Source organism: Nocardia sp. NPDC057227, from assembly GCF_042669725.1.
Lineage (GTDB): Bacteria > Actinomycetota > Actinomycetes > Mycobacteriales > Mycobacteriaceae > Nocardia > Nocardia asteroides_A.
This window is the reverse complement of the sequence record NZ_JBHUXA010000034.1, coordinates 1-54,455: the sequence shown is the minus strand read 5'-3', so window position 1 is coordinate 54,455 and position 54,455 is coordinate 1. Positions and strand designations below refer to the sequence as shown.

The 54,455-nt window shown below is 68.0% G+C and carries 59 protein-coding genes, 1 tRNA gene, 1 other RNA gene and 2 pseudogenes (1 of these 63 running past the window's edge); 37 read left to right on the top strand and 26 right to left on the bottom strand.

Features of this window, described 5'->3' with window-relative positions; genetic code table 11:
- The 7 genes from recQ to ACFUJ1_RS31395 all read left to right on the top strand — a co-directional run.
- Positions 1-1,181: the 3' portion of a DNA helicase RecQ gene (gene recQ / locus ACFUJ1_RS31425; RefSeq protein WP_378650941.1), read on the top strand. 676 nt of this gene lie to the left of the window's left edge; 1,181 of the gene's 1,857 nt are visible here — the last part of the coding sequence; its start codon lies beyond the left edge, outside the window; its stop codon occupies positions 1,179-1,181.
- The gene (locus ACFUJ1_RS31420; RefSeq protein WP_378650940.1) at positions 1,181-2,236 is read left to right on the top strand and encodes a metallophosphoesterase; all 1,056 of its coding nucleotides are present in this window, start codon (positions 1,181-1,183) and stop codon (positions 2,234-2,236) included. The genes recQ and ACFUJ1_RS31420 overlap by 1 nt, the downstream gene beginning before the upstream one ends.
- A 50-nt stretch (positions 2,237-2,286) precedes the next feature.
- The gene (locus ACFUJ1_RS31415; RefSeq protein ID WP_378650939.1) at positions 2,287-2,502 is read left to right on the top strand and encodes a hypothetical protein; all 216 of its coding nucleotides are present in this window, start codon (positions 2,287-2,289) and stop codon (positions 2,500-2,502) included.
- Positions 2,503-2,550: 48 nt separating this feature from the next.
- On the top strand, positions 2,551-3,024 hold the full coding sequence (smpB, locus tag ACFUJ1_RS31410) for an SsrA-binding protein SmpB (RefSeq protein ID WP_378650938.1): 474 nt from the start codon (positions 2,551-2,553) through the stop codon (positions 3,022-3,024).
- 47 nt (positions 3,025-3,071) lie between these two features.
- Positions 3,072-3,440, top strand: a transfer-messenger RNA (tmRNA) gene (ssrA, locus tag ACFUJ1_RS31405).
- A gap of 130 nt (positions 3,441-3,570) precedes the next feature.
- Positions 3,571-3,900, top strand: coding sequence for a hypothetical protein (locus ACFUJ1_RS31400; protein ID WP_378650937.1), 330 nt, complete (start codon positions 3,571-3,573; stop codon positions 3,898-3,900).
- 36 nt (positions 3,901-3,936) lie between these two features.
- On the top strand, positions 3,937-4,155 hold the full coding sequence (locus ACFUJ1_RS31395) for a hypothetical protein (RefSeq protein ID WP_378650936.1): 219 nt from the start codon (positions 3,937-3,939) through the stop codon (positions 4,153-4,155).
- A 156-nt stretch (positions 4,156-4,311) separates the two neighbouring features.
- On the opposite strand, the pseudogene ACFUJ1_RS31390 reads toward ACFUJ1_RS31395, so the two are convergent.
- From ACFUJ1_RS31390 to ACFUJ1_RS31380, 3 genes and pseudogenes are all read right to left on the bottom strand, one after another.
- Positions 4,312-4,626: pseudogene (locus ACFUJ1_RS31390) on the bottom strand (recombinase family protein); the annotation flags it as partial.
- Between the two features lie 47 nt (positions 4,627-4,673).
- Complete coding sequence (locus tag ACFUJ1_RS31385) at positions 4,674-5,111, bottom strand: recombinase family protein (protein WP_378650935.1); 438 nt, start codon at positions 5,109-5,111, stop codon at positions 4,674-4,676.
- Between the two features lie 438 nt (positions 5,112-5,549).
- A pseudogene (locus ACFUJ1_RS31380) lies at positions 5,550-6,727 on the bottom strand (IS3 family transposase).
- Positions 6,728-7,630: 903 nt separating this feature from the next.
- Here ACFUJ1_RS31380 and ACFUJ1_RS31375 point away from each other — a divergent pair.
- Positions 7,631-9,235: an SUMF1/EgtB/PvdO family nonheme iron enzyme gene (locus ACFUJ1_RS31375; protein ID WP_378650934.1), complete on the top strand. Its 1,605-nt coding sequence runs from the start codon at positions 7,631-7,633 to the stop codon at positions 9,233-9,235.
- A 138-nt stretch (positions 9,236-9,373) separates the two neighbouring features.
- Here ACFUJ1_RS31375 and ACFUJ1_RS31370 read toward each other — a convergent pair whose 3' ends face one another.
- From ACFUJ1_RS31370 to ACFUJ1_RS31355, 4 genes are all read right to left on the bottom strand, one after another.
- Positions 9,374-10,165 carry a Scr1 family TA system antitoxin-like transcriptional regulator gene (locus tag ACFUJ1_RS31370; RefSeq protein ID WP_378650933.1) on the bottom strand — a complete coding sequence of 264 codons (792 nt, stop codon included), beginning with the start codon at positions 10,163-10,165 and terminating at the stop codon, positions 9,374-9,376.
- A complete protein-coding gene (locus ACFUJ1_RS31365) occupies positions 10,162-10,689 on the bottom strand; it encodes a DUF6879 family protein (protein WP_378650932.1) in 528 nt (175 codons plus the stop codon). Before ACFUJ1_RS31365 ends, ACFUJ1_RS31370 begins: the two co-directional genes overlap by 4 nt.
- Positions 10,670-10,993 carry a hypothetical protein gene (locus ACFUJ1_RS31360; protein WP_378650931.1) on the bottom strand — a complete coding sequence of 108 codons (324 nt, stop codon included), beginning with the start codon at positions 10,991-10,993 and terminating at the stop codon, positions 10,670-10,672. The genes ACFUJ1_RS31365 and ACFUJ1_RS31360 overlap by 20 nt, the downstream gene beginning before the upstream one ends.
- Before the next feature lie 1,334 nt (positions 10,994-12,327).
- Positions 12,328-13,086 carry a hypothetical protein gene (locus tag ACFUJ1_RS31355; protein WP_378650930.1) on the bottom strand — a complete coding sequence of 253 codons (759 nt, stop codon included), beginning with the start codon at positions 13,084-13,086 and terminating at the stop codon, positions 12,328-12,330.
- Between the two features lie 853 nt (positions 13,087-13,939).
- Between ACFUJ1_RS31355 and ACFUJ1_RS31350 the strand changes: the two genes are divergently transcribed.
- Positions 13,940-16,927, top strand: coding sequence for an NACHT and WD repeat domain-containing protein (locus ACFUJ1_RS31350; protein ID WP_378650929.1), 2,988 nt, complete (start codon positions 13,940-13,942; stop codon positions 16,925-16,927).
- 402 nt (positions 16,928-17,329) lie between these two features.
- Positions 17,330-18,409: a hypothetical protein gene (locus tag ACFUJ1_RS31345; RefSeq protein ID WP_378650928.1), complete on the top strand. Its 1,080-nt coding sequence runs from the start codon at positions 17,330-17,332 to the stop codon at positions 18,407-18,409.
- On the opposite strand, the gene ACFUJ1_RS31340 is transcribed toward ACFUJ1_RS31345, so the two are convergent.
- The gene (locus ACFUJ1_RS31340) at positions 18,410-19,090 is read right to left on the bottom strand and encodes a DUF899 domain-containing protein (protein WP_378650927.1); all 681 of its coding nucleotides are present in this window, start codon (positions 19,088-19,090) and stop codon (positions 18,410-18,412) included. It abuts the gene before it with no gap.
- 204 nt (positions 19,091-19,294) lie between these two features.
- Here ACFUJ1_RS31340 and ACFUJ1_RS31335 point away from each other — a divergent pair, with 204 nt between their 5' ends.
- Positions 19,295-20,086: an SAM-dependent methyltransferase gene (locus ACFUJ1_RS31335; RefSeq protein WP_378650926.1), complete on the top strand. Its 792-nt coding sequence runs from the start codon at positions 19,295-19,297 to the stop codon at positions 20,084-20,086.
- Here the strand turns inward: ACFUJ1_RS31335 and ACFUJ1_RS31330 are convergent.
- Positions 20,083-21,111 carry a hypothetical protein gene (locus ACFUJ1_RS31330; protein WP_378650925.1) on the bottom strand — a complete coding sequence of 343 codons (1,029 nt, stop codon included), beginning with the start codon at positions 21,109-21,111 and terminating at the stop codon, positions 20,083-20,085. The genes ACFUJ1_RS31335 and ACFUJ1_RS31330 overlap by 4 nt on opposite strands.
- 115 nt (positions 21,112-21,226) lie before the next feature.
- Here ACFUJ1_RS31330 and ACFUJ1_RS31325 point away from each other — a divergent pair, with 115 nt between their 5' ends.
- On the top strand, positions 21,227-22,276 hold the full coding sequence (locus ACFUJ1_RS31325; RefSeq protein WP_378650924.1) for an alpha/beta hydrolase: 1,050 nt from the start codon (positions 21,227-21,229) through the stop codon (positions 22,274-22,276).
- 4 nt (positions 22,277-22,280) lie between these two features.
- Here the strand turns inward: ACFUJ1_RS31325 and ACFUJ1_RS31320 are convergent, their stop codons facing one another.
- Positions 22,281-23,939, bottom strand: a complete 1,659-nt coding sequence (locus ACFUJ1_RS31320; RefSeq protein ID WP_378650923.1) for a TerD family protein — start codon at positions 23,937-23,939, stop codon at positions 22,281-22,283.
- Between the two features lie 143 nt (positions 23,940-24,082).
- Between ACFUJ1_RS31320 and ACFUJ1_RS31315 the strand changes: the two genes are divergently transcribed.
- A complete protein-coding gene (locus tag ACFUJ1_RS31315; protein WP_378650922.1) occupies positions 24,083-24,358 on the top strand; it encodes a hypothetical protein in 276 nt (91 codons plus the stop codon).
- 3 nt (positions 24,359-24,361) lie between these two features.
- Here the strand turns inward: ACFUJ1_RS31315 and ACFUJ1_RS31310 are convergent, their stop codons facing one another.
- Complete coding sequence (locus ACFUJ1_RS31310; protein WP_378650921.1) at positions 24,362-24,913, bottom strand: TerD family protein; 552 nt, start codon at positions 24,911-24,913, stop codon at positions 24,362-24,364.
- 175 nt (positions 24,914-25,088) lie between these two features.
- On the opposite strand from ACFUJ1_RS31310, the gene ACFUJ1_RS31305 reads away from it, so the two are divergent.
- Together ACFUJ1_RS31305 and ACFUJ1_RS31300 are read left to right on the top strand one after the other, a co-directional pair.
- Positions 25,089-26,393 (top strand): glycosyltransferase 87 family protein, encoded by a 1,305-nt coding sequence (locus tag ACFUJ1_RS31305; protein WP_378650920.1) that lies wholly within the window; start codon positions 25,089-25,091, stop codon positions 26,391-26,393.
- 165 nt (positions 26,394-26,558) lie between these two features.
- Positions 26,559-26,987 carry a DUF4254 domain-containing protein gene (locus ACFUJ1_RS31300; protein WP_378650919.1) on the top strand — a complete coding sequence of 143 codons (429 nt, stop codon included), beginning with the start codon at positions 26,559-26,561 and terminating at the stop codon, positions 26,985-26,987.
- On the opposite strand, the gene ACFUJ1_RS31295 is transcribed toward ACFUJ1_RS31300, so the two are convergent.
- Positions 26,984-27,184, bottom strand: a complete 201-nt coding sequence (locus ACFUJ1_RS31295) for a hypothetical protein (RefSeq protein WP_378650918.1) — start codon at positions 27,182-27,184, stop codon at positions 26,984-26,986. The two genes, ACFUJ1_RS31300 and ACFUJ1_RS31295, sit on opposite strands and share 4 nt — an antisense overlap.
- Before the next feature lie 64 nt (positions 27,185-27,248).
- On the opposite strand from ACFUJ1_RS31295, the gene ACFUJ1_RS31290 reads away from it, so the two are divergent.
- Both ACFUJ1_RS31290 and ACFUJ1_RS31285 read left to right on the top strand, forming a co-directional pair.
- Entirely contained in the window at positions 27,249-27,899 is a 651-nt protein-coding gene (locus ACFUJ1_RS31290; protein ID WP_378650917.1) for a TetR-like C-terminal domain-containing protein, read from the top strand.
- A 128-nt stretch (positions 27,900-28,027) separates the two neighbouring features.
- Positions 28,028-28,966, top strand: coding sequence for an NmrA family NAD(P)-binding protein (locus ACFUJ1_RS31285; protein WP_378650916.1), 939 nt, complete (start codon positions 28,028-28,030; stop codon positions 28,964-28,966).
- A gap of 8 nt (positions 28,967-28,974) precedes the next feature.
- Here ACFUJ1_RS31285 and ACFUJ1_RS31280 read toward each other — a convergent pair whose 3' ends face one another.
- Complete coding sequence (locus ACFUJ1_RS31280; protein WP_378650915.1) at positions 28,975-29,397, bottom strand: PRC-barrel domain-containing protein; 423 nt, start codon at positions 29,395-29,397, stop codon at positions 28,975-28,977.
- A 295-nt stretch (positions 29,398-29,692) separates the two neighbouring features.
- On the opposite strand from ACFUJ1_RS31280, the gene ACFUJ1_RS31275 reads away from it, so the two are divergent.
- Together ACFUJ1_RS31275 and ACFUJ1_RS31270 are read left to right on the top strand one after the other, a co-directional pair.
- Positions 29,693-30,184, top strand: coding sequence for a hypothetical protein (locus ACFUJ1_RS31275; RefSeq protein ID WP_378650914.1), 492 nt, complete (start codon positions 29,693-29,695; stop codon positions 30,182-30,184).
- Between the two features lie 19 nt (positions 30,185-30,203).
- The gene (locus ACFUJ1_RS31270; protein WP_378650913.1) at positions 30,204-30,899 is read left to right on the top strand and encodes a helix-turn-helix domain-containing protein; all 696 of its coding nucleotides are present in this window, start codon (positions 30,204-30,206) and stop codon (positions 30,897-30,899) included.
- A 71-nt stretch (positions 30,900-30,970) separates the two neighbouring features.
- On the opposite strand, the gene ACFUJ1_RS31265 is transcribed toward ACFUJ1_RS31270, so the two are convergent.
- The 3 genes from ACFUJ1_RS31265 to ACFUJ1_RS31255 all read right to left on the bottom strand — a co-directional run bounded on the left by ACFUJ1_RS31265 (position 30,971) and on the right by ACFUJ1_RS31255 (position 32,914).
- Positions 30,971-31,366, bottom strand: a complete 396-nt coding sequence (locus tag ACFUJ1_RS31265; RefSeq protein WP_378650912.1) for a VOC family protein — start codon at positions 31,364-31,366, stop codon at positions 30,971-30,973.
- A gap of 50 nt (positions 31,367-31,416) precedes the next feature.
- A complete protein-coding gene (locus ACFUJ1_RS31260; RefSeq protein ID WP_378650911.1) occupies positions 31,417-31,830 on the bottom strand; it encodes an arsenate reductase ArsC in 414 nt (137 codons plus the stop codon).
- Positions 31,831-32,002: 172 nt separating this feature from the next.
- Complete coding sequence (locus ACFUJ1_RS31255) at positions 32,003-32,914, bottom strand: oxygenase MpaB family protein (protein ID WP_378650910.1); 912 nt, start codon at positions 32,912-32,914, stop codon at positions 32,003-32,005.
- A gap of 212 nt (positions 32,915-33,126) precedes the next feature.
- Here ACFUJ1_RS31255 and ACFUJ1_RS31250 point away from each other — a divergent pair, with 212 nt between their 5' ends.
- Genes ACFUJ1_RS31250 through ACFUJ1_RS31205 form a run of 10 tightly spaced genes read left to right on the top strand, consistent with a single transcriptional unit; the run spans position 33,127 to position 37,999 of the window.
- Positions 33,127-33,684, top strand: coding sequence for an RNA polymerase sigma factor (locus ACFUJ1_RS31250; RefSeq protein ID WP_378650909.1), 558 nt, complete (start codon positions 33,127-33,129; stop codon positions 33,682-33,684).
- Entirely contained in the window at positions 33,675-34,298 is a 624-nt protein-coding gene (locus ACFUJ1_RS31245; protein WP_378650908.1) for an anti-sigma factor family protein, read from the top strand. Before ACFUJ1_RS31250 ends, ACFUJ1_RS31245 begins: the two co-directional genes overlap by 10 nt.
- Positions 34,295-34,663 (top strand): Asp23/Gls24 family envelope stress response protein, encoded by a 369-nt coding sequence (locus ACFUJ1_RS31240; protein ID WP_378650907.1) that lies wholly within the window; start codon positions 34,295-34,297, stop codon positions 34,661-34,663. The genes ACFUJ1_RS31245 and ACFUJ1_RS31240 overlap by 4 nt, the downstream gene beginning before the upstream one ends.
- On the top strand, positions 34,660-34,980 hold the full coding sequence (locus tag ACFUJ1_RS31235) for a hypothetical protein (RefSeq protein ID WP_378650906.1): 321 nt from the start codon (positions 34,660-34,662) through the stop codon (positions 34,978-34,980). The genes ACFUJ1_RS31240 and ACFUJ1_RS31235 overlap by 4 nt, the downstream gene beginning before the upstream one ends.
- A 58-nt stretch (positions 34,981-35,038) precedes the next feature.
- Complete coding sequence (locus ACFUJ1_RS31230; RefSeq protein ID WP_378650905.1) at positions 35,039-35,533, top strand: Asp23/Gls24 family envelope stress response protein; 495 nt, start codon at positions 35,039-35,041, stop codon at positions 35,531-35,533.
- A 2-nt stretch (positions 35,534-35,535) separates the two neighbouring features.
- Positions 35,536-35,724: a hypothetical protein gene (locus ACFUJ1_RS31225; protein ID WP_378611445.1), complete on the top strand. Its 189-nt coding sequence runs from the start codon at positions 35,536-35,538 to the stop codon at positions 35,722-35,724.
- Positions 35,721-36,092 carry an Asp23/Gls24 family envelope stress response protein gene (locus ACFUJ1_RS31220; protein ID WP_378650904.1) on the top strand — a complete coding sequence of 124 codons (372 nt, stop codon included), beginning with the start codon at positions 35,721-35,723 and terminating at the stop codon, positions 36,090-36,092. Before ACFUJ1_RS31225 ends, ACFUJ1_RS31220 begins: the two co-directional genes overlap by 4 nt.
- Entirely contained in the window at positions 36,089-36,694 is a 606-nt protein-coding gene (locus tag ACFUJ1_RS31215) for a DUF6286 domain-containing protein (protein WP_378650903.1), read from the top strand. The genes ACFUJ1_RS31220 and ACFUJ1_RS31215 overlap by 4 nt, the downstream gene beginning before the upstream one ends.
- Positions 36,695-36,699: 5 nt before the next feature.
- The gene (locus ACFUJ1_RS31210; protein WP_378650902.1) at positions 36,700-37,260 is read left to right on the top strand and encodes an alkaline shock response membrane anchor protein AmaP; all 561 of its coding nucleotides are present in this window, start codon (positions 36,700-36,702) and stop codon (positions 37,258-37,260) included.
- A 10-nt stretch (positions 37,261-37,270) separates the two neighbouring features.
- Positions 37,271-37,999, top strand: a complete 729-nt coding sequence (locus ACFUJ1_RS31205; protein ID WP_378650901.1) for an NAD-dependent deacetylase — start codon at positions 37,271-37,273, stop codon at positions 37,997-37,999.
- Here ACFUJ1_RS31205 and ACFUJ1_RS31200 read toward each other — a convergent pair.
- Entirely contained in the window at positions 37,992-39,293 is a 1,302-nt protein-coding gene (locus ACFUJ1_RS31200) for a D-arabinono-1,4-lactone oxidase (protein WP_378650900.1), read from the bottom strand. The genes ACFUJ1_RS31205 and ACFUJ1_RS31200 overlap by 8 nt on opposite strands.
- 60 nt (positions 39,294-39,353) lie before the next feature.
- The gene (locus ACFUJ1_RS31195) at positions 39,354-40,037 is read right to left on the bottom strand and encodes a TetR/AcrR family transcriptional regulator (RefSeq protein ID WP_378650899.1); all 684 of its coding nucleotides are present in this window, start codon (positions 40,035-40,037) and stop codon (positions 39,354-39,356) included.
- A 124-nt stretch (positions 40,038-40,161) separates the two neighbouring features.
- Here ACFUJ1_RS31195 and ACFUJ1_RS31190 point away from each other — a divergent pair, with 124 nt between their 5' ends.
- A complete protein-coding gene (locus tag ACFUJ1_RS31190; RefSeq protein WP_378650898.1) occupies positions 40,162-41,655 on the top strand; it encodes an MFS transporter in 1,494 nt (497 codons plus the stop codon).
- Positions 41,656-41,707: 52 nt separating this feature from the next.
- Here ACFUJ1_RS31190 and ACFUJ1_RS31185 read toward each other — a convergent pair whose 3' ends face one another.
- Positions 41,708-42,976, bottom strand: a complete 1,269-nt coding sequence (locus ACFUJ1_RS31185) for a lipase family protein (RefSeq protein ID WP_378650897.1) — start codon at positions 42,974-42,976, stop codon at positions 41,708-41,710.
- Positions 42,977-43,403: 427 nt separating this feature from the next.
- Here ACFUJ1_RS31185 and pgm point away from each other — a divergent pair, with 427 nt between their 5' ends.
- From pgm to ACFUJ1_RS31165, 4 genes are all read left to right on the top strand, one after another.
- Positions 43,404-45,041 carry a phosphoglucomutase (alpha-D-glucose-1,6-bisphosphate-dependent) gene (gene pgm, locus ACFUJ1_RS31180; RefSeq protein ID WP_378650896.1) on the top strand — a complete coding sequence of 546 codons (1,638 nt, stop codon included), beginning with the start codon at positions 43,404-43,406 and terminating at the stop codon, positions 45,039-45,041.
- Complete coding sequence (locus ACFUJ1_RS31175) at positions 45,034-46,362, top strand: MFS transporter (protein ID WP_378650895.1); 1,329 nt, start codon at positions 45,034-45,036, stop codon at positions 46,360-46,362. Before pgm ends, ACFUJ1_RS31175 begins: the two co-directional genes overlap by 8 nt.
- A gap of 60 nt (positions 46,363-46,422) precedes the next feature.
- Positions 46,423-47,127 (top strand): DsbA family protein, encoded by a 705-nt coding sequence (locus ACFUJ1_RS31170; protein WP_378650957.1) that lies wholly within the window; start codon positions 46,423-46,425, stop codon positions 47,125-47,127.
- A gap of 89 nt (positions 47,128-47,216) precedes the next feature.
- A tRNA-Ala gene (locus ACFUJ1_RS31165) sits at positions 47,217-47,289 on the top strand.
- A gap of 15 nt (positions 47,290-47,304) precedes the next feature.
- Here ACFUJ1_RS31165 and ACFUJ1_RS31160 read toward each other — a convergent pair.
- From ACFUJ1_RS31160 to ACFUJ1_RS31130, 7 genes are all read right to left on the bottom strand, one after another.
- Positions 47,305-47,733, bottom strand: a complete 429-nt coding sequence (locus ACFUJ1_RS31160; protein ID WP_378650894.1) for a bleomycin resistance protein — start codon at positions 47,731-47,733, stop codon at positions 47,305-47,307.
- 38 nt (positions 47,734-47,771) lie between these two features.
- Positions 47,772-48,425, bottom strand: coding sequence for a hypothetical protein (locus ACFUJ1_RS31155; protein ID WP_378650893.1), 654 nt, complete (start codon positions 48,423-48,425; stop codon positions 47,772-47,774).
- Between the two features lie 35 nt (positions 48,426-48,460).
- Positions 48,461-49,039, bottom strand: a complete 579-nt coding sequence (locus ACFUJ1_RS31150) for a MarR family winged helix-turn-helix transcriptional regulator (protein WP_378650892.1) — start codon at positions 49,037-49,039, stop codon at positions 48,461-48,463.
- Positions 49,040-49,342: 303 nt separating this feature from the next.
- Positions 49,343-49,957 (bottom strand): hypothetical protein, encoded by a 615-nt coding sequence (locus ACFUJ1_RS31145; protein ID WP_378650891.1) that lies wholly within the window; start codon positions 49,955-49,957, stop codon positions 49,343-49,345.
- Between the two features lie 236 nt (positions 49,958-50,193).
- Positions 50,194-50,385 (bottom strand): hypothetical protein, encoded by a 192-nt coding sequence (locus ACFUJ1_RS31140; protein WP_378650890.1) that lies wholly within the window; start codon positions 50,383-50,385, stop codon positions 50,194-50,196.
- Between the two features lie 13 nt (positions 50,386-50,398).
- Positions 50,399-50,800, bottom strand: coding sequence for a hypothetical protein (locus ACFUJ1_RS31135; protein WP_378650889.1), 402 nt, complete (start codon positions 50,798-50,800; stop codon positions 50,399-50,401).
- A gap of 150 nt (positions 50,801-50,950) precedes the next feature.
- Positions 50,951-51,757: a hypothetical protein gene (locus ACFUJ1_RS31130; protein ID WP_378650888.1), complete on the bottom strand. Its 807-nt coding sequence runs from the start codon at positions 51,755-51,757 to the stop codon at positions 50,951-50,953.
- 520 nt (positions 51,758-52,277) lie between these two features.
- Between ACFUJ1_RS31130 and ACFUJ1_RS31125 the strand changes: the two genes are divergently transcribed.
- From ACFUJ1_RS31125 to ACFUJ1_RS31115, 3 genes are all read left to right on the top strand, one after another.
- Positions 52,278-53,744 (top strand): ATP-binding protein, encoded by a 1,467-nt coding sequence (locus ACFUJ1_RS31125; protein WP_378650887.1) that lies wholly within the window; start codon positions 52,278-52,280, stop codon positions 53,742-53,744.
- On the top strand, positions 53,744-54,169 hold the full coding sequence (locus tag ACFUJ1_RS31120) for a roadblock/LC7 domain-containing protein (RefSeq protein WP_233019972.1): 426 nt from the start codon (positions 53,744-53,746) through the stop codon (positions 54,167-54,169). The genes ACFUJ1_RS31125 and ACFUJ1_RS31120 overlap by 1 nt, the downstream gene beginning before the upstream one ends.
- Positions 54,166-54,455: DUF742 domain-containing protein (locus ACFUJ1_RS31115; RefSeq protein ID WP_378650886.1), on the top strand; the 290-nt coding region annotated here is incomplete at its 3' end. The genes ACFUJ1_RS31120 and ACFUJ1_RS31115, both read left to right, overlap by 4 nt.

Genomic DNA, 54,455 nt, shown 5'->3' with positions numbered 1-54,455 from the left:
ACCGCCCGGACAAGCAGCTGCTCGACTTCGTCAAAGCCGAGCACCCGGGTGACGCGGGCATCGTCTACTGCCTCTCCCGCAACTCGGTCGACAAGACCGCCGCCATGCTGAACCAGAACGGCATCGCGGCGGTGCCCTACCACGCCGGGCTGGACCAGCGGACCCGCGCCGCGAACCAGTCCCGCTTCCTGCGCGAGGACGGGTTGATCGTCGTCGCCACCATCGCCTTCGGCATGGGCATCGACAAACCGGACGTGCGCTTCGTCGCCCACCTCGACCTGCCCAAGTCGGTGGAGGGGTACTACCAGGAGACCGGCCGCGCCGGGCGCGACGGCCTGCCCTCCACCGCGTGGATGGTCTACGGCCTGAGCGACGTGGTGCAGCAGCGCAAGCTGATCGAGGGCTCCGAGGGCGACGCCGCGCACCGCAGGCAGCTGCAGCTGCACCTGGACGCCATGCTCGCGCTCTGCGAGACGGTGAGCTGCCGCCGCACCCGCCTGCTCGCCTACTTCGGCCAGCCCGGCGACGCCTGCGGCAACTGCGACACCTGCCTGACCCCGCCGGAGACCTGGGACGGCACCGTCGCCGCGCAGAAGCTGCTCTCCGCGGTGCTGCGGCTGAAGCGCGAGCGCGGCCAGTCCTACGGCGCCGGGCACATCATCGACATCCTGCTCGGCAAGCAGAACCCCAAGGTGCTGCAGTACGACCACCACGAGCTGAGCGTCTTCGGCATCGGCACCGACCTGCGCGACACCGAGTGGCGCGGCGTCGTCCGGCAGCTGCTGGCCCAGGGGCTGCTCGCGGTACACGGCGACTACGGCGTGCTCTCGATCACCGACGCGGGCAACGAGGTGCTCTTCGATGGCCGCCAGGTGCACATGCGCCGGGAGCCGGAGCGGGCGGCGCGGCCGTCCCGGTCCAGCCGCGGCGCCAAGGCCGCCGTCGCCGACCTGCCCGCCGCCGACGTCCCGGTCTTCGAGCGGCTGCGGCAATGGCGCGCGAGCACCGCCAAGGAGCAGGGCGTCCCCGCCTACGTCGTCTTCCACGACGCCACCCTGCGCGAGATCGCCGCCCGCAAGCCGGGCAGCCTGAGCGAGCTCGGCGCCGTCGGCGGCGTCGGCGACAACAAACTGGCCAAGTACGGCGAGCAGGTGCTCGCCGCGCTCGCCGAGGAGAGCTGATGGCACTGGACAGACGCGGTTTCCTCGCGGGCGCCGCGGTCACGGTGGCCGGCGTTCCGCTGCTCGGGCTGACCCCGGCCCAGGCCGTCACGCCCGAGGTGGCCAAGCACCCGTTCCCCTCCGGTGAATCGGTGCGCGTCCTGGTGACCGGCGACGCGGGTACCGGCACCGCGACCCAGTGGGCGGTGGCCGACGCGGCCCGCGCCGCACACGCCCGCGCCCCCTTCGGCCTCGCGCTCGGCCTCGGCGACAACATCTACGAGCACGGCCCGGACGGACCGGGCGACGTGCAGTTCGCCGACAAGTTCGAGCACCCCAACCACGGCCTCGACTTCCCCTGGCTCATGGTGCTCGGCAACCACGACAACAGCTCAGCCCTGCCCGGCGACGGCGGCTGGCTGCTGCGCGGCAACGACGAGGTGGCCTACCACGCGCTCTCCGCGCGCTGGTGGATGCCGAGCCGGTACTACTCGGTGCGGGTGCCGGAGCAGAACCCCGTCGTCGAGTTCTTCGTACTCGACATCAACCCGGCCGCCGCCTACCTGCCGCCGCTCGACCCGTACTGGTCGGGCACCGGCGTCTTCATGGCCGAGCAGGCCGCCTGGCTGGACCGCGCGCTCGCCGAGTCGCCCGCGCGATGGAAGGTCGCCTGCACGCACCAGCCGTTCTGGAGCAACGGCCCGCACGGCGACGCGGGCCGCTACGAGGGGCTCACCGTCGAGCCGGTGAACGGCGTGCACGTGCGCCGCTTCCTGGACGAGCACGTCCTCGGCCGCTGCCAGCTGCTCTTCTCCGGCCACGACCACACCCTGCAGGTGCTCGAGCCGGGGCCGGGGACGCGCGGCACCGTCCAGCTGGTCAGCGGCGCCGCCGCGAAGACCGCCACCGGCCTGCCCGCCGGCGGGGCAGGCGCGCACCCGGCCCGCTTCGACACCAGGCACCAGCTCGGCTTCATGGTCGCGGAGTTCCGCCGCGGCGGTATCGAATTGGAGGTCGTCACAGTGGATCCCGGCTCCGGCGCGGCTGCGTCCGAATTCCGCGGTGCGCTGGCCTGACACGCCGCGAACACCCGGCGCGGCGCGCCCGCGCCGGTTACCGTGCTCGCATGGCGGACGATGATGATGCGCCCGAGCTCATCGGGGCCGGAGGCGGCGGCGCCGACGCGGGCCCGCGCACCCCGCGCGCGCACGACCCGGTCGAGACGACGTGGCTCGGCACCCGGCGGCCCCCGCCGCCCCGGCTCGGCAGGCCGCGGCTCTCCACCGTGCTGCTCGTGCTCGCCTTCGCGGCCCTGCTGACCACCTACATCATGCTGCGCTGAGCTCGGCCGGGAACAAAAGCGTTGCGCCGCGCCTTTAAGGTTGACGTCATGAAGGAACAGGGGCGCAAGGTCATCGCGACCAACCGCAAGGCGCGGCACAACTACTCGATCCTCGATGTCTACGAGGCCGGGATCGCGCTCGTCGGCACCGAGGTCAAGAGCCTGCGCGAGGGCAAGGCCTCGCTGGTCGACGCCTTCGCCACGGTCGACAACGGCGAGGTCTGGCTGCGCGGGCTGCACATCCCCGAGTTCAGCCACGGCACCTGGACCAACCACTCGCCGCGCCGGGTCCGCAAGCTGCTGCTGCACAAGAAGGAGATCGAGCACCTGGTCGGCAAGTCCCGCGAGGGCAACCAGACCCTGGTCCCGCTCTCCATGTACTTCTCCGACGGCAAGGTGAAGGTCGAGCTGGCGCTGGCCCGCGGCAAGCAGGACTACGACAAGCGCCAGGACCTGGCCAAACGCGACGCCGAGCGCGAGGTGACCCGCCTCCTCGGCAGGCGGATAAAGGGAATGCGCTGACCGCGTAGAATGTTAAGATGACTAGCCCGCAGAGCGCGGGCGCGTACGGGGCTGAACGGTTTCGACTGCGTACGTTGATTCAGGGGAAGCGTGTCGGTGCAGGCAAGAGACCACCGTAAGCGTCGCTGCAACCAATTAAGCGCCGATTCCAATCAGCGCGAGTACGCCCTCGCTGCCTAAGCGATAGCGTCTCTGTCGGCCCAGGGCATGCCCTCGGCTCCGGTGCCGGCATCAGCTAGAGGGCTTACCGTCCGGCTCGGTCGCGGAGTCGTACGGGAGAGCAAACAGCGACTGGGATCGTCATCCCGGCTTGTCCGCGAGACCGGGAGATCCGAGTAGAGATACAGCGGACTGCACACGGAGAAGCCCTGAAGACACGACGGAGGACCCGGGTTCGATTCCCGGCAGCTCCACCACAGCGGTCTTACTCGAACCGGGGTCCTTAAGGACTCCGAGGAGAGTAAGGCCGCTTTTTCCGTTCGGTGCGGGGTGGCCAGTGACCGTGCGTGGGCTGGGGTCACAGAACTGGCGGGTGCCCGCGGTGGCGTGGAGGTCGGCGAAGGGCTGATGAAGCTCGCTGGCTTTGGTGCCATCGATGTTGAGATAGAAGCGTCGGTAGAACGCCTGGTTGAGATGGCGGCGGATTTCGTCGGTGCTGGTTTCGTAGAGCTGGCGGGGGTCGGTGAGCAGGTCGACAGCTCGGTCAAGGATGTCGATGCCGATGGCCAGCTCAACGCTGGTGGCGGTGAGGCTGGTCTCGATACTGGTTCGGTCCTCGCGGATCTTGCGGAGCCGTTCTTTGATCTTGTGCTGAGGCAACGTGCCGTCGGCGGCGAGGTCGAGCAGGCGTTCCTCTTTGGCATCGAGTTCCTTTGACCGGGTGGTGAGGGTGGCGTGCATGGTGCGGACGCTGTGTTGTTCGTCGGCGAGGGCTTCATCGAGCAGCTGCCTGATCTCCTCGGCGAACCTGGCGGGCAGTTGCAGGGTGCTGTAGTGGTCGAGGATGGCTTGTCCGACCATCGCGGCGGGCAGGTGCGGGAGATCGCAGACGGCGTCTTGTCGGCCTCGGCACAGGAAGTAGCCGTAGCGGGTGCCGTTGCGTCCGCGGGCTTCGGTGTAGATCAGGCGTGAAGTTCGCTCGGCGGTGTGGCAGCGGTGGCAGAACAAGTCGCCCTTGAGGCAGTGCTGGAGGACTCGGTCGCGTTGGCCGAGGCGGCTGCGCATGTTTCTGACGTCCTGGACGCGGTCGAACAGGGCTTGGGTGACGATCGGTTCGTGCCGGCCGGGGTAGCGCTGGCCTTCGAAGTCGACCCACCCGGCGTAGTACGGGTCTTGCAGCATCTGATGCAGACGTTTGAAGCTGACGGGGCGTTCGGGGTAGCGCCCGCGGGCGGTGAGGCCGAGGTCGGCCATCGTGGCTTCGAGGCGTTCGAGCCCGTAGTCACCGGTGGCATAGAGCTCGAAGACTCTGCGGACCAGCGGGGCGCGCTGCTCGTCGAGGGTGATGGTGTTGATCTGCTTGCCCTCGTACTCGATGCGGGTGTTGAGGTAGCCGATCCGGGCGAATCCGAGGGTGCCGCCGTTGACGGCCTTGGTGCGCATCTTCTCCTGGATGTCCAAGCCTTGCAGCGTGTTCATCAGGTGATTCATCACATCGAGCATGCCCTCCATCGCCACAGCGTGCGGACCCTCGCCGAAGTCCTCCTTCGCGCTGATGAGGCGCACGCCCATGGTGCTAGCTGGGTCTCGATGATGGCGGCGTCGAAGCGATTGCGGAAGGCACGAGAGCGCATGTAGACGATGACGTAGCGGACCTCGGGATGCTCGGTGAGGTACCTGAGCAATTCCCGGAACACGGGCCGTTTGTCGATGGTCTTGGCTGAGTAGCCGGGCTCGACAAACTCGGTCGCCACCTCGACGCCCATCGAGGCGGCTTTCGCGGTGCCGTGCTTGCGCTGGGTGGCGATGGACAGCCCGTCCGGGTCGATGTCGATGGCGGTATCGAGCTGCTTCTTGGTCGACACACGCAGCAGGAGCACGGCCTTCTCACTGGCGCTGCTCCTGCGCGGCAGGGCTCTGCGGATCATCGGATGCCTCCGGGTTCGTTCGGGTGGGTGGCGGGATGATGGGTACGGGGGAGGTGTGGCGTGAGATCCAGGTCCACAGCACGAGTGGCGTCGCGGCGGGATGTGGATCGGAGCTTCTGACGGCAGAGTTGACGGCTAAGCAGCCGCGTTTCCACGTGCGTTCGCGTGTCTTTGAGGCGTTATCTATAGAGGTCAAGCGCTCACGCAAGGTGTGTCCGGTCGCTCTGAAGAGCCTTGTGTCCCCAGTTCGAGTCTGGGAGGAGCCACCAGCGAAAACGCCTACCCCATCAGGGGTGGGCGTTTCCGCTGGTGAGCTATTGATGCTGATCGACGTGCTTGAATCTGCGGTTTGACGGCTATTTTGACGGCTACGCCCGCCGTTGACGGCGCTCGTAAACAGTCGATCGGGACTGCCGCACGAGTTGGTGACAGAGTCGGTCAGGCAGCCTGAGTGGTTGCCGTGGTCATGATCGCTTCGTACTCGATCGGGGTCAATCTGCCGAGCCGGGCTTGGCGCCGACGACGGTGGTAGGTGCGTTCGATCCAGGTCACGATCGCAATCCGAAGCTCACCACGAGTAACCCATGACCGACGGTCCAGGACGTTCTTCTGCAGCAGGGCGAAGAACGATTCCATCGCGGCGTTGTCCCCGCAGGCACCGACCCGGCCCATCGACCCGGCCATCGCGTGAGCATTCACGGCACGGACGAACTTCCGGGACCGGAATTGCGATCCTCTGTCGCTGTGGACGATGCAGCCGGCGACTGATCACCGGCCGCGCCGCGCCTGGCCGCCGCGGAGGCCAGGGCATCGACCGCGAGGCGAGCCTTCATCCGTGAGTCGATCGAGTAGCCCACGATCCGGTTCGAGAACACGTCCTTGACCTGCGCACAGGTAGAGCTTCCCTTCCCCGGTCGAGTGCTCTGTAATATCTATGAGCCACAACACATTCGGTGCATCCGAGGCGAACTTGCGCGCGACCAGATCGTCGTGCACGGGTGGACCCGACCGGCCGTTCTTGCTGCCGCGTTTCTTGCCGAAACTGCTCCACCACTTGTTCGCCGAGCAGATCCGCCACGCGGTCCGCGCAGCCATCGGCTCACCCGCGGTCGCTGCTTCGTCGGCCAGGAACCGATATCCGAACTCGGGATCGTCGCGGTGAGCATCGAACAAGGCGTTCGCCCGATACGCGCGCCCGAGATCAGCGGCGGTGACCGGCTCGGCCAGCCACCGATAGTAGGGTTGGCGTGCGATCTTCAGGACCCTGCACGTCACCGCGACAGCGATCCCGTCAGCGGCCAGCTCGCGGACGAGCGGGTAGATCATTTTCCCGGCAGGTTCGCCTGCGACAGATACGCCGCAGCTCGGCGCAGGACTTCGTTCTCCTGCTCGAGCAACCTGATCCGTTTACGCGCTTCCCGCAGCTCAGCGTTCTCAGCGGCGGTCGTCCCGGGCGAGATGCCGTCCTCGACGTCAGCGGTCTTCATCCAGCCGGCCAGGCACGATTCGCTGATCCCGAAGTCGGCCGCGATCTGCTTGAGCAGCTGGCCGGGCTCTCGATTGCGAGCGACCCGCACGACGTCGTCGCGGAACTCCTTGGGATAGGGCTTGGGCACGGTGTCCATCCTTCCAGCAGTGCCCCACGGCACCACAGATCAGATGTCACCAACTCGTGCGGCAGTCCCCTTTATCGGATCCCTCGAGTGAGGAGAAGTTTGTGGAGCCATCCTGCATCTTCCGTAGCCGTCGTTACGGGTTCCCACGATCATTACCCCCAGCTGCGGATTGATCGCCACCACCTGTCGTCGTGACGGTGCACCGAGGTGGAATCCAATAGTCCTGGGTCAGTAGAAGCGATACCCTGGTTGTACCGTCTGCTGAGTAGCATGACCATGTCCAATATATACGTGAATCCAGCGCATGAAAGCCTGCTCTATTTGGAGCAGGGAGTGTAGGAGGGGGAGCTTTCGATGGCGGAAGACGCGAAGGTTGAGTGGTGGGTATTCGTTGAGCAGGAGGTCGAGAGCGTACTGATCGAGAACCACATTGGTGTCGTCGACTTGTTGTACCGCAACGGTTTTGAGCCGACGTACCGTGCAGCGGATCAGCATGGGGCAGTGCGTGTCGTGGACGCTAATCCACAAGAAACCCGCGACGTAGTAACCATACTCGTTGCCACAGCTGCACTAGTGGCGGCAGCGACCCCCTTATTAGGTCGGCTTCTGACCGAACTTTCCAGACGGCCAGTCTTGGTTCATGAGATGGTGCCGGTGCCTGTCATGGACTCCAACGGTGATCCAGTTACAGATCGTGAGGGAAACCCTGTCGTGCGATGGACATCTCAGGCCCGATACGTAGAGACGTCAGAACGTTCAGGTCCTCCGGAGTCGTGGGCAGTCTCTGGGCCGATGGGTATCCGGATCTCCTACAAACGAGACGCTGCTAGTGCGACTCCTAGCGCAATCGATACTCCTGAGAGCGAAAGCTCGACTGGAAGCGCTGAACTGGATGCGCGCTAAGTGAAACTCGCTTTTGTAATCGGTTCCAATGGTCCTACCCATCTAGGTCGGCTCAAATATGCCGAATCCGACGCTGCTAAACTCGCTGAATGCTTTCGACTTCGACGTCTAGGTTTCGAGGTAGTTACCGCAACGGCGGATGACGAGCCGATGGATGTTCGCAACCGACTTTATCGTGCGGCAGATTCCTGTCGTTCTGGTGATACGTTTGTGTGTTATTTTGCGGGCCATGGACGGCTTGAGGCGAGTGCCCTTAGGTTAGTTTGGCACAAGACAGATCTGAACCAGATGCTGAGTACAACGTTGTCTGCGGAAACATTCACCGAAGCTATGCACCATTGCCGCGCTGACAACAAACTGTTGATTCTAGACTGCTGCCGTGCTGGTGCAGCTGTTCCCGCTGGAATCCGAGACTCCACGGAGACATCGGCCAAGAACCTGGTTCCCGACCCGGACAACTATCTGGTCCTAATGGCGGCTGACCGATGGCAGAACGTTCGCGAGTACGATAGTCTTGGCGGCGGATTTCTTGTGCATCAAATGTCTGAAATTCTGAGTGGGCCGATCGCTGTACATGATCCATCGCAGTTCTCTCTGGCGGATTTGATGAAAACGCTCGGGTGGCATGCCGCCTCCCACAATCGTGAAAACCCTGACGATCAAGTTCCGATTCCCTACTTGTATGGGCGGCAGCGCGGACCATTTAATTTACTGCCAGGTCGCTGTGATTGGAGACCAATCTTTGCTGAGACGGGTGGACTAGAATTCAGTCTACTGCCTGGCCTGCGCCAATTCATTAACTTCCGTAGCGGTCGCGAAAATACTCGCGAAAGTGAGCTGATAACCACGTGGATTGGTCGATATCCGGTAACTAATCGGCAGTTCAATAATAGCCCGAGCTACCGGAGTATCGGCGGGCCTGAGGGGGCGTCCTGGAATAGTCAATACGGCTGGGTGTCCGGCTTTCGGCCGCTGCAAGATGCAGATTTCAATGACCCAGAGCAGCCTGTCGTGTGTGTTGACTATCCGGCAGCACGACGTTACGCGAAGTGGTTCGGTGAAGTGTCCAATACACCATCGACTGACTGTATAAAGAAAGAAGCTAGGGCTCTCTTCAGAGTGCAGTGTGCATCTGACTGGTACTCGGCCGTGGGGGTATCGCCCTTCGCGCAGTTCCCTTCATACAACGCAGGTAGAATTCGGGTAGGAAGAGACGACGGGCGTCGAGCTCCGATGCCGATCGATCGCTCGGGTTCGCGAGACAACTGGTTAGGTGTCGCAGACCTAGAAGGGAACGTATGGGAGTGGGCAATGGATGACGACTCCTACGGACTTCGTAGACCCGCGCTTCACGTTCGATCACAATACGACCAAGACCGAGGCCGCTACAAAGCGCTCGTGGTGGGAGGTGGATTCTTGGACGACCTCGACCGTATTCCGAATTCCCTTCTCGGTGATGCGTTGCCGGATGGCCTAATGACCAGTCATGCTGACCTCGGTTTTCGGATAGCGATGCACATCCCGCTGACCGACTTGACGGCGGACGTTGCTGACAGTATCGAGTGTTTTTCGGGGGCTTCGCCTATAGGGATAACAATCACCTAGAGCTTCCGAAACGTCGGGAATTCTGCTGTGCGTTTCTGTTTCAAATGCAGTATTAACCCAAATTGACGCGCATCGACTCCTTCGGCGGAAACGAGTGCTGTATCTACCGGTCATGGTAGTGGCTGAGCGCACTGCTAATCACCTCTCGCGCCTGTTACCAGTCACAACTTGCTCCGCAAGCGCCGTGAAGGCTCGCTCGTACAGCGCGATTTCGCGGGGCTGGGTCACGGTCAGTTGAGCTGAGATCGTTTCGGCTTGCACCATCCTCCGGTCGAAGATGGTGAAGTTCATCAGCGGTGCCTGATACGGAGCACTCAGCGGGACGATGCCGAGCACAGCTCGCGGCAGCGTCATTGCCGTCACGAGACGATCCAGCTGCTCGATCATGACGTCAGGTCCGCCGACGACGGTCCAGAGCGCCTGTTCGCCGATGATGAAGTGGAAGCGGTGTCGACCACGGTAGAGGATCTGTTGCCGCTCCAGCCGGGCAGCGAGGGCCGCCTCGATGACGGGGGGCCCGCCGTACAGCGCTTCCACCGTTTCGAGTACACTGCGGACGTAGCGGGGAGTCTGCAATAGCCCAGGAACCAATCCGGGCTCGAACCAGCGGATGAGCTCGGCTTCGGCCTCCATCCTCGCGATCACGCGCTGCCATTGTGGGACACGCATCCGGCGGACTTCAAGGTAGGCCGTCTCCGCGTTGTGCAAGGTCGCGATCAGATCGGGCAGCTGCGCGAGAGCTGCGCACTGGTGGCACCAAGCCTTCAAATCCGCCTCGGACGGCGTCTGCTTGCCGTACTCGATCTTGGAGACCTTGGACTCATGCCAGCCCTCGAGCCGAGCCAGAGCGCGGCCGGTGAGGTTCGCCCCCTTCCGTATTTCACGAAGTCGTTGCCCCAGAGCCTCCCGGGCTGCCCGTGGATCGGTCACCGATGTAGTGAACGGACGTACTCGTCATGCGGAACCGCAGCTGGCCAGACCCGATCGCGAACAGCTCGGAAGTTAGCGGCGATCACCGGATCGGTCGTGACGGCGAAGCCGGCGCCCTCACCGCTGACGGTGAAGACACTGAAGGCTGCCAGGTGATCGTCGAACAGCCAGTAGTCGTCGCCGGTCAGCTGACGTGAATCCACTAAGTGCCGAGGTAGCCACCGAACATCCTCTCCAGCAGCGATATTGCGGGGCGCCACCGCCAGAGCCCAGCGTGTGTAGTCCGCGTGAGGCTCGGTCACAACACGTACCCGCTGCACGGTCTTGCCCGCCGCCGTGATCTCGCTGACGAGGTCGAGCCAGCCCTGCTGCCAGGCGGCGTTTTCGGTTTCGCCCGCCAGGTACTGACGAAGCGGCTCGAACTCTCCGGACACGGCGTAGGTGTCCTGGAGCTCAAGATGAAAGGCACGCTGCCACGGGGACCGGAACAACTCATCGAGCTGTTCACCGGTCACTGAGTACATCGCGGCGGATCTCCTTCCCAATGGGCACCTCGATGCTCGTCTCGTGGGCCGGGATCAGCATCTGAGCCAGTGCTTCTGTATCAGTGACGGGCGTACCCGTCAGCGTGAACGTACCGTGCCCGGTGTCATGCAGCTGCGCGCCGAGGCAGGTGCCGCGCTCCAGGAAGCCGAGCAGCGGGTGGGGAATCTCGATCAGGTCGGGCTGGTCGGGCACCCGCGAGCTCTGCACGACGTAGGTGTGCCGATCGCTGAGATACAGCGTAGGAGACTGGTGCGAGCCGGCGTTCTTGCCGAGGAACTGCAAACGCTTGAAAGACCCCTGCCAAAGTGTGCGTCGGTTTGCCTGTTCGGAGTCCTATCCTGACCCCCACTCCGTCAGCGGGTCAACGGTTTCCGAGTGCTCACGCAAGCTCGCGCACACTGGTTGCTGGGCGCAATCTGTGTTACCTACCTTCTCGTCCAGGCGCTCGCGACCGGTGTCTACTCCTGGTCGCGAGCGCTAACGACTCAGAGTCCGCAGGCGTGCTGGATCCTCGGAGAGTCGCAGCGTGTGATCCTCGATCGCCTCCGCCCTCGACATCGAAATCCGGAGCGGCCGCCCATGCGGTGCAGGGCATCCGAAGCAATCGTGCTGTGGCGCTGTAAGTTCGACGTATCGGTGGACGCCGAACCCACCAATAGCATCAGTGCGGTTGCCATGCTGCCCACCACTTCCTGCAGCCAGGTACTATGGCTCGTGATCGTCGTGGGGGCATCAACGGTGACTGAGCCCGGGAGGCTTCGGTCGAAGGACAGGATGGAAATTGCCGATCGTCGAAGCGGTAGTTTTTGACTATTTTGCTCTTTTCTTCGGGAATAAGGCTGTACGGCCCGGTGTCGCACAGCTCATCAGTGATTTGAAGAGCAGTGGTTGAAGATATGCGTCCTCGCCAACGACGACCTCGGAGAGGATCACTTCGTATCGATTATGTCTCCTGATCTGGTGGTTGGCCCTAGTTTGATTCTGAGTGGAAAGGGTCGTGGCTTATCCGACTGGACCCGCGCGGCGGCAGATAGGTTGGGCATTGCTACGCATCACTTGCTCTACGTTGGAGTCTCAAAATATGACTGGCGGACCGAAATAAATTCGGGCGTTTTCTATTTGCAAGCAAAGTGGGCAGGGTCTCAGCCCGCCGGGACAACCTGCTACGCAATGGATCAACCGGCGGATGTCGTCTCCGTTCTCGATGATTTCCTGCTGGTAGAACCGCGCTGGTCCTACAGTCTGGGGGATCAGTCAGATTTTCTGCGGACCCGCTGCTTATTGCCTGCTGGTGACGCGCTGCCCGCCACTGAGAAGTCCACATTCAAGCTGCAAGACGTCTTCACTTATAAGCTGAAGCCCTCTGTGGGTACTTGCCGTCGAAGTCGTCGACGAGTTGGACGATCACCTTGCGTGCCACGGGCGTTCCTCTCTTTTGTGGACCTACCGAGACTGAGCTTAGTCTACTGAGTAAGCCGGACCTTCACCGCTTTCATGCAGAGGCCCGATGCTACCCGATTCAAGAGCAAATTACCTAAGATCTGTCCGGGAGACCTGAGCGACTGAGTGCGGAACGGCTCACACGGTCTTCGTCATCAGCGCCCGGCCCTATAATTTCACGCTGAAAGGATCTCTCCGATTATGCTTCCTGTGGTCGGCTTGGTTAGATACCGAGTAGCATCATGGGGACGTGAACCGTTGTCTACCGAAGGGTGTGTAGTCGGCACCACCTCCATCTTGGAATGTGGTGCAAAGAGCTTGGAAAGATCGAGCCGCGCAGCGATGAGATCATCTCGATCGACGATATTGTCCCAACGGGTGACGACCTCGGGCACCATTGGAGGGGCGGGGCGCAGCTTATCGTACACTACCGATTTCAAACCTAAGGGCGATCCTAGAGTGAGTAGCGCTGTTCTGCCGGTTGCGTGATGCAATGTTTCATAAGCAACAACAGAGCCGAGCGAATGTCCGATTACTAGCTTTGTGTCGCTATCAATAAGATTCAAAAGTCGACTCTGAACCTTTTGTCGAATGCGATCATCATCTAGATAGAGCGCAACCTGAGATACAGCACGCCATACGAACTTGGCAGCGAGACCATAGCCAAACGGGGCAAACCAACGCAGTTTCGAGAGGCCATTTAGTGTGGGCCTGAATGCTGCGGCAAGACCCTGTGCGCCTGGGCTTGAATAATCGATCTGCCGCAATACTCGGGCTGCTTCTCGGCGATCCTGTTCACTTCCAGCGCGCTCGGCCGCGGCCTCAAGCCAAAGATGAGCCAAACCTTCCGCCAACTCTAGTGCCGGTGGATCGAGTCGATCGGTCATCGTTCCTTGAGCGCCGGGATCGAGGAAGATGTCCCCGTAGAACGCCATCCGTACATCCACATTCGATGGCCGCGTTGACCGCCAGACTCGGTCGCCGAGAGCAGGAAAGCCCCCGTTGCGGAGCCCGCCGGCTAGGGCGGGTAGCCATGTCGCCTCCAGTGTGTCTGCCGAGTATTGCTCTTGAGCAATGCCGTGCACCAAGACCACAGTGGCCATCCAGCACAGTCCTCTCTGCGAATGACAGCGAGCTGACGGTCGCTGCGCTACAGTCCACCTTATGGCGGGGAGGATCGCGATCGTAGTCGGTTCGCAGTGTGATGCGCTACCGCACCTGCAATTCATCGAGCCTTTGGCTAGAAGCCTTCGCGAGATCCTGAGAACTCGCGGCGGCTGGGCTGCCCCGGAAAACAGCACGGGTCTACTGATGAACCCAACAGTAGCCGAGCTGCGCGAGGCGGTAGAGCGCGCGTTCATAGCAGCAAATGATGCAGAAGCGACGCTACTTCTTGCGTTCCTCGGGCACGGAGTCGGAGTCGGCGGACAAGATTTTCGGTTCCTGGTGCGAGACTCATCGCCGGAAAGACCCACAACATCGAATTCTTTTGACTTGGTCGAGGCTGTAAGGGATGGACTCCAATTCACGGCCGCTGTGGACGGCCTGATTGTTCTAGTTGACACCTGCGAGTCGGGCGTGGGTGCCAAGTCGGCGATTGCGCGTTGGCCCGATAGATTGCAAAGCAGCGGACGGATGCATCTCCTAGCGGCCGCTGGAGGTAACGCCTATAATGGCTGCTTCACGGATGCTTTGCTCTCCGCCCTCGAGTCAGGATTAGGGCATGCAGGAGAGGAAATCCATTGCACTGACCTACTTGCTCCACTGCATAAGCAGTGCCCTATGCAAGTGCCTCATTACGCCGCCTACAGTGTAGGTGAGGATCGTGGCCTTTGGCTCGTTCCAAATTTTGCATATCGCGCGGACGCCGTCGCTGGCCGATCTTCCGCCGGGCTTGTCGAGAATCTTACTCGCGGGGTTGTTGTTACACCAGCGGTGCGCCAGGCGCTGACGCTGTGTATGGAACCACGGACGCAGCTCACGGTACTTTCTGGTGCTGCTGGTGCTGGAAAATCAACGATTATGGCGCTCCTGATACGCCCGCGACCGGAATTGAATTTCCCGGTTGATCCTCTCGATGTATCGGCTGCTGCCTTCCTTGATACGACGAGTACAGTTGAATCGGTCACCGTAGATCTCGTTGAGCAACTGAGAAGCAGAGTGCAAGGATTTAGGCTTGCTCAGGAAGAGGTTCGGTCGCTCGTCGATGCTGAAGGCTCGCAAAGTGTCACTTCTTTTGAGACGCAGATTGTTCGACCCTTGGGGCTCTGTCGGCGTGATAAGATAATACGACTCCTGATCGACGGGCTGGATAATCTTGATACTGATTCGGATGTCATTGCTCGAGCGCTCGCGCCCATTCTTCAAAGACCGGAACTGCGCCATGTGCAGGTGATAATATCGGTCCGATCGGACGAAGAGCCGGAAAGTCTTCGCGCACAAAGTGGCGGCAGAATAACGTTGCCCGAGCCAAATCTGACTCAGCTGCACGATAGTTTAAATTTCCGCTTGGCGGAGTCGGCGCGGAGAACAATGGAGTGGGCTATCCGTCCCGGTATTCATGGGTGGCTTGTCGCCAGGTTGGCCAACGAGATCGACTGGCGCGATGTTGTACCCGTCAGGCGCATCGGAGGCGAATTCGGAGCTCTTGTGTCTCTGAGATTTCGTACCGCTCATGCCAGCGCCTCAGCTGAATATAGGCCTGCGCTGGATGCTCTGGCGGGAATTCTAGTCGCAGTAGGATACGGCCCCGTGGCGCCGATTGCCATGGTACGTTCCGCCTTGGAAATTCTGGGCTTCCCGATGGCAACAGCCAGAATTCGCGATCTTCTTCTGCTGTTGGGTGTGCTCTCTGCGCGCGGTCGACCGGGATCTCCGGATGAGACTGTTGGCCTCGCACATGTCGACTTCGTGGAGCCGCTTCACGCAGCTGCGCTGATAGCGCGGCAGATTGTTTTACAGAGCTTCCATCAGGCTATGATATCTGCGTATAACTCTCTTAAGGGCATTAGCGAAGTCGAGAAGTATTGGCACTTCGCGCAGCCGCGTCATCTCGTTGGTGCGGATAGAGTCGACGAGGCTGTAGTCGTAGTGGCGAAGTCAGCGCAGTCGGGCCGGGCAGCAGACGGCCAACAGACGTGGGATAGCTGGCAGCGCCTGCTGCAGCGCAGCCTCGACCCCGCGAGTGCTTATAATTTTGCTCTGCGGTTGCGAAGATATCAGGACCGCACCTACCTTACATCGAAAGCTGATAGGCATGTTGTGGATGACCTCCACCGATTGCTTGAGGATATGCTTTTAGTGCTGGGTCCACACAACATGCTGACTCTCACCGCTCGTTTCTACTTAGCTAGCTGGACTTCGATATATGAAAGTCGAGAGGCTGGGATTCGGGTTTATGAGTCCTTGGTCAACGAAGTGGAGCAACACCATGGGCGGAATAATCGGCTCTATGTGATTGCCTGCGCTGATCTCGCTGTCAACATCGGTGTTGTTCGCAGCGCGGTCGAGGCTCGAAATCGATTGCTCTTACTCCTGCCTCACACTACCCAGCTGCTGGGAGCTGAGGACAAAGAGACTATTAGGCAGCGAGTGCTGTTGGCAAGGTACACGCGAGAGTCCGGCGACCTGGAAATGGCGAAGAGTATGTACGCCGACGTCATAGCTGTTATGACGCGTGTATACGGTGCCAACCATGTAGAAACGCTGGCGACCCGTGGTGACCTTGATTTTATTAGCGAGCATCCAGACGACTTTGAAAAAGGCAGGGATACTGTCACGAATTACATCGAACATAGAACGGGTGGCGGTGTTACAAGTATTCAGCAGGTAGAGCCGCGAGAAGTAAGCGTAATCGGGGCGCCGGGAACTTCAGTGGAAGATTCTCCGGTTGAACTTTTGGGTGTCAGCTCGAATATCTCGTGTCTTTCTTATCATCCTGCTGGTGAGTTGGCGACTGGAAACTGGGACGGATCCGTTCGAATTTGGGATGTGAGTGAGCACCGACGGCTACGTTCGCTGCCGGTTGAGGAGGACCGTGTCCATGCGGTGTCTTATTCGGATGGCGGCAGTAGGCTAGCTGCGGGTGGTGACCGTGGGATGCTAACGATCTGGAATTGCGCGAACTATGATCGAATAACCCGAGTCATGGAGGAATTCGGAACTATTCGTTCTCTTGAGTTCGCAGCCAGTTGCGACCTTCTAGCTATTGGCGGCGACGCTCCGGCGATTATCCTGTGGGATTTCCGTGAAGGTCGCGAGGCCGCGAGAATAGAAGCCCATGCGAGCGGGGTTTTATCTCTTGCTTGGCATCCTAAGATGCTTATCCTCGCTAGTGGTGGGTGGGACGGATTGATAAAACTTTGGGATTGTGAGAACCGGAATTTGTTGGCGATCTTAAGGGGTCACAGCGGGAGTGTAAGTTCAATGGGTTTCAGTTCTGATGGAACGATGCTCGTCACTGGCGGAGCCGATGGGACGGTGAGGGTTTGGGATACGATTTCCAATCAGAGCATCGGCGATCCTATCGCTCATCCAGACGCTATTACATGTATTGCAGTTGGGAAGAGGGATTTGATTGCATCCACCAGTGATGATTCAGTTAGACTGTGGCACGCTCGGTCTGGGGAGCAGTACGCTGTCCTGTCGGGTGGTAATTCAGCTCGACTTCGTACTGTGAGGTTCAGCCCGAGGGGGGAAACGTTGGCTGCTGCTGGATTTGATCGTCGGATAAAGTTGTGGACTGCTACTCAGTCGATGGAAATTGGTGAAGTCTGACTTGGCTGTCCACCGCGCTGCCTGATTGCTACTCCCTCGTTCCGAAGCATCTTTGCAATCGTTCGCTTGGCCATGCGATGTTCCACCTTGAGCTGTGACATTGACGCGCCAGCTTCGTACTTGGCTACGATCACCGCGATCTCTCCTGTAGTCAGCTGCTTCTTGGCTCCGCCGGACGCTATCCGTGCTGGCGATTGTTTGGGCGCACGCAAGCCATCCTCCTTGAGACCCCTCTGTAGCTGAGAGAGCTGGTCAAGCAATCGGCTTGGTTCGAGTAGGCTCCCGCTAGGTCCACAGCAAGGCCCGGTCTGCAAGGACCGGGCCTTCGTCGTCTGCGCGTCGCGCCGACAGACCGCTGCGCCGCCTCGCCCTTCGGTGCGCAACACGGGTAAGAATGACAGCGTGACGCGGTACGCATACGAGCCGAAGTCGGGCGCACTGGTAGCGAGTTGGGGGACCGGCAGGGGAGACACCGCCGAGACCATCGCCACCCTGCCGAAGACGGCGGAGCCCGAGGTGGCGCTGGTCCTGGCGGCGGCGCTGACCAAATTGTCCGAGTTCCAGTGGCGCACCTATACCCATCCCGCGTCGGCGGCGGGCGATTCCGAGGTGCCGAACAGTGTGGCGTGGCATCGGGCCGAGGAGCGGAATCGGTTCGCGGAGGTCGAGGGGGCGGTGCGGGAGCCGAATCTGCCGGATGACGACGGGTTGATGGCGGTGTCGTACAGCGTGGTGGAGGAGGCGGCGCATCGGATCGGGCGGGTGGCGCATCTGATCGGGGACGCGGAGTTGATCGAGCTGCTCGCGGCGGAGGTGCGGACCGAGCAGGCGGCGATCGAGGCGGCGGAGCTGGGCGATCTGTCCGGGCGGGCGCGGCAGGCTGTGGAGCTGTCGCGGGCGGATATCTCGCCGGTGCAGGTGTTCGCGGCGGACGCGCTGCTGCACGCCGACCCGCTCGGCTCGATCGATCTGTTCACCGATATCGACCCGGCGGCCGCCGCGGTGGCGGCGGCGCGCTGGCTGCACCTGGCCGCGCAGGTCACGGCGGAGGCGGCGAGCGTGCACCCGGTGCACGTGGTCGCGGAGGCGGACAATCTGGAGGCGCTGCAGGTGGAGACGCCGACGCTGGTGCTGGAGCGGCTGTGCGCGGGCGAGAGCCCCACCGAGGTGGTGGTCGACCTGATCGCCGACGCGCTCGCGGCCGCGGAGGGCCGGGTGCGGAACCCGGCCCGGATCGTCGAGGCCGCCGAGGCGATCGAGCGGCGGATGCGCGGCGACGAACTCGACGAGGACGGGCTCGCCGCGCTCACCGACGAGTTCCGAATCTGCCGCCTCGACCCGTCCCGGCCCGCCGTCGACCTGCTGGAGGATCTGCTCGACGGCATCCGCGGTTGCTGGCTGCTCTACCGCGAGGAGCACGATTCCGGGTTCGAGGAGGCGGTGCGGGCCGAGGGCGACAAGCAGAGTTCGCCGCTGCTGTAGCTAGTTCCCGTAGGCCGCCGCGATCTCCTTCGAATCGCTCCACCTGGAGTAGGTGGGCGACTGCGGCCAGCCCGCCGGCGAGTCCTGCCACTCCTCCTGGCGCCCGTAGGGCAGCAGGTCGATGAGCGGGAAGGTGTGGCTGAGCTGCTCGGTGCCGCGCCCGTCGGTGTGCCAGGTGCGGTAGACGGTGTCGCCGTCGCGCAGGAAGACATTGACCGCGAAGCCGGCGTCCGGCGGGGCGCCGATATCGGTGCCGAACGGGCTGTTCGCGGTCGAATACCAGGTCATTGTGTTGCCGACCTTGTGTTTGTAGGCGAGCGCCTCGTCGATCGGGCCCTGGGTGACGATCACGAAGCGGGCGTCGTAGTTGTCCAGGAATTCCAGCCGGGTGTACTGCGAGGTGAGGCCGGTGCAGCCGGGGCACTGCCATTCCTTGCCTGCGAACCACATGTGGCTGTAGACGATGAGCTGGGACTTGCCCTCGAAGACGTCGGCCAGCCGCAGCGGGCCGTCCGCGCCCTCCAGCGTGTACTCCGGCAGTTCGACCATCGGCAGCCGCCTGCGCTGCGCGGCGATGGCGTCGAGTTCCCTGGTCGCGGCCTTTTCCCGGATCCGGAGCTCGGCGAGTTCGCGCTGCCAGGTCGCGGTGTCGACGACGGGCGGGAGTGCGTTCGTGCTCATGGTGTCCTCACTGGTCGGTGAAAAACGGTCCTTCGGATCTAGACGGGACGGGCCCGACGAATTCATCGGTGCGCGTGCAAACGCCCTTGCAATGCGACAAACCGTGGCGTCTGCTCCGAAAACCATTGCGGGACAACTTCGTCGCCCCGCGCCACGGGAAATGTCGGAGTTGTTACCATCGGCCCGAATGGAAGGGGCTGCGCGATGGCGGAGCACGATCGCACACCGGCCGGGGTCGATCCTTCGCGGCCGAACTCGGCGCGCGTCTTCGACTACCTGCTCGGCGGCAAGGACAACTACGAGGTCGATCAGCGGGTGGCGCACCGCATGCTCGCGGTCGCGCCGGATACCCGCACGCTGGCCTGGTTCAGCAGGCAGTTCCTGCTCGGCGGGGTGCGGCACGCGGCCGAGGCCGGGGTGCGGCAGTTCCTCGACCTCGGCGCCGGGCTGCCGACCTCGCCGAACGTGCACGAGACGGCGCGCGAGTACGACGAGCGGATTCCGGTGGTCGCGGTCGACAACGACCCGGTCGTGCTGGTGCACAGCAATGCCATCCTGACCGGTATCGACGGCGTGACCGCCCTGCTCGGCGACGTCCGCGACGTGGACGACATCGTGGAGCGGGTGCGCGCGCGGCAACTGCTCGACTTCGAGCGGCCGGTCGGGGTGCTGCTGGTCGGGGTGCTGCACTTCGTGATGGACGACGAGTACCCGGCGGAGATCGTGCGCAGGCTGCGGGCAGTGCTGGCGCCGGGCAGCTACGTCGTCTTCACGCACGGCGCGACGGAGAGCAGCGCGGAGTTCAGGGAGCGCTCGGAGAACGACACCGATGGCAGCCCGGCCCAGGTCGCGTACCGCTCGGTGGAGCAGGTGCGCGCCCTGTTCGAGGGGTACGAACTGCTGGAGCCAGGGGTGGTGCCGATCCAGGAGTGGCTCGGCGACGACCTGCCGGAGACCAAGCTGATCCTGCTCGGCGGGATCGCCAGGGTCGGCTAGGGCGCGGCGGCGAGCGTGACCGCCCTGGTCACGAGCCGATCCGCCATGTCGCGCTGCACCCGGCCGAGTCCGCAGGCCGAGGCGACGCCGTCGACCCTGCGGCCCAGCGCGTGCTCGACCGTGCGCAGCGTCTCCTCCTGCTCGGCCGTGGACGGGGTGTCGTGCACGAAGCCCGCGTAGAAGCGGGGGCCTGGCACGAGGTCGCGCAGTGGGCCGTAGAACGCCGCGTCGCTGGGCGGCGGGATATCGCCCGCGGCGAGCGGGCCGTGCACGAACTCGAGCTTGCGACCCTCCGGCCACTGCCGCACCACGGCGTTCGCCAGGTCGACCAGCGGTCTGGTGTCGTGCAGCCGCGCCCGCGCCCGATTGTGCAGGCTGCCCAGGCACAGGTGGACGCCGAAGCGGGTGCCCTCCGGTGCCGCGGCGGCCAGCCCGGCGATCCCGCGGCTCAGACCGAGCACCGCGTCGGCGCGGCGGTGCGCCGGTTGCAGCCGGGCCGAGAGCACGAGTTCGGCGGTGGCCTCCAGCTGGATCACCACGTCGTCACCGGCGAGTTCGCGGATGGCGGTGATCTCCCGCACGGTGGCGGCGGTGAAGGCGGCCCGGTTCGCGCGCAGCCCGCCGGGGCCGACGGCGATGAAGGCGAGGGTGAAATCGGTGGGCATGCCGATCTGCAGCGCGAACTCGCGGTTACCGCGCAACCGGCGGAAGAGCGGCAGCACCGCCTCGGCCTCGCGCAGGTAGCCGAGGTCCATCCGGTCGGCGGTGAGCCGGGTGCCGCGGGCCGGACGGTGAATCGTGCGCTGCCTGCTCGACTGCCAGGTGCCTTGACGCTTGACCTCCAGCGCGCCCTGGCGCACCAGGTCCTCGATCACGGGCTGGATGTAGTACTCGTAGCGGTGCGTCTCGCCGGTCGGGAGGGTGTGCAGCAGCTCGGCGGAGAGCATGGCGCGCATGGCTTCTTCCGGCGTAGCTGCCGGAAAACTCCCGACGAAATGTACGGCCCTGATGGCCTCGTTCTGCATCACCCGATCCTTCCGCTCGCGGATCAGGCTAAGTCATAGCACGGCGGAACATGATGGGTTGCAGCATCATTGCCGCCCTTGCGCGGTGTCCCGGACGGGGCTAGCGTCGCCCAGGATGACGGGGAACAGCAGTACCGCAGGCATTTCCGGGCGGAACGGACGGAGGTGGGGTGCCCGCGCGCTGCTCGCGGTGGCCGCGCTCGTCCCGGCGCTCGTACCGAATATCGCGCAGGCAGAACCGGATTCGCCGTGCCGCGAGCTTTCCTTCGCGGTGCCGCAGGGACAGCTCGCCGCGACGCTCTGCGCACCGGCCGCCGCCGACACCGTCGTGGTGCTGATGGCGGGCTCCAACTACAACCACGGCTACTGGGACTTCGGCTACCGGCCGGAGACCTACAACTTCCGGCAGGCGCTGAACCGCGCGGGCTACGCGACGCTGATCGTCGACCGGCTCGGCAACGGCGCGAGCAGTAAGCCGCCGAGCAGCACGCTCTCCGCCACCACCAGCGCCAATGCGCTGCACGACATCGTGCAGGCGGCGCGGCGCGGGCTGGACGGTGCCCGGCCGTATGCCAAGGTCGTCACCGCGGGGCATTCGCTGAGCTCCGGCATCGCTGTACTGGAGGCGACGCGGCACCACGACGTGGACGGGGTGCTGCTCACCGGCTACTCGCATACCCTCGAGGTGTCGCAGGTCATGGGGGTGATCTCGTCGTACCACCCGGCCGCCGGGGACCCGGCCTTCACCGGGCGGAACTTCGACGACGGGTACCTCACCACCCGGCCCGGCACCCGCGCCGCCGCCTTCTACGGGCCGGACACCACCGACCCGGCGGTACTCGCCGAGGACGAGCGGACCAAGGAGGTCTTCTCGCTCACCGAGTACCCGGACGGGCTGAGTTCGACGTTGCCGCCCATGTCCAACGGCATCGACGTGCCGGTCATGGTGGTGAACGGGTCGGTCGACCGGTTGTCCTGTGGGCAGAGCTTCGCGGCGTGCACCGATACCGCCACGTTGCTCGCGTCCGAGGCGCCGTACTTCGCCCCCGCCGCCCGGTTGCGCGCCTTCGTGCTGCCCGGGAGCGGGCATTCGGTGAATCTGGCGACGAATACGGTCGAGTACCAGGGTGCCGTCGTGGATTGGCTGAACACCGAGATCCGCTGAGCGGTCAGATCCGCGCGCCCTTCGCGAGATTGCAGCCGCGGCACAGTATCTGCAGGTTGCTCACGCTGGTGGCGCCACCCCGGCTGAGCGGGATGACATGGTCGAACTCCAGGTAGTGGTCGGCGCCGCACTCCACGCAGCGGCCGCCGTCGCGCTGCCATACCTCGCTCTTCATGTGCTGCGGGACGGTGCGGGTGTCACGGCGGCCGGGCGCGAGCACCAGTCGCTTCGCCACCCGGAGCGCGCCCTCGAGGACCGCGGCGACATAGTCCGGGTCGGGTACGCGGTAGGTGCCGCCGCCGCGGGCGGTGGTCGCCGCGATGACGACGCTGCCGTACTCGTACCCCACCGACACGATCTTCTCCCACGGCGTCTCGGTGCCGGGTCCGGTGCCGACGAAACGGAGCTTGCGGTTGCTGGCGATCAGCCGCCCGGACTGCTGCCTCGGGCCGCTGGCCAGGTACCGCACCTGTGTCGCCGCGACGTCGACGTGCACGATCTCGTCCGCCGCGAGGTGCAGCCCCTGGCGCTGGATGCGGGGGAGTTCGCCCGCCCTGACCTGGGTGAGGCTGCGGCCGCGCAGCATGCGTTGGCGCAACTGCTCGATGTGCGAACCGGCGGGGCCGAGGTCGCAGCAGCTCCGCAGCGCGGTCACGGCAGCGTCGAAGCCGGTCATCTCGTGCTCGTCGATCTCGTCGTCGGCGAAGGCGAAGGTGACCACGCGCTCCAGGTGGGCGACGGCGAGCGGGCGTATCGCCGTGCTCCCGGTCGCGGGGTCGATGCGCTGGAAGCGGAGCGCGACCCACAGATCGTCCCAGGCCGGGCCTTGTGGACCGGTCGCGGTGAGTACCTGCCAGACCTGGCTGCGCCACATGTCGAGGAATCCGGAGACATCGTTCTCGCACCAGCGGCACGGCGGGGGAGCGCCGAAGCGGGGGACCCGGGTGGCGCGGCCGCAGCGTCCGCAGACACCGGGTGCGACCGGAACGATCGGGCGGGTCTCGTCGGCCCAGCGCACGCCGTCCCACCAGCGGACCCGGGACGGGTCCTGGGCGTCGGTGTACCAGTCGGGAGCGACCGCGGGCGATGCGGTCGGGGCCGGCGCCGGAGCGGGAGCTCCGCTCGGTGCTGGTGGAGCGGGTGCCTCGCCGGGTGACACCGGTTCGTCGTCATCGATGCCGACGCCGAACTCCTCGGCGAGGCCGCGCAGGCCGCTGTCCCAGCCCTGGGTGACATTGCGGAACTTCCAGCCGCCGCCGCGCCGGTAGAACTCGCCGAAGATGACGGCGCTCACGTTCTCGGTCTGGTCGAGGTCGAGATCGATGGCCGGTGCGCCGGTCGCGCGGACCTCGACCGTCAGACCGGCGATATCGCGGAAGCTGCCGGTGTCCACCGACCCGGTGATCACGATGCGCTCTACCGACGGCTCGACCTTCGGCAGCGCCACCTCCAGCGCGGCCGCGTCGCCGGTGGCCTCGCGCAGCGTCACCGCGCCGGACGGATGCTTCGGTGCGTTGTAGAAGACGAAGTCGTCGTCGGTCCGGATCCGCCCGCTCGTATCCACGAGCAGCGCCTGCGGATCGACATCGCCGCCACGCCAGCCGAGGGCGACGACGACGGTATCGGCCGGAACGGGCGCGTTACCACCCCTGCTGAGTTTCACGAGCTACCCGTCGCGATGGCGAGGTGACCTGTTACACACAGAGAATGCCGATCGGTCGGTTCGTGGTGTGCGACTGTTCCGCGCGATCCGGACGCATGAGACATCCCGTGCGGGACACTCCATGGAGCGACGAGGAGGTAACGATGACCGAGGTGACACATCCCGGCGCGGACGAACTGCGGGCCGATTTCGAGCGTGAGCTGGCGTCGGTGACGACCGGGGGCGGGCTGCATCCCGGGTCGGCGCTGGACGTGCAGACGAGCGCGGCACTGATCCGGATCGCGGAGACCTACCCGGAGGTGGACGGGGCGCTGATCGCGGCGGCGCGGGCGGCGTTCGCCGGGCAGCTGGACGGCAGCAATGCCGAGGCGCGGCTGGAGACGATCGCGGACCAGATCGAGGAGCCGGGGCTGGGCTGACCGTCAGCCAAGGAACTGCTCCAGGTGCGGGACGGCCTCCGCGGGGTGCCGGGCCGGGATGGCGACCCCGATGACGTGGAACTGCCAGTTCCCGTCGTCGCGGTGCAGCCTGCCGAGGACGAAACCGGTGTGGTCCGGCCCGGCGGGCAGCGCGAAGCGGGAGACCTCCCGCCTGGTCAGCCCGTCGACCAGGCGGCAGAAGCCGTTCTCGATGACGTCGAACGCCTGGCCGGAGTACGAGGTGACCAGGAGCAGCACGCTGGTGATCCGTGGTGAGCTGCGGGTGAGGTCGATGGTGATCACCTCGTCGTCGCCCGCGCCGTGGCCGGTGAGGTTGTCGCCGAGCAGCCGGACCGCGCCGTCCTGGGAGAGCAGTTGCTCGTGGTAGACCACATCGGTGAGCCGGTCGCCCGCGTAGAGCAGGGCGGCGGCGTTGAGGTCGATCTCGCGCCGGTAGCCGCCGGACCACACGCCGTCGCGGACAGGATCCCAGCCCAGCCCCATGGTCACGAAACGCAGTGGTTCCCGGTCCCGGTCGCTCCCCGCCGGTGCCATGCGCCCCTCCTCGCTGTGTACGCCGTCACTCTACAAGCCGCATCGTGGTTCGGCGGGGTGAAAAGCGCCCGCTCGGAACGGTATTGACCGGGGCGGGAAGCGAACCGGACGATTCGGGCGCGCGCCGCTCGGTACCCGTCGGGTAGCCGGAACCCGGTCGGTATAGTCGCCGCGGATGACTAGTTCCGCCGCCGACCGTGCCGTGCCGAGGCCGCGCCCCCGTCTGTGGCGTGTCGCCTGGCTCGCGCCGATACTGACGACCGTACTGGCCGTGCTCTGCCTGACCCAGCCGATCTGGCCGATCGAGGAGATCTCCCGCGGCTTCATCGACCTGCAGGTCTACCGGCTCGGGGTGGAGGCGCTGCGCAGCGGCGGCGACATGTACGGCGAGCTGCCGCAGACCACGCTCGGGATCAGCCTGCCCTTCATCTACCCGCCGTTCGCGGCGCTGGTGCTTGCCCCCTTCGCGCTGCTGCCATGGGACGCGGCGGCCTTCGCCTTCTTCGTCACCTCGACCGCCGCGCTGGCGCTCACGCTCTACCTCGTCGCCAGGCGCTTCTGGCCGGACCGCGCCACCCTGGAGCTGGCGCTGCTGGCCACCGCCACCGCGACCCCGCTGGCCATGCTGCTGGAGCCGACCCGCTCGACGCTCGACTTCGGCCAGGTGAACCTGCTGCTCATGGTGCTGGTCGCGGCCGACTGCCTGACCGGGAAGCCGCGCTGGCGGCGCGGCATACTGGTCGGCATCGCCGCCGCGATCAAGCTGACCCCGGCCGCCTTCGTGCTCTACTTCCTGGTCCGCCGCGACTACAAGGCGGCGATCACGGCGGCGATCTCCGGCGCGGTGGCGACGCTGGTCGGCTTCGCGGTGCTGCCGTCGGAGTCGTTCGAGTACTGGTTCGGCGGGATGGGCAATGTCGACGGGCTGAGCGGGTCGGCGTTCCACACCAACCAGTCGATCCAGGGCGTGCTCTCCCGGCTCCGAGTGCCGGAGCCCGCCTTCACCGTGGTCTGGCTGGCCTGTGCCGCGGTGTTGCTGGCGCTGGTGGTGGTCGCCATGCGCCGAGCGGCGGACGTGCCTGCGCTGGCGCTGGCGATCAACGCGGTCTTCACGCTGCTGGTGTCGCCGATCTCGTGGTCGCACCACTGGGTGTGGGTCGCGCCCGCGCTCTTCGGCATGGCCTGCTACGCGGCCACGCTGCCGTGGCGCCGCGCGCTCGGCTGGTTCGCGGTGACGGCGGTGACGGCGGCGGTCTTCGTCTACGGCCCGCAGAACTGGCTCCCCGGCGGGGAGGATCGGGAGTACGACTGGACCCCGGTGCAGCACCTGGTCGGCGACACCTACGTGTGGCTCGGCGTGCTGCTGGTGCTGCTCTTCCTGGCGACCGGGCGGCGGCGGGTGACCGCGTCGGCGACGGTGCCGGAACAACCCGCTCCGATCACCGTCGAACCCGCGGTCGGATCAGCTGCCAAAGCGTAGGCGCAGACCGGGCGTTTCGCTACGAGTTGGTTGCATTGTCCGGCTCGGGACCAGCGCCGGTGCCCCGACTCCGGTATACGTCTGTGTCGTGGTGTGGTTGTCCCGGGTGCGTGTCCCCGGCAGAACGGACGAGCGTAGCGGTCGGCGTGCGGGCCGGGGGTGGTGGTGAATCACGCGCTGCCGGACAAGGATTCGCTCGTCGCCGCGCTCCGTGGCTTTCCGCACCGGGACCATCCGATGCTGGAGGCGGCCGGTGAGCTCGCCGCGCTGCACGAGGCGCGGATCGGCGCGGGCGGCACCGGCGAGATCGACGGCCACCGCGGCCGTCTGGTGCTGGCGATCGATCGCTGGATCGCCCGGGTCGTCCCGGTGCCGCACGGCGGGGCCGCGCGGCACACCGAGACGGTGGGTGAGGTAGTCGACCGGCTGGCCTCGTACTGCGCGCAGGCGTACGCGGTGACCGCCGACTCGGAGCACGAACGGTACGAGCTTGACATGCTGGTGACCGACCTGGCCGACGCCTACGACGACCTCATCACGGAGGTGGGCCGCGGCGTGCGCCGGGTGCCGACGACCTACCAGCAGTGGGGTTAGCGGGAGATTTCGCCCGGCAGGGTGCCGAGGGTGAGCACGAGTGCGGCGAGCAGGCCGGCCGCCGCGATCAGGCCGGTCAGGATGGACTGGGTCAGAGCTGCGATACCGCACGCGAAGGTGGAACAGGTCACGAAGGCGAGCACCGCGGTTCCGCGTTCCAGCCCCAGGATATGGGTGTGGTTGCGGATCGCTGTCATCACAGTCAGGTACCCGAGCGGTCCTTTTCCGAAACCTTTCCGTGACCCGGGTACCGTCGTGGGTATGACCAGGTCGACCCGTCCCGCCGGACGACAGCGTCCCAGCGGGGCCTTCGGGCCGGTCCGGGACGAAGCGCGGAATGCCCGCATCATCGACGCGGTTCTGGACCTGATCGTCGAGGGCGGGTACGCCGATCTCACGATGGCCGCGGTGGCCGCGCGGGCCGGGGTGGCCAAGGCCACCGTCTACCGTCGCTGGGCCTCGCGTGAGGACCTGGTCGCCGATGCCCTGGAGAGCGTCATGCTCCCCACCGTCCCGACCGGTGTGCCTGCCGCCGCGACGCTGCGCGAGGACCTGATCGCCACACTCGTCAACAGCTCCGCGTGCCTGCGGCCCCGGGAGCGGCGTTTCTCGCCCGTGCTGGCCGCGGCCATCGCCTCGCACCCGCAGATCGCCGAAACCATGCGCGAGCGCTACATCGCCGCGCAGCGCGAGGGGATCGTCTCCTGCCTGCGCCGCGCTCGCGAGCGCGGTGAACTCACCGCGGAGCGGGTCGAGGGGCTGCTGGGGCCGGGTCGGCTGGAGATCGCCGCGGCTGTCGGGGTGCTGGTGCTGCAGGAGGACCTGCTCGGTGCCGTTCTCGACGTCGAGGGGATGGCTCGCCTGGTCGACCAGGTGCTGCTGCCCCTCGTCGGTCGTCCCCACGCTGACTGACGCCCTTCGGTCGCTGCGCTATAGCCGGACGGTCCTTGCTGCGGCATGTCCAAGACTAGAGACGTCGTAGACTCGATACTGTACCGTCTCTAGTTGACGGGGTGCTCGTGCCCGCAAGCCGAGCAATCGTGACCGACCGAGGACGTGCCATGACATCGAAAGTGCTGATCACCGGGGCAACGGGAATGCAGGGCGGGGCCGCTATAAAGGCGCTCCTGCGCGCGGGACACTCCGTGACCGGATTCGTGCGGGATCCCGCCTCGGCCCCCGCCGAGGCGCTCGCCGCCCAAGGCGTCGCGCTCGCGACCGGGAACCTGGAAGACCCCGCATCCCTCGAGGCCGCCGCTGCCGGACACGACGCGGTCTTCTCCGTTCAGCTCCCCGGAGTCGACCCGGCCGATCCCGGCGCCGAGCAGCGCCAGGCCCGCAATATCGCCACCGCGGCCAAGCGCGCGGGCGTCACCCAGATCATCCATACCTCGGTCTCGGGGACCGGATGGCGTGAGCAGCACCCCGGCATCGAGATCACCGACCCGGTGATGAAGGCGTACTGGGACGAGAAGGAAGCAGCGGAGGAGGTCATCCGGCAGGCGGGCCTAGAGCGCTGGACCATCCTCAAGCCTGCCTTCTACATGGACAACTACCTTCTGCCCTCCAAGATCGCTTTCCAGTTCCCCGAGCTGCCCGAGCGCGAACTGGTCACCTCGGCGAGCCCGGAGGCCCTGCTGGTGATGATCAACGCCGACGACTTCGGCGCGGCGGTCGCCGCCGCCGTGGCCGATCCCGACAGGTTCCACGAAGCCGAGATCGAACTCGGCGGTGATGCGCTGACGCAGAACGAGATCGCCGACATCCTCGGCAAAGCCACCGGCCGCGAGATCACTCCCGTGTTCATCTCTACCGAGGAGCAGGTGAAGCGCATGGGCTCACCCACGGCGTGGGGCGATACGTGGACCGACCGCGTCGGCTACCCCGCACGCCCCCACCACGCCGCCGCCTACGGCCTGACCACGACCACCCTCGAAGAGTGGGCAGCGCGCCAGGACTGGCGGAACCCGGTCGGCTGAACTCCGGCTCAGCGCGGGTCGGCGGTGCCGTAGGTGAGCGGTTCGTCGTCGCCGGGGGCGATGGCGGGCTCCTCCGGCATGGCGTGCCGGGGGTGGTACTCCGAGGGGGCGGGGCCGCCTTCCTCCAGGCCGTAGTGCACGAGCAGCTCGCGCTCGGCCTCGCCGCTGATGTGGCCGTCCTCGTCCAGGTACGGGGCGGTGCGGACGGCGCCCTTCGACACGCTGACCCGGATCGAGGAGCTGGCCTCCTGGTGCCTGGCCCCGATCAGCGGGATGAGCGCGTCGCCGGCGAAGAGCCCGGCGGAGACGGCCATCCAGGTGGGGGCGCCGGTGGCGTTGTCCAGGTACAGGCGGCGGACCTTGCCGATCTTCTCGCCGTCCCGGTCGTACACGGTGTGCCCGATCAGGGCCTCCAGCGTCGCTTCGCTCACGATTTCTCCTCGGTGTCCGGGCGGTCCGGTCGGAAAAACGCTGATCAGCTACTGCCTCAGTACCCGAGCAATATTCTGGCAAACATTTCCCGGAACGGGTAGCGCCACCCCGAACGAATCGCTACGGGAATGCGGAGAGTTCGCCATAAGGGTGCCTGCTCTGGTAATCAACCCCGGCACAAGGATTTTCACATGGTGTCCGGCGATTCGCTCGGTAATTGCCGGTTTCTGCGGCAGGGTGAGGCGGAAAGGGTGGGAAACGCTGCAGGGAGGTCGACCCGTGAGGAAGTTCCGCTTGACCCGGCTCCTGGTATCCGCGCTCGCGGTGGCGGCGCTGGCGGCCTGCTCGGACGAGGTCAAGGACGGCGAGGCGACGGGCGAGGCGAGCGCGACCGACGGCAGCGCGACCGCGGCGCCGACCACGACGGTGCCGATCGTCGAGCCGGAGGGTGCCGTGCGGGTCCCGATCGACGAGACCGGCACCGCCACCATGCCGCCCGGGTCGGTGCTGGAGATCCGGGTGCCCGCGGCCTGGGGCGATGCCGCGGCCGCGCTGCGCTGCACGGTCACCGACAGCACCGGGCGGAACGAGGACCTGCACTCGTCGGAGGTGAAGAAGCGGGAGGAGGCGGGCGGCCAGGAGTGGATGACGCTGTGGACCTTCTCCGCCGCGCCGAACGCCGAGCTCACCGTCGGCTGCGCCGACCCGGAGCGCCGGGTGCCGCCGGAGGGGCAGCCGTTCGTGCGGGTGGTGCCGCGCTCCTCCGCCCCGCCCGCCGCGCGGTAGCGGGCGTAATCTCGCAGCCATGGCCGGATATCGGGAGCGGCGGGCGCGACTGCCGGGGGCCGTCGTCTGGGCGCGCACGGGTGTGGCGGAGTTCGAGCTGCCGGTGCTGCCGGACGGCTGCATGGATCTGATCTGGACCGCGGGCAGGGTGGTCGTGGCCGGGCCGGACACCGTCGCGCACCACCCCGATCCCGGCGGTGGCGAGTTCGCCGGTTTCCGGTTCCCGCCAGGGACCGCGCCCGCGGTGCTCGGGGTGCCCGCGGCCGAGGTGCGGGATCGCCGGGTCGACCTGGCCGAGCTGTGGCCCGCCTCCCGGGTCAGGGCGCTGTTCGCCGGGGTGGACGATGCCGCGGATCGCCCAGCCGCGCTGGAGGCCGCCGTGCTGCGCCGCGCCGCCGAGCGGCCCGCCCCCGACCCGGCGCTCGGCCGGGTGGTGGCGGCGCTGGACGCCGGGCACCTGGTGCGCTACGTCGCCGAGCATGCGGGCTGGACCGCGCGCACCCTGCACCGCCGCTCGCTCGCCGCCTTCGGCTACGGCCCCAAGACGCTGGCCAGGGTGCTGCGGTTGCAGCGCGGGCTGGCGCGCGCCCGCGCCGGGGTGCCGCTGGCCGAGACCGCGGTGGGCGCGGGCTACGCCGACCAGGCGCACTTCACCCGCGAGGTCCGCGAGTTGACCGGCCTCACCCCGGCCGGCCTCCTCCGCGGCCGGGGCTGAGCGGGCCTGCCGCGCTGACCTATACCCACCCGATTCCGCCCCACGCGGGTGGCCGGGTTGCCCGTTGCTGCTCAGCCGTCGAGCGCGGCGTAGAGGTCGACGCCGTTTCCGTCCGGGTCCTGGATCGAGGCGTAGCGCTGGCCCCAGGGCGCGTCGAACGGCTTCAGCTCGCCGTGCGCGCCCGCCTCGACCAGCGCCGCGTAGGTGGCGTCAACGGTCGCCGGGTCGGGGCAGCGGACGGCGAGGCCGATCCGGCCCTCGCCGCTGGGCGGCTGCCAGCCGGGCTGGAAGGAGCGCACCGTCTCCTCGGTGTCGAGCATGAGCCGGAACCCGCCGCCGAGCTCGGCCTCGGCGTGCGGAGCCTGCTCGGCGCCCTCGGGGAATTCGAGGCCGAGCCCGCGGTAGAAGGCGAGCGAGGCAGTCATATCGGCCACCACCAGGCCGATGGCATCGAGTCGAAGAGTCATACCGCGAGCCTACGAAGCGGGGGCCGCGCGCGGCTTGAACGAATCGGACGTCAGCGGGTGTGCGCGGGCACCAGCTCGGCGATCAGGTTCTCCACCAGGATTCGCAGGTGGTCGCGGATCGGCCGGACCGCCTCGATGGGCTGGCCCGCGGGGTCGGGCAGCACCCAGTCCCGGTAGCTGATGCCGGGGAAGAACGGGCAGGCGTCGCCGCAGCCCATGGTCACCACCACGTCGGAGAGGCCGACGGCCTCCTCGGTGAGCTGGGCGGGGGTGCGCTGCGCGATATCGATCCCGACCTCGGCCATGGCGGCCACCGCCGCCGGGTTCAGCGCCTCGGCCGGTTCGCTGCCCGCGGAGCGCACCTCGATCCGATCACCCGCCAGCGCGCTGAGGAATCCCGCCGCCATCTGCGACCGTCCCGCGTTGTGCACGCAGACGAACAGCACTGTGGGCCTGTGGGCCATGGAAACGCCTTTCCGGGGTTCGGGCCGATCGGGTCCGATCGCCGTGGGTCGTGCCACGTCCGGCTGTCGGGTCGATACCGAAACGCTGTCGTAGCGTAAGGGATACCCGGACACGCGAACGCCCGGCGGCCGGAGTTGCGGCCGCCGGGCGGGGTGTGATGCGCGAATCGAATCAGAGGGGCCGCAGGTCGATCACCTTGCGCAGCCGCTGCCGGTCGCGCTCCAGTTTGCGCGCCTCGTAGGCGATCGGGAAGTAGCGCACCCGCTCCGGCAGCAGCGGGGTGCCGCGCGAGATCACCCAGCCGATCAGCTTCAGCCTGCGCTCGTCGGCGGCGGTCCAGGTGAGGCCGAGCTTGCGCCGGGCGGGCTCCGGGGTGGTGCCGACGGTGCAGAAGTACTGCAGCTTGCCGATCGGCGCGAAGAGCGCGTGCCACAGCGGGTGCAGTGGCCGCGGCAGTTCCTTGGGCGGGGCCACCTTTTGGATGGTCTTCAGGTAGTCGCGCGCGGTCTGCGTGGCTTCGAGGTTGTTCTCGACGGCCGCGGCGAAGAACTCCTCGAACTCGGCGAAGGTCGCCGGGATCTCCTTGGGCGCCACCGTGAAGTTGCGCAGCAGCTGTAGCGCCTCCTGGTAGTACGCCTCCTTGTCCTCGTCCCGTAACGGCGTGCGGGCGAAGTACTTCGAATTCGCGCAGAAGGCGTAGGTGCCGGTGTGCAGCACCCAGGCCCACGGGCCGCTGGAGAGCGCCCTGTGCTGCCTTCCGCTCGCGTCGGTGGTGTTCAGCGAGGCGTGCATCGCACGCAGCCGATCGGCCTCGGCCAGGGCCTCGTCACCGCCGTAGACCCACATCATCACCGAGGAGACGCTGCGCAGCGCGCGGCCCATGGGGTCGGTGCGGAAGGTGGAGTGCTCGTCGACGACCGCGGAGATGGTCGGCTCCATGGTCTGCAGCAGGAAGGCCGAGCCCGCGGTCAGCGAGAAGGTGACCAGCCCGGTCTCGTCCCACATGCGGGTGCCCGGTTCGATGGCGCGGCGCGGGGGAAGGACGCGCTTGCCGGTGTCGTCGACGGCGACGGAGGCGGTCATTGCGATCTCCTTTGATCTGCCCGATGCGTATAGATGAGATGATAAGTGCCTAACACTCTCAGTGTCTATGCGAGATCTCCGGACGTTTGGATGGGCCGCCTGCGGACATGCGACGAATACCGCGCCGCAGCATCGTGTGACACAGAACACAGCGAATCCTCCGTGACGCATTCCCGCGACGGCGTGTCCGACGTATGACACAGGAGGGTTTCGTGACGAGTTCGCAGACCGTCGCGCCGGACGAGGCGACGCTGGTCGGGCGTGCCAGGGACGGCGACGTCCGCGCCTACGAGGAGCTGGTGCTGCGCTATCAGGCGCGGATGTTCCGGCTCGCGGTGCGGGTGCTCGCCGACCGGGCGGACGCCGAGGACGTGGTCCAGGAGGTCTTCCTGACCGCCTGGCGCCGGCTCGACCAGCTGGCCGACGAGACGGCCTTCGTCGGCTGGCTCTACCGGATGACCACCAACCGGTGCCTGAACGTCATCCGGGCCAGGCGGCCACAGGCCGAGCTGGACCCGGAGACCGCCGAATCCCCGCGCACCGACACCAGGCCGGAGCACGCTGTTCAGGTGAGCGGTCAGCTCGGCGCGCTGCACGCGGCGCTGGAGACGCTCACCCCCGAGCAGCGCGCCTGCTGGCTGCTGCGCGAGGTCGAGGGGTTGTCGTACGAGGAGATCGCCGACGCGGTGGGCGCGGGCCCCGCGGCGGTGCGCGGCCGGATCGCCCGCGCCCGAGCGCAATTGTCCGAGGTGATGAAGCCATGGCGGTGAACTCCGCAGCAGACCACGAGGCGACCGGGTACCGGCTGCCCTGCGGCCGCGATCTGGAGCAGGTCTGGGACCGGCTGGACGCGGTCGAGGCCGGGCTCGGCGACGAGCACGAGACGCACTGCCCGCACTGCGCGACCGCGCGGGAGAGCCTGCGCGCGCTGCGCGCCGCCACCGCGGAGCTGATCGCCGAGCCGGAGCCCGCCCCGCCCGACCTCACCGCCCGGATCATGTCCGCGGTGCGGGCCGAGGTGCGCCGCGGCCGGACCATGTCGCTGGCCACGCCGGAGCCCGGCGGGGTCGAGGTCTCCGAGCGCGCGGTCGCCGCGGTGCTGCGCTTCGCCGCCGATTCGGTGCCCGGCGTGCGGACCAGGCGCTGCCGGATCAAGCCGGTCGGCACCGAGCCGGACGGCAGGGCAGCGGTCGAGGTCGAGCTGGCCTTCGCGCTCGCTGTCGGGACGCCGGTGGGCGGGGTGCTTCCGGTGGTCAGGCAGCGGGTGAGCGCCGCGCTGAACAGCGACATCGGGGTCTCGGTGCGTCGGCTGGACGTGCTGGTCGCCGATCTCTACGTCGACGACGCGGCACCGCGGCGCCCGGACGACGGCGGTCCGCGATGACCCAGGTGACCGAATTCGTGGTCGAGCCCGCGGTGCTCGCGGCGGTCGCGGCGCGCGCCGCGCTCGCGGTGCCCGGCGTGCTGCGGCTGGAGCCCGGCATGCGCGGCCTGGTCTCGACCTGGGTGCGCACCGGCAGGCAGCGCTTCGGCGGCACCGACCCGGCGATCGCGGACGGGGTCAGGGTGCGCAATCACGCCGACGGCCGGATCACCGTCGAGGTCGACGTGGTGCTCTCCACCGAGCGCCCGGCGGCGGCGGCCGGGATCGCGGTGCAGCGCGAGATCGCCAGGGTGCTGGCCGAACACACCGGGCAGCGGGTCGCCGCGGTGACCGTGAGCATCCTCGACATCGAGGTCGGCCCGTGACCGAGAGCGACCTCGTACGCGCGGTGACCGACGCCGTCCGCGCCGTGCCGGGGCTGCGCCCGGCGCAGCCGCTCGGCCCCGCGGGCCCCTCCTGGCTGCCCCGGCCGGGCGGCGACGGCGTCGAGCTGACGCCCGGCCTGGTCACCGTTCGCGTTGTCGCCCGCGCGCTGCCGCTGCCGCCGCTGCTCACCGCGGCGGAGCACGGCATCAGGGCGGCGCTGGCCGGCACCGAGTGGGCCGGGGCGGCGCTGCGGCTCGTGGTCTGCGAGCTGGACGCCGCCGCCTTCACGAAGGTGACACCGATCACACCGCCATGACGAACCCGCATCCTCGCGGGTCGAACAGTACGAACCCGACAAGACCAGAGGAGGAACGATGTCCGCACCGCTCACCGAACCGAAGAACCACGCCGACGCGGCCAAGCCCGTCGCCGGGGAGACCGTGCAGAAGGATCCGATCCGCAAGGCCAATGCCCTGGTGACCGATCAGGGCACCACCACCATCGCCGATGTGGTCGTGCAGAAGATCGCCGGGCTCGCCGCCCGCGAGGTGCGCGGGGTGCACGCGCTCGGCGCCGGCTCCAGCCGGGCCTTCGCCGCGCTGCGCGACCGCATCCCCGGTGCATCGGCCAGCATCGGCCAGGGCGTCTCCGTCGAGGTCGGCGAGACCCAGGCCGCGGTCGACGTGGAGATCGTCGTCGAGTACGGCGTCGCCATCGCCGAGATCGCCAGGGCGGTGCGGCGCAATGTGATCACCGCGATCGAGCAGATGACCGGGCTCGAGGTCGTCGAGGTCAACATCAATGTCAACGACGTCTTCATCCCCGGGGACGACGAGGACACGCCCGCCCCGCCGAGCCGGGTGCAGTAGCCGTGAACGGGACGACACTCGGGCTGCTCGCCGGGCTCGCGCTCGGCTTCGCCGGCGCCTTCGGCGGGTTCGGCGCGTTCGTTGTGGTGCTGCTCTTCGGCGCGCTCGGGCTGCTGGTCGGGCGTTGGCTCGACGGTGACCTCGACGTGGCCGAGCTGGTCCGCTCCGCGCAGCGGCGGAGCGGGAGATGACCGCCGCGCCTGCGGTGGTCGCGGCCGCGCCGGAGGGGAGTGCCACCGGCCTCCGTGCGCCGGAGGCGCGCGGAGTCACCACGGTGGCGCCGCGCGCGGTGCGGCGGATCGCCGCGCAGGCGGCCGGTGAGGTGCCGGGCGTCGCCGGGCCGGTGCAGGTCACCGCCGTTGTGCGCGGCGACCACGCGCTGCTCGACGCCGAGGTGCCGATTCGGTATCCCGAACCGGTCCGCCGGGTCACCGACGCCTGCCGGGCGCACCTGACCGCGCGGGTCGGCGAGCTCACCGGGCTGCGGGTGGCCCGGGTGGAGATCCTGGTGCCCGCACTCGTCGGTGCCGCGGTGCCCGCCACCGGGCGGGTGTCGTGACCAGGCGGCCCCGCCGGGTCGTTCCCGCGGTGCTGCTCGCCCTCGTGCTGCTCGCCGCGGCGGTCGCGGTGATCGTCTCGCTGGTGCAGCGGCTCACCGACACCCGCGAGTTCGTCTCCTACGACCGGGTCGCGGCCGAGCTGTACGCGATCGAGTGGGGCGAGACGCCGGTGCTGGTCACGGGCATCGTCGCGCTGGCGCTCGGCGCGCTGCTGCTGCTCGCGGCGGTCTGGCCGGGGCGCGCGCTGCTGGTGCCGCTGGTCGACGAGGAGGGGCTGCGCGCCGGGGTGTCCCGGCGCGGGCTGCGCGCCGCCGTCCGGGAGAGCGCCGAGACGGTGGACGGGGTTACCGCTCGCGGGGTGCGGTTGGGCCGTCGGTCGGTCAAGGTCAAGGCGCAGACCGATCGGGTCGACTCGGCGGGCACCGCCGATGCGGTGTGCGACCGGGTGTCGAATCGGCTGCGGGAGATCGGAACCCGATCGGTGCGCCGGGTGCGCACGTCGCTGCAGACGCCGGAGGCGGCGAATTCGCCGGTGGGCGGGGCAGCCGCGACCCCCGGCCGAGGGCAGCCGCCCCGCACGAACATCGGAGCTGGAGCATGAATCGGATGAACCGGCCCGCCGCGGCCAATCGAACGCTGGTCGGACTCGCCGGACTGGCCCTGCTCGCCGCGGGCGGCTACGCCCTCGCCGCGCACTACGGCCGCCTGAACTGGGTCGACACCGGCGCCCCGCTGGTACCCGGCCCGGCGGCCCCGCCCACCTGGGTCTTCCTCGCCGTGATCGCGGGCGCCGCGCTGCTCGCCCTGCTGTGCCTGCGCTGGCTGCTCGCGCAACCCTTCCGCATGCCGAAGTCGGTGGGCTGGCAGGTCGGTGGCGACGACCGCACCGGCCGGACCGTGCTCCGCTCCGGCACCGCCGCCGCCCCGGTCGCCGCCGACATTCAGCGCTACCCGGGCGTGCGCGCCGCCGAGGCATGGCTCTCCGGCGGCCCGGACACCCCGCAGCTGCACCTGCTGGTCACCGCGGCGCCCGCCGCCGACGTCGCCGAGCTGCGCCGCCGCATCCTCGGCCACGCCGTGACCAGGCTGCGCGCCGCGCTCGAGGTCGAGATCATCCCGGTCACCCTGGAACTGCGCTTCGCCGACGAGCAGCGCGCCCTGCAATAGGCTGGGAACCATGAGCGCGGCGCGCCGGATCGGCGTCTTGACCGGGGCGGGCATCTCCACCCACTCGGGAATCCCGGATTTCCGCGGCCCGCAGGGCGTCTGGACGACGAACCCGATCGCCGAGCTGCTCACCACCTACGACGCCTACCTCGCCGACCCCGGCGTCCGGGTGCGCTCCTGGCAGGCCCGCCGGGAGAACCCCGCCTGGGACGCCGAGCCCAACGCCGCGCACCGCGCGCTCGCCGAGCTGGAGCACGCGGGGCGCGAGATCGGCATCGTCACGCAGAACGTGGACGGGCTGCACCAGCGGGCGGGCTCGACGCCGGAGCGGGTGGTGGAGATCCACGGCACCATGTTCGGCGTCGAGTGCGTCGAGTGCCCGTACACCGCAACCATGGCGGCGGCCCTGGAGCGGGTGGCGGCCGGCGAGCCGGACCCGCCCTGCCCGCGCTGCGGCGGCGTCCTCAAGGCCGCGACCATCATGTTCGGCCAGCAGATGAACCGGCGCACGGTCGCCGCCGCGCTGGCGATCGCCGAGCGCAGCGAGCTCTTCCTCGCCATCGGCTCCTCGCTGCAGGTCGAGCCGGCCGCCTCGCTCTGCTCGGTCGCGGTGGACGCCGGTGCCGAGCTGGTGATCATCAACGCCGAGCCGACCCCCTACGACCGGATCGCCACCGAGGTGATCCGGGAGCCGATCGGCACCGCGGTGCCCGCGCTGGTCCGAGACCTGCTCAGCTGACCGGCCCGAGTACCCGGTCCAGGTAGTCGTTGCGGAAGAGCCCGTCCGGGTCCAGCTTCCGGCGCACCGCCGCGAACCGCTCCCACTCCGGGTAGCGCGGGCGCAGCGTCTCCGCGGTGCGGAAGTGCCGCTTCCCCCAGTGCGGCCGCCCCCGGTAGCGGGCGAAGACCGCCTCGCAGGCGCGGAAGTACGGCTGCCACTCCATGCCCCGGTACTGGTGCACGGCGATGTAGCAGGTCTCCCGGCCGCCCGCCGGGGAGAGGAAGGCGTCGTCCGGCGCCACCCAGCGCACCTCGATCGGCATCGGGGTGTCGAACCGCCGCGCGATCTCCCTGATCTCCCTGATCGCGGCGGCACCGTGCGCGCGCGGCAGCGCGTACTCCATCTCGGTGAAGCGCACCAGCCGCGGGGTGGCGAAGACCCGGTACGAGCGGTCCACCTTCTCCCGGGTACCGCCCACCCGCGCGGCCGTCCGCTGGATCAGCGGGACCAGCTCGGGACGCCGCCTGCCCACCCGGCAGAGCGCGTCGAAGACGTGGTTGGAGAGCAGGATTCCGTCCAGCCAGTCGACCGCGGGGGCGCGCGGCCGCTCCGGCGCCTCGGTCCGGTTGTTGCGCTTGGTCATGGTCAGCGTGCTGTGGCCGAACATGTAGAACTCGAAGTGCTCGTTGCCGTCGACGTGCGAATCCAACTCGGCAAGCACGTCTTCCAGCGGGAGCGGCCGCTCCACCCCGGCGAGCACGAAGGAGGGCACCAGCCGCAGCGTGACCGCGGTGACGACGCCGAGCGCGCCGATGCTCACCCGGGCCGCGCGCCAGCTGTCCGGGTCGGTCTCCTCGTTCAGCTCGAGCACGCTGCCGTCGGCGGTGACCAGCTCGATGGAGTGCAGCGCGTCGGAGATGTTCCGCAGCCGGGAACCGGTGCCGTGCGTCCCGGTGGCGGTGGCGCCGGCGACGGTCTGCACGTCGATGTCGCCGAGGTTGGGGAAGGCGAGGCCGTGCGTGTGCAGCGCGGCGCTGGCCTCGTGCAGCGTGATGCCCGCCTGCACCCGGGCCAGCCCGGCCGCGCGGTCCACGTGCAGCACCCGGTTCATCCGCGAGAGGTCGAGCAGCACACCGTCGGTGAGCACCGCTTCGGTGAAGGAGTGGCCCGCTCCGGCCACCCGCACGTTCCGGCCGCGCGCCGCGGCGGCGGTGACCAGCGCGGCGACCTCGGCGGTGTCCCGCGGGTGCGCGACGACGGCGGGGCGGCAGCGCTGATCGCCTGCCCAGTTCACCCACGGCGAGTTGGTCATGTGTCCAACAGTAGGGGATGGGCGCGCGAAGTCGCCAGGAATTCGCAGGATAGTCCGAAGTTATCGGCGGCGTGGCGGGCAGAGCTTGCCCTTGGCCTGCTCCACCTGCTCCTCGGTGAGCGCCGATTCGCAGAGCGGGAGCCGTGCCGTGCCGTCGCCGCGCACGCCGTTCAGCGCCACCGCCATGTAGCGGCGCCAGGTCTCCGGCGCCACCGGGCGGCAGAACTCGGCGAAGCTGTCGATCATGTGCACCAGCGCGAAGAGGTCGGTCGGCTGCACGTCCTGGTGCAGGTCGCCGGTGGCGCGGGCGCGCTCGACGATCCGGTTCAGCGGTGTCTGCATCCGCTCGCGCAGGTCGCGGAAGCGCTCGATCTGATCGTCGAGCTCCAGCAGCACCTCGCTCAGGCCGCGGCTGCCCGCGAGGTGCTCGCAGGCGTACTCGAAGAACTCGACCAGCGCCGCCCAGGGGTCCGGGTTGCGGGCCGCGGTCTCGGCCGCGGCCACGAATTCGTCCATCTGCTGGGCGAAGACCTGGACGATCAGCTCCTTCTTGCTCGCGAAGCGGCGGTACACGGTGCCGACCCCGACGCCTGCGCGCTCGGCCACGTCGTCCAGCGAGATCTCCAGCCCGCGCTCGCCGAAGAGCTCGCGCGCGGCCGCGACGATGCGCTCCTGATTGCGCGCGGCATCGGCGCGCAGACGGCGGGGGGCATGGCTGGGAGGGGTCGACGTGGTGGGACTCACAGGCCCAGTCTAGCAACGCTCGGGATTAAGTGGAGGCACTCTCTCCGTTAAGCTGATAGGCTCCCAATAAGTGGAGGACCTACCTCCGCATCAGCGGCTCGACTCCGATCCCCAGGGGAGAAGAATGACTACCACGATCGATACCGCGGCCCCGGCCGCCGCGGAGACCGGCAGGCGCGGCTCCGCCGCCGTCCGCTGGTGGGTGCTCGCCGTCATCGGCATCGCCCAGCTGATGGTGGTGCTCGATGCCACCGTCGTGAACATCGCGCTCCCCGCTGCCCAGGCCGACCTCGGCTTCGGCGACGGCGACCGGCAGTGGGTGATCACCGGGTACGCGCTCGCCTTCGGCAGCCTGCTGCTGCTCGGCGGCAGGCTCAGCGACCTGTTCGGCAGGCGCACCGCCTTCATCACCGGGCTGATCGGCTTCGCCGTCGCCTCCGCCATCGGCGGTGCCGCCACCAGCTTCGAGATGCTGGTCGCCGCCCGCGTCGGCCAGGGCGTCTTCGGCGCGCTGCTCGCCCCGGCCGCGCTCTCGCTGCTCACCGTCACCTTCACCGAGCCCGCCGAGCGGGCCCGCGCCTTCGGCATCTTCGGCGCGGTGGCAGGCACCGGTGGCGCCATCGGGCTGCTGCTCGGCGGCGCGCTCACCGAGTGGGCCTCGTGGCGCTGGGTGATGTTCGTCAACCTCGGCTTCGCCGCCGTCGCGCTGGTCGGCGCGGTGCTGCTGCTCGCCAAGCACGTCGCCACCGATCGCCCGCGGCTCGATCTGCCCGGCACGCTGAGCGTCACCGCCGCGCTCTTCGCCATTGTCTACGGCTTCTCGCACGCCGAGTCCGCGGGCTGGTCCGACCCGCTGACGCTCGGCTTCCTGCTCGGCGGCGCGGTGCTGCTCGCGGTCTTCGTCTGGCTGCAGACCCGGGTCGCGCATCCGCTGCTGCCGCTGCGGATCGTGCTCGACCGCACCCGCGGCGCCTCCTACCTCACCGTCTTCGTGATGGGGATCGGGATGTTCGCGATCTTCCTCTTCCTCACCTACTACCTGCAGCTGACGCTCGGCTACACCCCGATCACCACCGGCCTCGCCTTCCTGCCGATGGTCGCGGGCATGGTGATCTCCTCGACCACCGCGCCCTCGGTGCTGCTGCCCCGGGTCGGGCCCAAGGTCGTGGTCAGCGGCGGCTTCGCGATCGCCGCGGTCGGCATGCTGCTGCTCACCCGGATCGGGCTGGATTCGAGCTACGCCACCGATATCCTGCCCGCACTGGTGATCCTGGGTCTCGGCCTCGGTGGCGCCATGTCGGTCGCCTTCCAGGGCGCGACGTCGGGCGTCGGGCACACCGACGCCGGGGTCGCCTCGGCGACCATCAACACCAGCCAGCAGGTCGGCGGCTCGATCGGCACCGCGCTGCTCAGCACCATCGCGGCCGCGGCGGCGTCGGACTACCTGACCGGCCGCACGCTGAGCCCGGAGGCGGTGGCGCAGTCCGCGATCGAGAGCTACACCACCAGCTTCTGGTGGGCCACCGCGATCTTCGCGGCGGGCGCGGTGATCGTCGGCTTCCTGATGCCGAACACCGTTCCGGCTCCCGCCGAGGGCGAACCCGTTCTCGCGCACTGAGTTCAACGCAGAAACGCCCGGACCTGCTGGTCCGGGCGTTTCGGCATGGTCGTCAGCAGTTGCCGGGGGCGGGGGCTCCGGCGAAACGGTCGGCCAGGAAGTCGAAGGCCCGCGCGCTGCCCTCGGGGATGGCGGTGCCGTGGTCGGTGCCGGGCAGCATGTCCAGCTGCACCCTGGTGCCGGAGCCGCAGTAGCGGCCGACGACCTCGCGCACCAGCTGCGGCGAGACGGCGTCGTTGGTGCCGTGCCAGACGTAGGTGGGGATCCGCGGCACGCCGGGGAAGATCTCCAGGCTGTTCTCGTGCAGGATGCGCACGGTGTTCGGGTCGGCGTCGAGCGGGCCGGAGAAGACGTCGGGCAGGCTGCGGTTGGCGCCCGCCGCGATGATCTCGTCGGTGCAGCCATTGGCGATCCTGTTACGCATATCGGCGCCCGCGGGCGTCAGGATCGGCTCGATCGGCAGCTGCCCCGGGTACTCCCGCTCCAGCCCCATGGCGGCCGCGAAACCCAGCCCGAACAGCGGGTTCGGCTGCATGCCGAGGTCGAGCGCCAGCTTGCCGATATTCATCGGCACCCCGCCCTCGGCCACCCCGACCAGCGGCAGCTCCGGCGCGTAGTCCGGGGCGAGCGCGGCCGCGAAGCCGGTCGCCATACCGCCGCCGGAGTAGCCTGCCAGCGCCATCGGGCTGGCGCCGAGCCCGGCCGGGGCGAACCGCTGCACCGCGCGCAGGCCGTCCAGGGTGATCCGGCCGCCGAGCCGGGCCGCGCCGTAGGCGCTGTTCGGGCCGAGGTGATCCGGCACCGCGACCGCCCAGCCGCGGCCGAGCAGCAGGTTCAGCACCGGCCCCTCGCGCAGCCCGCCGTCGAAGAGCGCGTGCGAGGGGGCGCAGCGCAGGCCGAGCGCGTTGACGAACGGCTGGTACGACACCACCGGCCGGTTCGCGCCGCCGCCCGGCGGCACCAGCACCGTCGTCACCGCGCCGATCGGCCCGCCCAGCGAGTCGGTGCTGCGGAAGAGCAGCTGCCAGGCGGTCGCGCCGGGGTAGTTCGGCGCGGGCACCTGCCTGCTGCGCATGACGTCGCCGAGGTTGAAGCGGGCGACGTCGGCGGGGGCGGCGTAGAAGGCGTCGGGGTCGGGGGCCGGGTAGATCGGCCCCGCCGCGGCCGGGCCCGCGCCGAGCCCGGTGCCCGCGGCGAGCAGGAGCGCGGCGATGCCGACGAGTCCCGCCCGGCCGAAGCGCCTGCCGTCGTGGCCGCGCTGCCGGGTGCCGAAGCGCGCCGCCGCGCGCCGCGCTCGGGAGACTGCCCGCTGTACCGCCATCGTTGTTTCTCCAGACTCGGGATAGATCGGATCGAACGTGAACTTCTCGGCCGGACTCCAGGCATTCGTACGGGCGCGCCCGGGGGATTGTCAACACGGGGGATGGAGCCGTCGGAAAGCTTGTTTTCGCTGGTAGAACCAACCGCGCGGTTCTCGGGGCCGACCCGTGTCGGACCCTGGCGATAGGCTCGGGCGGTGCCTTTCCGACGCCGTTCCCGGGGGTGCCCGCGGCGGGGGCCGCGCGACGTTTTCCCGCTCCGCGCCCCCGCTTCGTAGACTGCTCGGATCGGGAGCCGCCCGCATACGAGGGGCGGTACGGGGAAGGGAGCGCGGGTATGACCTTCGCGAACGCGGCCGCACGCGACCGGGTGTGCGCGTGATCCCGATGACGAGCCTGGCGCAGCCGACACGGAAGGGAGCCACCACCATGGCCCACGATCGAGCGGGCCGTCCGGCCCGCGTCGCCGATCTGGAAGACATCCCGCACCTGGTCACGGCCTACTACAGCCGGGTGCCCGATCCGGCGGAGCCCGCGCAGCAGGTGGTCTTCGGCACCTCCGGGCACCGCGGCTCCAGCCTGGACACCGCCTTCAACGAGGCGCACATCCTCGCCGTCACCCAGGCGATCGTCGAGTACCGCGCCACCCGCGGCATCACCGGCCCGGTCTACCTGGCCAGGGATACCCACGCGCTCTCCGAGCCCGCCTGGACCACCGCGCTGGAGGTGCTGGCGGGCAACGACATCGCGGTGGCGATCGATTCCCGCGACCGCTACACCCCGACCCCGGCGCTGAGCCACGCCGTGCTCCGGCACAACCGCGGCAACCCCAGGCACCAGGCCGACGGCATCGTGGTCACCCCCTCGCACAACCCGCCCCGAGACGGCGGCTTCAAGTACAACCCGCCGCACGGCGGCCCCGCCGACACCACCGCAACCGACGCCATCGCCGAGCGCGCCAACGAACTGCTCCGCACCGGCCTCACCGGCGTCCGCCGCACCACCCTCACCAGGGCACTCGCCGCGGCCGAGCGCTACGACTACCTCGACCACTACGTCTCCGACCTGCCCTCGGTCTCCAACCTGGACGCCATCCGCGGCGCGGGCATCCGGCTCGGCGCCGACCCGATGGGCGGCGCGAGCGTCGACTACTGGGAGGAGATCGGCCAGCGCTACGACCTCGAGCTCGAGGTGGTGAACCCGCTGGTCGACCCGACCTGGCGGTTCATGCCGCTGGACAGCGACGGCAAGATCCGGATGGACCCCTCCTCCCGCTACGCCATGGCGAACCTGGTCTCGATCAAGGACGACTACGACATCTCCACCGGCAACGACGCCGACGCCGACCGGCACGGCATCGTCACCCCGGACGGCGGGCTGCTGAACCCGAACCACTTCCTCGCCGTCGCCATCGAGTACCTGGTGGCGAACCGGACGGGCTGGGACGCGCTCTCCAAGATCGGCAAGACGGCGGTGAGCTCGTCCATGATCGACCGGGTGGTCGGGGTGCTCGGCCGCGACATCTACGAGGTTCCGGTCGGCTTCAAGTGGTTCGTGCCCGGGCTGTTCAGCGGCAGCCTCGCCTTCGGCGGCGAGGAGAGCGCGGGCGCCTCCTTCCTGCGCACCGACGGCACCGTCTGGACCACCGACAAGGACGGCATCATCCTGGCGCTGCTCGCCGCCGAGATCGCCGCCGTCACCGGCCGTACCCCGTCCGCGCGCTACGTCGAGCTGGAGCGCCGCTACGGCGCCCCCGCCTACGCCAGGATCGACGCCGCGGCCACCGCGGAACAGAAAGCCAAGCTGAAGAAGTTGACACCGGACATGATCACGCAGCGGGAAATCGCCGGTGAGCCCGTCACCGAGGTGCTGACCAGCGCCAAGGGCAACGGCGCCGCGCTCGGCGGGGTCAAGGTGAGCACGGAGAACGCCTGGTTCGCCGCGCGGCCGTCCGGTACCGAGGACAAGTACAAGATCTACGCCGAGTCCTTCCACGGTGCCGAGCACCTCGCGCAGGTCCAGGCGGCGGCCGAGGAGATGGTCGGCCGCGCCCTGGCCGGTGAATAGGGCGGACCGGCTACCCGGCGAGATCTGGGTACTGATCGCCGGTTCGTTCGTGATCGCGATCGGCTTCGGGCTGGTCGCCCCGGTGCTGCCGCAGTTCGCCCGCGGCTTCGGCGTCGGGGTGGCCGCGGCGTCGGCCATCATCAGCGCCTTCGCTCTGATGCGGCTGCTGTTCGCACCGATGAGCGGGCGGCTGGTGCAGCGGCTGGGGGAGCGGCCGGTCTACCTCGGCGGGCTGCTCGTCGTCGCGCTCTCCACCGGCGCGAGCGCGCTCGCGCAGACCTACTGGCAACTGCTGGTGCTGCGTTCGCTCGGCGGCATCGGCTCCACCATGTTCACCGTGTCCTCGCTGGCCCTGGTGATCCGGATGTCGCCGCCCGGCGCCCGCGGCCGCGTCTCCGGGCTGTACTCGACCAGTTTCCTGGTCGGCTCGCTCGGCGGCCCGCTGATCGGCGGGCTCTTCGCCGGCTTCGGCCTGCGCGCGCCCTTCGTGCTCTACATGATCGCGCTGCTGATCACCGTCGCCGTCGTCTGGTACGCGCTGCGCGGCTCCACGCTGATCAACACGGTGGAGAGCGGGCCGCAGCGCACCATGAGCTTCGCCGAGGGCTGGAGCCGCCCCGAGTACCGGGCCGTGCTCTGGTCCAACTTCTGCAACGGCGCCGCGGTGTTCGGCGTCCGGATGGCGCTGGTGCCGCTGCTCGTCGTGGAGGTGCTCGGGCAGGAGCCCTCCATGGCGGGGATCACGCTCACCGTTTTCGCCGCGGGCAATGCCGTGGTGCTCTTCACCAGCGGCAGGCTCTCCGATCGGTTCGGCCGGAAGCCGTTCCTCGTGCTCGGGTCGTTCATCTGCGCCGTCGGCACCGGCGGGCTCGCGTTGGCCGACACCGTGCCGCTGCTGTTGATCACGAGCTTCGTGGCCGGGATCGGGTCCGGGATGTTCAGCCCGGCGCAGCAGGCCGCCGTCGCCGACATCATCGGGCCGAACGCGCGCGGGGGTCCGGTGCTGGCCGGGTTCCAGATGTCGGCGGATCTGGGGACCGTGCTCGGGCCGATTCTGGTCGGGTTCCTCGCGCAGCAGCTGTCGTACGGGGTCGGGCTCGGGGTCACCGGCGGGTTGCTCGCACTCGCCGCGGTCTTCTGGCTCCTGGTTCCCGAGCCCATGCGCCGGGAGACCGATCCTTCGAGCCGCGCCGCCGGGGACGGGAGCGGTTCGAGCGGGAAGCCCGGCATCGCGCCCATGCCGCCCGGCACCGAGGTCAGCGCGCCGCTTCCACCCTGCGCCGAATCGGAGGGGCTCGGGGGACGCGGCAGCGCGCGGTAGCGCGGATACGGCAGAGTGGACGGGGTGAGCAAACCGTCCGCCGGCTACACCCCGCGCCCGATGTCCAGCAACACCACCTACGCGCTCGGCGCGCTCGCCGTCGTGATCATCGGCATCATCGTCTTCGCCGCCTACCGCTGGTCCTCCGGCGGTGACGACGCCGTCACCCGCAACGACGGCTACGGCTCGGTGCGCGACGCGACCGTGCAGGTCGCCGTCGACGGCAACGCCATCCGCCTCGGCAAGCCCGACGCGCGCGCCACCGTCGACATCTACGAGGACCCCATCTGCCCCGCCTGCGGCGTCCTCGAGCGCATCTACGGCCAGGAGATCGCCCAGCGCGTCGACGAGGGCGCGCTCGCCGTCCGCTACCACCTGGTGAACTTCCTCGACTCCCGCAGCTCCTCCGGCGACTACTCCACCCGCGCCGCCGGCGCCCTGCGCTGCGTCGCCGAAAGCGGCCAGGCCGTCGCCTACGCCCGCTTCCACGACGCCCTCTTCCTCGCCGAGCAGCCCGAGGAGAGCGCCGACAGCGACCACACCGCCGACGAGCTCGCTGCCATCGCCCGCACCTCCGGCGCCCCCGACACCGCCGTCCAGTGCGTCGCCACCGGCGCCCGGACCGACGCCGCCCGCACCGCCGCCGCCGCCAACCTGGACGCCCTGCGCGCCGCCTCCGACAAGGTCGGCACCCCGACCGTGCTCGCCGGTGGAAACGACGTCGACGTGAACAACGCGGAGTGGGTGGTCGAACTCACGCGCTGACTCGCAGCTCAGGGGGCGATTTGGTGGGCGCGCGGAGGGTGGTGTAACTTCGTTCAGGCAGCCGGGGAAGCCCGGCGGTACACCATCTCGGGGCTATGGCGCAGCTGGTAGCGCACCACACTGGCAGTGTGGGGGTCAGGGGTTCGAGTCCCCTTAGCTCCACCCATTTTCCGCAGGTCAGGCCCGGTCTTCGACCGGGCCTGATTTCTTTCGGGCGAAGCGGATGAGGTACCCGTCGGGGTCGGCGACGAGGAACTGCCGGACGTGTGATCGTTCGGATTCACCGATGCGGTACGACTTCGTCTCCGGTGGCATGAACAGCGGGTAGCCGGTTCGGCTCAGTGCCGAGAGGATCGGCTCGAGGTCGGCGACGGTGACCTGGAAGTTGATTCCGCGCCCGAACGGTTGCTCGAGTGGGGCGGTGATCCAGTTCCGGCCAGCGCCGCGCTGCTCGAGCATGATGTGTGCGGTGCCGCGCGAGAGGTACGCGAAGCCCTCGTCCGCGCGCTGGTACTCGATCTCGAATCCGCACAGCCCGCACCCGAACTCGATGCTTCTGGCTGTGTCGGTGACGAGGAGCTCGGGGACGAGCGCGGGGGAACTCACGTCGTCATGCTGACAGATCGTCCCGTGGGCTCATGCCGTCATTTCTCGGTCGGCGACGGCGTGGTGGAGACGCTCGGTGTGGTGGTCGCACTCGCCGGGATCGGGGTCGTGGTGGTGCGCGGGGGCGCCGTCGTTGTCGTGATCGTGGTGGTGGTCGGCAGCGGGGTCGACGTGACGGTGGTCGTCGACGGAGTCGTGGTGGTGGCTGTGAGCTGGACGCTGAATGTTGCCTCGACCGAGAAACTCGCCGTGGCGGAGAAACCGGCGCCCACCGACGGGTCTGTCGAGTTCCCGGGCGGGGGATCCGGCGGAGCAATCGCGGTGGTTTCGGGGGCGGCCGGCGGCTGGGAGGTTTCGGTGGCCGTGCCGGCGCCGATGACATCGCCCGGTGCGGATACCTCCGTCGGAGAGCCCGCTGGACTCGAGGCCGACCCGGAGGTCCGGGCTCGGATGGTGGTGCGCTCGAAAGCCAGGGCGGTGAGTCGGCCCGGATCGTCGGCTCGCACCGGCGGGCTCGGCTCGGGCTCGGCCAGGAACGTTATTCCGATCGCCGTGACGACTACCGCGATCACCATACCCGGCACCTGCCGCCGGAAACGATCGGCCGGACTGTCTTTGTCGCGGGTCTGCATTGCACTACCGCTTTCTCGCTCGCGAATTGCCGAACGGCCCTTTGCCGACAGCGCGATCACCCGTCGGGTAACTGTCGAGCGCGGCGAAGATGAATTCAGGGCCTCGCGTAGGGGTCCACGTCTCGCAATCGTTGCCGGTGAATTTTCTGCAGCTCGCCCGCGCGGGTGAGGAAATCGGCAATAGTGTCGAGTTCCCCGGGGTCGTACGAGTCGAGCAGCATCTTGTAACTCTCGACGATCATCGGAACGACGAGTTCCTGAACGCGATGCGCCGCGAGGTCGGTCGCCAGCACGATCACGCGACGGCGGTCGGTCGGGTGCAGGGTGCGGGCGATGTAGCCCTGCTTCTCCAGGCGGTTCAGCATGATGGTCACGCCCGCCGCGGTGAGGCCGAGGCGTTCGGCCAGCAGCCCCGGCGTCGTATCCTTCTCGTTCTCCAGCAGGACGATCTCCAGGGCCCGCCGGTCGGTCTCGTTCACGCCGAGCACCCGGATGAATTCCCGGATCAGGTCCTCGGCGGCGCCGTGGTAGAACTCGAGGGCGCGCTTGAGTTCGGCCGAGATCCGGGCGGGCTGGGTCGTTCTCGGGCACAGGGGCTTGGCGGAATCGCGAGTGCCGGTTGCCGCTTTCCCCGCGTGCGGCAGGGATCGCCGCCGGGCGTTCGACGCAGGCATGGTGACTCCTGTCGATCGTTCGTCGGCAGGCAGGAGAGCGGCTGCCGAACATCACGAAAGCGGGCACCGCGCCGACCGTGGGAGCGGTCGTGGCGGTGCCGGACATGCACTGTACGACACAGTGTCCGATGCGATGCCGAATTCGGCCGAAGTGGACATCGCCCGTCAAACAGCAAGCGCGGCAACCGTTGTCGGGCCGATAGCTGAGCCGTGACCGAGACCGGGCTGCCGGGCAGCCCGGTCCGGGCACGTACACCGGGGCCTGCGGCATCGGTCACCGTTCCGTGCCGCCCGCCCCCGGGGTCAGGTCACCGACGTGGTGGTGAGGGTCGGCGACGGGTTCGGGTAACACGAGGTCGCGACATTGCCGACGAAGGCGACGTTGGTCGTCATCGTCATGCCGGGGCTGGTGTAGCTGGTGCCCGCGTACTTGCTGGTGATCGGGGTCCCGGGGCTGCCCGCGGTGACGTTGACGGTCACCGCGGGCGGGGTGAAGCTGGTGCCGCCCGCGATCGGCCCCGGCACGGTCAGCACCACGTTCCCGCCCGACGTGGCGACGCTGCCCGCCACCGTGCCGCCCGAGGCGGTCGCGGAGACCAGGGTCGAGTTCGCCGGCGTCGGGATGGTCATCTTCAGGTTGCTGATGTTGTTCACGGTGAACCCGGAGGCCGAGCTCGGCACCGACGAGGCGCCCGGCGTGATGGTGATGGCCACCGCGGAGCCCGACGCCGCCGAACCCGGCGCGGTGCCGGTGACCGACGTGGTCATGGTCGAGGTCTGGCCGATGCCGAAGACCGTGCCACGGCAGGCCCAGTTGACGCTGACGGGGGCGGCGCTCGCCGGTGCCGCGAGGCAGAAGACGGAGGCGACGGCGATCGGGGCGATAACGCCGGCGCGGAGCAGGGAGGTCGGTCTCATGGCAATCTCCAGGAATTTCGAGCAATGGTACGACTGGGTGTCGAACCCCGTGAATCGGGTGTTTGAAATATAGCCCGTTCGCTTCTTGCTGTGAATCGGAATCGCCAATTAAAGCATGACAGGAATGTTTTTATCCGCTGTTGAATATCCATTCTTCATAGTTAATTCCCGGCAAGATCATCGCATTTCTCCGGGGTGCCACGGCCGCATTTCACCGTATCCCGAAAGGCCGGTCGTCAGGCGGACTGGCTGACGAAGCACCACAGCTGGATGAGCGGGTGCGCGTTGCACCAGGTCTCGGCGACAGGCCCGGAGTGCGCCGGAACGAAGGGCTCGAGCGGCACCGGCTCGGCCGCCGCGCTCGCGCCGCCGCCGACGGTCGCGGCGCCGATCAGGGTGATGACGAAGAAGGCACGCAAAGTGGACATTCGAACTCCTCGATTACAGCGCGACGCAGGCGGAACCGAGGTTGATCCCGGTGCCGACGTCGACCGGGACCCGGGGCCACACGTTCCCGCCCGCCTGGGCGGCGAAAAGGTAGGTGGTGGCCGTCCGGGACGGAGTCCAGGTAACCGTGGCGGTGCCGTCGACCGGGGTGGCATCGGCGAAGCCGGTCGGGCCCTGGCCCTCCTCGAAGAAGTAGACCTGCGCGGAGTCGTCGACGGTCGCGGTGACGGTGTAGGAGCAGCCGGTGCCGTAGTCGTGCAGGCCGATGGTGCGCCCGGGCGCGACGGTGATGCCGGTGACGGCGGCCGAAGCGGTCGGTGCGCCGAGCGCGGCGACGCTCGCCGCGGCGCCGAGCGCTACGGCGACCTCGGCCAGCACGGCGGTCGGTTTCTTCATGGTGAAATCCTCACTGTCGCAACGGATCGAGGTCCACGGCTTTTTGCGAACACTCATGTTCACTGTCGGACGGTGTGGCCGTGGCGTTACGCGGGCACAAAAACGCGCCACCACCCGGAAACCGGATGGCGGCGCGCAAGAAGGCGAAGCTCAGCTCTGGACGACCTCCGGAGCGGGCCCGAGCGCCTGCGCCGGCGCGGCCAGCCCCTGCACCACCCCGACCCCGGCACCGAGCCCCGCGCCGATGGCGGCGAGCGGCGCCACCATGAGCCCGGCGCCGTAGGCGGCGCCCAGCGGGACGGCCGCCAGCCCGATCGGCATGAACGGCACCCCGACCAGCGCACCGATCGTGCCGCCCGCCGCCGCCCCGATCACACCGAACGGTGCGGCGAAGGCGGCGCCCGCGGCCGCACCGGCCGCGGCGGAGCCGATGGTCTGGCTCGCGACCCGATCCGAGCGGGTGCGCTCCATGCCGACGGAGTCGAAGTAGGTGGCCAGCCCGGCCTCCTGTGCGGCGGCGGCGTCGTTGATCTGGATGGCCTGCTCGCGCGGCAGCCAGTCCGGCGACTCCACCTGGACGTCGCCGAAGCGCAGCACGCCGGCCGGCGGGGTGATCGGCGGGACGGGCTGGGCGGGCGCCGGGCCGTGCAGGTTCTCGACGGGGGAGAGGTAGCCGTAGGCGGGCATCGAGCGCGCGCCCTGCAGCGAACTCAGCACCTCGTCCGGGTAGCGGACGCCGTAGTAGGGGTTGACGTTCGGCACCTCGGCGGCCGCCGGTGCCTGCTCGTCGGCGATCGGCGCCACCTCGGCGGGGCCCACCGCCACCTGCGGCTCGGGCGCGGCGTGTGCCGTCCCGGTCGCCACCAGCGACAGCGCCACCGGAACCGCCCCCGCCGCCACCGCGTAGCCCATCCGCCTCCGAGCCGGGGCGAGTGCCCTGTGCTTGCCGGTGCCCATCGATCACCTTTCGTTCGAACAGTGTCTGTCGATTCACCTTCGGAGCTGCCCGGCCGCACGGATGGGTCCGGGGGTAACCCAGGCAACCGGTCGGTTTATAAGTGACCGGGGAAACAGAAAACAATTGTTCGGTTCGGTGCGGAAAGCCACTGGAACGGGTTTCCATAATTGACGAGTCATGCGTCGGCACCGCCGGAACGGCTACTGTCTGATACAGCGAAACCCACTGTCGGGCAACGAGATCCGTAGTAAGCATTTAACACTGCGGTAAAAGATCATCGCTACCGGACGGAATCCTTCGGTCATGATTATTTTGCGCACTGTTAACCCCTCCGGAGACCGCAATTGTTCGCCATCTCGCGAATCGAGACTTCTTCGTGATACTGCTACTGTGTGCCGATCGCCGGGATCGGTGTGGCAGGCCGTGCGCGATCAAAGACGTTCGGCAGCAGGGGTATTGCGCGGCTCGCCGGGCACCCCGATCCCCCCGGTCCTCGAGTCCCTCAACACGAGAGAACTGATGAGTTCAGATTTTGCCGTGGTGCTTCCCTGGATCGTGACCGTCGTGCTGGTCACGGTCACCACGATCTACGCGGTGCAGGTCGTGCGCCGCAAGCAGTCCCGTATCGATGCGCTGATCGCCGAGCAGCGCCTGCACGACGAGGCGCTGGAGCGGCTCGCCGCCACCACCCTGCCCGCGGTCGCCGCCTCGGTGCGCAGGCACGAGCCCGCGCCGATCCCGGAAGTCCCGCCGGGCACCGAGAATTCACGGTTCGCCCAAGGTTTGCGGTGGACCGCCGAGCGCTATGCCGACGAGCTCAGGATCCTGCAGGCGGAGGTGCGCGACCAGACCATCCGGGACGCCGAGGAGAATTCCCGGGTCGCCGTGCAGTCCGCCGAGGAGGCGGTGCGGGAGCGGTTGTCGAGTTCGGCGCGGGATGCCACGAGTGGTGCGGTGCGGTCGTTCGGTACGTCGGTGGTGAGTTTGGGTGCCGATGTGAGTCAGGTCGTGTCGGCGGCGTTGCGTGAGCATCGTGATGACGAGGTGTATGCGACGTTGACGCGGATCGATCATTCGGTGCAGCAGATGATCAGGCAGGCGCAGTCGTATGTGATCGTGTGTGGTGGTTTGCCTGGTCGTCGGTGGCCGTCGCAGTCGTTGACCGATGTGGTGGGTGGTGCGACGGGGCGGGTGCGGGATTATCTGCGGGTTCGGTCGAATCAGTTGGATCGGATGGTGATCTCGCGGGCGGTGGAGCCGTTGGTGCATACGTTGGCGACGTTGCTGGACAATGCGTTGCGGTATTCGCCGCCGACGTCGTATGTGGATGTGGGGTTTCAGGAGGGGCATCACGGGGTGACCGTGATTGTGGATGATGCGGGTGTTCGGATGAATTCCGAGCAGATGGAGGAGGCGCGTCAGGTTCTGGCGGGGGAGCGGTCGGTGGATATCCATCAGCTGGGTCCGTCGCCGAAGGTGGGTTTTCCTGGTGTGGCCGCGTTGGCTCGGCGGTATGGGTTCACGGTGTATATCGATGGGCCGAATGCGTATGGCGGTATGCGGGCCATGGTCTACATCCCGGAGACCCTGCTGATCACCCCGCCCCCGGCCGCACCCGCCCCCGAGCCCATCGAGATCCCCGCGGCGCCGATCGCCCGCAGCACCGCCGACCGGTTCGGCGCGCAGCAGAACGGCACCCCGCAGCCCGTCGCGACGGTCCGCGCCGAGCCGGTGGTCGCCGCGGTGCCGAACCCCGAACCTGTGTCAGCGCAATCGGATCACGAGCCGGAGGCGTCGGTGCGGGAGATCGCGGGCGGCGGCCTGCCGAGGCGAAGGCGCCGGGCGACCGTCGCCGCGATGGTGAAGACGAGCGGTCCGCGGACCGATCCCGGGTTGGCGCGGCCGGATATCGCGGCGGCGTGGCAGTCCGGTTCCAAGAGCGGCCGTGCCGCCGCATCCGAACAGACGGAAGGGACGACATCCTGATGGGCACACCGAGCGTGACCGACAGCAGCAACAAACTGGGGTGGCTTCTCGAGGATCTCGAGGTGCCCGGGGTCCGGTTCGCGGTGCTGTTGTCCGATGACGGGTTGCGCATTGCGCACAGTGCGGGGATTTCCAAGGATGATGCCGAGCGGTTCGCCGCGGCGGCGTCGGGGTTGCGGTCGCTGGGCAAGGCGCTCGGTGAGTTCTGCGGGACCAGCGGTAACACGGTGCGGCAGAACATGACCGAGTACGACGAGGGCATGATCATGATCACCGCGGCGGGCGAGGGTGCCCTGCTCGGCGTGGCGACCACCGTCGATCTGGATGTCGGGCTGATCGCGCACCGGATGAACGAGCTCGCCGCCCGGGTCGGGCACGAGCTGGCCAGCGCGCCCCGGCGGAGAGACGACGGCGGTCTGCGGTGAGCGGCCGCGACCCCGATCTGGTCCGCGCCTACGTCCGCACCGGGGGCCGCACCCGCGCCACCCGGCTGCTCGATCTGGTGACGCTGGTCGTCGCGGGTTCCGAGCCGCCCATCGGGCTGGCGCCGGACGCCCGCCGCGTGCTGTCCCTCTGCAGTACCAAGGGTTCGCTGTCGATCGCCGAGGTGGCTGCTTATCTGGATATGCCGCCGTCGGTGGTGAAGATCGTGGTGTCGGATCTGCTCGACAGTGAGCATCTTTCCAGTCCGCGGCCGTTGGAAGCGGTGCC

Coding starts and splice junctions, on each gene's coding strand:
- ACFUJ1_RS31420 (WP_378650940.1), top strand. CDS start 1,181: ATGGCACTGGACAGACGCGGTTTCCTCGCGGGCGCCGCGGTCACGGTG.
- ACFUJ1_RS31415 (WP_378650939.1), top strand. CDS start 2,287: ATGGCGGACGATGATGATGCGCCCGAGCTCATCGGGGCCGGAGGCGGC.
- smpB (WP_378650938.1), top strand. CDS start 2,551: ATGAAGGAACAGGGGCGCAAGGTCATCGCGACCAACCGCAAGGCGCGG.
- ACFUJ1_RS31385 (WP_378650935.1), bottom strand. CDS start 5,111: ATGATCCGCAGAGCCCTGCCGCGCAGGAGCAGCGCCAGTGAGAAGGCC.
- ACFUJ1_RS31365 (WP_378650932.1), bottom strand. CDS start 10,689: ATGTACTCAGTGACCGGTGAACAGCTCGATGAGTTGTTCCGGTCCCCG.
- ACFUJ1_RS31355 (WP_378650930.1), bottom strand. CDS start 13,086: ATGGCGTTCTACGGGGACATCTTCCTCGATCCCGGCGCTCAAGGAACG.
- ACFUJ1_RS31340 (WP_378650927.1), bottom strand. CDS start 19,090: ATGAGCACGAACGCACTCCCGCCCGTCGTCGACACCGCGACCTGGCAG.
- ACFUJ1_RS31335 (WP_378650926.1), top strand. CDS start 19,295: ATGGCGGAGCACGATCGCACACCGGCCGGGGTCGATCCTTCGCGGCCG.
- ACFUJ1_RS31330 (WP_378650925.1), bottom strand. CDS start 21,111: ATGCAGAACGAGGCCATCAGGGCCGTACATTTCGTCGGGAGTTTTCCG.
- ACFUJ1_RS31325 (WP_378650924.1), top strand. CDS start 21,227: ATGACGGGGAACAGCAGTACCGCAGGCATTTCCGGGCGGAACGGACGG.
- ACFUJ1_RS31315 (WP_378650922.1), top strand. CDS start 24,083: ATGACCGAGGTGACACATCCCGGCGCGGACGAACTGCGGGCCGATTTC.
- ACFUJ1_RS31310 (WP_378650921.1), bottom strand. CDS start 24,913: ATGGCACCGGCGGGGAGCGACCGGGACCGGGAACCACTGCGTTTCGTG.
- ACFUJ1_RS31305 (WP_378650920.1), top strand. CDS start 25,089: ATGACTAGTTCCGCCGCCGACCGTGCCGTGCCGAGGCCGCGCCCCCGT.
- ACFUJ1_RS31295 (WP_378650918.1), bottom strand. CDS start 27,184: ATGACAGCGATCCGCAACCACACCCATATCCTGGGGCTGGAACGCGGA.
- ACFUJ1_RS31290 (WP_378650917.1), top strand. CDS start 27,249: ATGACCAGGTCGACCCGTCCCGCCGGACGACAGCGTCCCAGCGGGGCC.
- ACFUJ1_RS31270 (WP_378650913.1), top strand. CDS start 30,204: ATGGCCGGATATCGGGAGCGGCGGGCGCGACTGCCGGGGGCCGTCGTC.
- ACFUJ1_RS31265 (WP_378650912.1), bottom strand. CDS start 31,366: ATGACTCTTCGACTCGATGCCATCGGCCTGGTGGTGGCCGATATGACT.
- ACFUJ1_RS31260 (WP_378650911.1), bottom strand. CDS start 31,830: ATGGCCCACAGGCCCACAGTGCTGTTCGTCTGCGTGCACAACGCGGGA.
- ACFUJ1_RS31255 (WP_378650910.1), bottom strand. CDS start 32,914: ATGACCGCCTCCGTCGCCGTCGACGACACCGGCAAGCGCGTCCTTCCC.
- ACFUJ1_RS31245 (WP_378650908.1), top strand. CDS start 33,675: ATGGCGGTGAACTCCGCAGCAGACCACGAGGCGACCGGGTACCGGCTG.
- ACFUJ1_RS31240 (WP_378650907.1), top strand. CDS start 34,295: ATGACCCAGGTGACCGAATTCGTGGTCGAGCCCGCGGTGCTCGCGGCG.
- ACFUJ1_RS31230 (WP_378650905.1), top strand. CDS start 35,039: ATGTCCGCACCGCTCACCGAACCGAAGAACCACGCCGACGCGGCCAAG.
- ACFUJ1_RS31220 (WP_378650904.1), top strand. CDS start 35,721: ATGACCGCCGCGCCTGCGGTGGTCGCGGCCGCGCCGGAGGGGAGTGCC.
- ACFUJ1_RS31210 (WP_378650902.1), top strand. CDS start 36,700: ATGAACCGGCCCGCCGCGGCCAATCGAACGCTGGTCGGACTCGCCGGA.
- ACFUJ1_RS31205 (WP_378650901.1), top strand. CDS start 37,271: ATGAGCGCGGCGCGCCGGATCGGCGTCTTGACCGGGGCGGGCATCTCC.
- ACFUJ1_RS31200 (WP_378650900.1), bottom strand. CDS start 39,293: ATGACCAACTCGCCGTGGGTGAACTGGGCAGGCGATCAGCGCTGCCGC.
- ACFUJ1_RS31190 (WP_378650898.1), top strand. CDS start 40,162: ATGACTACCACGATCGATACCGCGGCCCCGGCCGCCGCGGAGACCGGC.
- ACFUJ1_RS31185 (WP_378650897.1), bottom strand. CDS start 42,976: ATGGCGGTACAGCGGGCAGTCTCCCGAGCGCGGCGCGCGGCGGCGCGC.
- pgm (WP_378650896.1), top strand. CDS start 43,404: ATGGCCCACGATCGAGCGGGCCGTCCGGCCCGCGTCGCCGATCTGGAA.
- ACFUJ1_RS31170 (WP_378650957.1), top strand. CDS start 46,423: ATGTCCAGCAACACCACCTACGCGCTCGGCGCGCTCGCCGTCGTGATC.
- ACFUJ1_RS31150 (WP_378650892.1), bottom strand. CDS start 49,039: ATGCCTGCGTCGAACGCCCGGCGGCGATCCCTGCCGCACGCGGGGAAA.
- ACFUJ1_RS31145 (WP_378650891.1), bottom strand. CDS start 49,957: ATGAGACCGACCTCCCTGCTCCGCGCCGGCGTTATCGCCCCGATCGCC.
- ACFUJ1_RS31140 (WP_378650890.1), bottom strand. CDS start 50,385: ATGTCCACTTTGCGTGCCTTCTTCGTCATCACCCTGATCGGCGCCGCG.
- ACFUJ1_RS31135 (WP_378650889.1), bottom strand. CDS start 50,800: ATGAAGAAACCGACCGCCGTGCTGGCCGAGGTCGCCGTAGCGCTCGGC.
- ACFUJ1_RS31130 (WP_378650888.1), bottom strand. CDS start 51,757: ATGGGCACCGGCAAGCACAGGGCACTCGCCCCGGCTCGGAGGCGGATG.
- ACFUJ1_RS31125 (WP_378650887.1), top strand. CDS start 52,278: ATGAGTTCAGATTTTGCCGTGGTGCTTCCCTGGATCGTGACCGTCGTG.
- ACFUJ1_RS31120 (WP_233019972.1), top strand. CDS start 53,744: ATGGGCACACCGAGCGTGACCGACAGCAGCAACAAACTGGGGTGGCTT.